The 57671-nt window shown below is 48.2% G+C and carries 55 protein-coding genes (2 of these 55 running past the window's edge); 19 read left to right on the top strand and 36 right to left on the bottom strand.

Annotation, left to right across the window (positions count from 1 at the left end; all coding sequences use genetic code 11):
• The 4 genes from NLX82_RS17045 to NLX82_RS17060 form a co-directional block, all read left to right on the top strand.
• Positions 1 to 1431 carry the 3' portion of an NTTRR-F1 domain gene (locus NLX82_RS17045; protein WP_302055870.1) on the top strand. 141 nt of this gene lie to the left of the window's left edge, so 1431 of the gene's 1572 nt are visible here — the last part of the coding sequence; its start codon lies off the left edge, out of view; its stop codon occupies positions 1429 to 1431.
• Positions 1432 to 1624: 193 nt separating this feature from the next.
• Positions 1625 to 2716, top strand: coding sequence for a glycosyltransferase (locus NLX82_RS17050; RefSeq protein WP_069080661.1), 1092 nt, complete (start codon positions 1625 to 1627; stop codon positions 2714 to 2716).
• Positions 2717 to 2774: 58 nt separating this feature from the next.
• Positions 2775 to 3869: a tetratricopeptide repeat-containing glycosyltransferase gene (locus NLX82_RS17055; RefSeq protein ID WP_254348675.1), complete on the top strand. Its 1095-nt coding sequence runs from the start codon at positions 2775 to 2777 to the stop codon at positions 3867 to 3869.
• A gap of 51 nt (positions 3870 to 3920) precedes the next feature.
• The gene (locus tag NLX82_RS17060; protein WP_254348676.1) at positions 3921 to 5015 is read left to right on the top strand and encodes a glycosyltransferase family 4 protein; all 1095 of its coding nucleotides are present in this window, start codon (positions 3921 to 3923) and stop codon (positions 5013 to 5015) included.
• Between the two features lie 83 nt (positions 5016 to 5098).
• Here NLX82_RS17060 and NLX82_RS17065 read toward each other — a convergent pair whose 3' ends face one another.
• Positions 5099 to 6952, bottom strand: a complete 1854-nt coding sequence (locus NLX82_RS17065) for a beta-glucoside-specific PTS transporter subunit IIABC (protein WP_254348677.1) — start codon at positions 6950 to 6952, stop codon at positions 5099 to 5101.
• Between the two features lie 277 nt (positions 6953 to 7229).
• The gene (locus tag NLX82_RS17070) at positions 7230 to 8510 is read right to left on the bottom strand and encodes a glycoside hydrolase family 140 protein (protein ID WP_209943511.1); all 1281 of its coding nucleotides are present in this window, start codon (positions 8508 to 8510) and stop codon (positions 7230 to 7232) included.
• Between the two features lie 245 nt (positions 8511 to 8755).
• On the opposite strand from NLX82_RS17070, the gene NLX82_RS17075 reads away from it, so the two are divergent.
• The gene (locus tag NLX82_RS17075; RefSeq protein ID WP_209943513.1) at positions 8756 to 9784 is read left to right on the top strand and encodes a LacI family DNA-binding transcriptional regulator; all 1029 of its coding nucleotides are present in this window, start codon (positions 8756 to 8758) and stop codon (positions 9782 to 9784) included.
• Positions 9785 to 9896: 112 nt separating this feature from the next.
• Here the strand turns inward: NLX82_RS17075 and NLX82_RS17080 are convergent, their stop codons facing one another.
• Positions 9897 to 10802, bottom strand: a complete 906-nt coding sequence (locus tag NLX82_RS17080) for an NAD(P)/FAD-dependent oxidoreductase (protein WP_068941789.1) — start codon at positions 10800 to 10802, stop codon at positions 9897 to 9899.
• Between the two features lie 112 nt (positions 10803 to 10914).
• A complete protein-coding gene (locus NLX82_RS17085) occupies positions 10915 to 11313 on the bottom strand; it encodes an Rrf2 family transcriptional regulator (protein WP_076159720.1) in 399 nt (132 codons plus the stop codon).
• A gap of 158 nt (positions 11314 to 11471) precedes the next feature.
• Here NLX82_RS17085 and NLX82_RS27780 point away from each other — a divergent pair, with 158 nt between their 5' ends.
• From NLX82_RS27780 to NLX82_RS17110, 5 genes are all read left to right on the top strand, one after another.
• Positions 11472 to 13397, top strand: a complete 1926-nt coding sequence (locus tag NLX82_RS27780) for a BglG family transcription antiterminator (protein ID WP_254348678.1) — start codon at positions 11472 to 11474, stop codon at positions 13395 to 13397.
• Positions 13398 to 13519: 122 nt separating this feature from the next.
• On the top strand, positions 13520 to 13888 hold the full coding sequence (locus tag NLX82_RS17095; protein ID WP_049828407.1) for a PTS lactose/cellobiose transporter subunit IIA: 369 nt from the start codon (positions 13520 to 13522) through the stop codon (positions 13886 to 13888).
• An 18-nt stretch (positions 13889 to 13906) separates the two neighbouring features.
• A complete protein-coding gene (locus NLX82_RS17100; RefSeq protein ID WP_160789553.1) occupies positions 13907 to 15202 on the top strand; it encodes a PTS sugar transporter subunit IIC in 1296 nt (431 codons plus the stop codon).
• A 70-nt stretch (positions 15203 to 15272) separates the two neighbouring features.
• Entirely contained in the window at positions 15273 to 16709 is a 1437-nt protein-coding gene (locus tag NLX82_RS17105; protein ID WP_254348679.1) for a glycoside hydrolase family 1 protein, read from the top strand.
• A 29-nt stretch (positions 16710 to 16738) separates the two neighbouring features.
• Positions 16739 to 17065, top strand: coding sequence for a PTS sugar transporter subunit IIB (locus tag NLX82_RS17110; protein WP_023990091.1), 327 nt, complete (start codon positions 16739 to 16741; stop codon positions 17063 to 17065).
• A gap of 66 nt (positions 17066 to 17131) precedes the next feature.
• On the opposite strand, the gene NLX82_RS17115 is transcribed toward NLX82_RS17110, so the two are convergent.
• From NLX82_RS17115 to NLX82_RS17125, 3 genes are all read right to left on the bottom strand, one after another.
• Entirely contained in the window at positions 17132 to 18064 is a 933-nt protein-coding gene (locus NLX82_RS17115; protein ID WP_023990092.1) for an NAD-dependent epimerase/dehydratase family protein, read from the bottom strand.
• A gap of 131 nt (positions 18065 to 18195) precedes the next feature.
• The gene (locus tag NLX82_RS17120; RefSeq protein ID WP_023990093.1) at positions 18196 to 18822 is read right to left on the bottom strand and encodes a DUF1796 family putative cysteine peptidase; all 627 of its coding nucleotides are present in this window, start codon (positions 18820 to 18822) and stop codon (positions 18196 to 18198) included.
• On the bottom strand, positions 18815 to 19462 hold the full coding sequence (locus NLX82_RS17125) for a DUF1796 family putative cysteine peptidase (protein WP_023990094.1): 648 nt from the start codon (positions 19460 to 19462) through the stop codon (positions 18815 to 18817). Before NLX82_RS17125 ends, NLX82_RS17120 begins: the two co-directional genes overlap by 8 nt.
• Positions 19463 to 19706: 244 nt before the next feature.
• Here NLX82_RS17125 and NLX82_RS17130 point away from each other — a divergent pair, with 244 nt between their 5' ends.
• Entirely contained in the window at positions 19707 to 20054 is a 348-nt protein-coding gene (locus NLX82_RS17130; RefSeq protein ID WP_023990095.1) for a hypothetical protein, read from the top strand.
• A gap of 25 nt (positions 20055 to 20079) precedes the next feature.
• Positions 20080 to 20475: a hypothetical protein gene (locus NLX82_RS17135; protein ID WP_053326022.1), complete on the top strand. Its 396-nt coding sequence runs from the start codon at positions 20080 to 20082 to the stop codon at positions 20473 to 20475.
• Between the two features lie 87 nt (positions 20476 to 20562).
• Here NLX82_RS17135 and NLX82_RS17140 read toward each other — a convergent pair whose 3' ends face one another.
• The 4 genes from NLX82_RS17140 to NLX82_RS17155 are packed head-to-tail and all read right to left on the bottom strand — an operon-like array spanning position 20563 to position 24489.
• Positions 20563 to 20736: a hypothetical protein gene (locus NLX82_RS17140; RefSeq protein WP_167348638.1), complete on the bottom strand. Its 174-nt coding sequence runs from the start codon at positions 20734 to 20736 to the stop codon at positions 20563 to 20565.
• Between the two features lie 31 nt (positions 20737 to 20767).
• A complete protein-coding gene (locus tag NLX82_RS17145) occupies positions 20768 to 21988 on the bottom strand; it encodes a glycosyltransferase family 4 protein (protein WP_053326023.1) in 1221 nt (406 codons plus the stop codon).
• A 33-nt stretch (positions 21989 to 22021) separates the two neighbouring features.
• Positions 22022 to 23248 carry a sialidase family protein gene (locus tag NLX82_RS17150; protein WP_053326024.1) on the bottom strand — a complete coding sequence of 409 codons (1227 nt, stop codon included), beginning with the start codon at positions 23246 to 23248 and terminating at the stop codon, positions 22022 to 22024.
• Positions 23248 to 24489: a sialidase family protein gene (locus NLX82_RS17155; RefSeq protein WP_053326610.1), complete on the bottom strand. Its 1242-nt coding sequence runs from the start codon at positions 24487 to 24489 to the stop codon at positions 23248 to 23250. The genes NLX82_RS17150 and NLX82_RS17155 overlap by 1 nt, the downstream gene beginning before the upstream one ends.
• 166 nt (positions 24490 to 24655) lie before the next feature.
• Here NLX82_RS17155 and NLX82_RS17160 point away from each other — a divergent pair, with 166 nt between their 5' ends.
• Entirely contained in the window at positions 24656 to 25042 is a 387-nt protein-coding gene (locus tag NLX82_RS17160) for a hypothetical protein (protein WP_254348680.1), read from the top strand.
• Here NLX82_RS17160 and NLX82_RS17165 read toward each other — a convergent pair.
• From NLX82_RS17165 to NLX82_RS17250, 18 genes are all read right to left on the bottom strand, one after another.
• Positions 25035 to 26237: a glycosyltransferase family A protein gene (locus tag NLX82_RS17165; RefSeq protein WP_053326025.1), complete on the bottom strand. Its 1203-nt coding sequence runs from the start codon at positions 26235 to 26237 to the stop codon at positions 25035 to 25037. The genes NLX82_RS17160 and NLX82_RS17165 overlap by 8 nt on opposite strands.
• A gap of 28 nt (positions 26238 to 26265) precedes the next feature.
• Positions 26266 to 26982, bottom strand: a complete 717-nt coding sequence (locus NLX82_RS17170; protein WP_028541477.1) for a glycosyltransferase — start codon at positions 26980 to 26982, stop codon at positions 26266 to 26268.
• On the bottom strand, positions 26979 to 27977 hold the full coding sequence (locus NLX82_RS17175) for an SDR family oxidoreductase (RefSeq protein ID WP_028541476.1): 999 nt from the start codon (positions 27975 to 27977) through the stop codon (positions 26979 to 26981). The genes NLX82_RS17170 and NLX82_RS17175 overlap by 4 nt, the downstream gene beginning before the upstream one ends.
• Positions 27938 to 28792 carry a dTDP-4-dehydrorhamnose reductase family protein gene (locus tag NLX82_RS17180; RefSeq protein WP_053326026.1) on the bottom strand — a complete coding sequence of 285 codons (855 nt, stop codon included), beginning with the start codon at positions 28790 to 28792 and terminating at the stop codon, positions 27938 to 27940. Before NLX82_RS17180 ends, NLX82_RS17175 begins: the two co-directional genes overlap by 40 nt.
• The gene (locus tag NLX82_RS17185) at positions 28789 to 29775 is read right to left on the bottom strand and encodes a polysaccharide biosynthesis protein (RefSeq protein WP_025722608.1); all 987 of its coding nucleotides are present in this window, start codon (positions 29773 to 29775) and stop codon (positions 28789 to 28791) included. Before NLX82_RS17185 ends, NLX82_RS17180 begins: the two co-directional genes overlap by 4 nt.
• Positions 29768 to 30859 (bottom strand): non-hydrolyzing UDP-N-acetylglucosamine 2-epimerase, encoded by a 1092-nt coding sequence (gene wecB, locus NLX82_RS17190; RefSeq protein WP_023990106.1) that lies wholly within the window; start codon positions 30857 to 30859, stop codon positions 29768 to 29770. The genes NLX82_RS17185 and wecB overlap by 8 nt, the downstream gene beginning before the upstream one ends.
• A gap of 121 nt (positions 30860 to 30980) precedes the next feature.
• Complete coding sequence (locus tag NLX82_RS17195) at positions 30981 to 32642, bottom strand: glycosyltransferase (protein ID WP_339200819.1); 1662 nt, start codon at positions 32640 to 32642, stop codon at positions 30981 to 30983.
• Positions 32643 to 32702: 60 nt separating this feature from the next.
• Positions 32703 to 33836, bottom strand: a complete 1134-nt coding sequence (locus NLX82_RS17200) for a CgeB family protein (RefSeq protein ID WP_023990108.1) — start codon at positions 33834 to 33836, stop codon at positions 32703 to 32705.
• A gap of 33 nt (positions 33837 to 33869) precedes the next feature.
• Positions 33870 to 34961 (bottom strand): CgeB family protein, encoded by a 1092-nt coding sequence (locus NLX82_RS17205; protein WP_023990109.1) that lies wholly within the window; start codon positions 34959 to 34961, stop codon positions 33870 to 33872.
• 180 nt (positions 34962 to 35141) lie between these two features.
• Complete coding sequence (locus NLX82_RS17210) at positions 35142 to 35501, bottom strand: FliH/SctL family protein (protein WP_028541471.1); 360 nt, start codon at positions 35499 to 35501, stop codon at positions 35142 to 35144.
• A complete protein-coding gene (locus NLX82_RS17215; RefSeq protein WP_013311763.1) occupies positions 35449 to 35799 on the bottom strand; it encodes a hypothetical protein in 351 nt (116 codons plus the stop codon). Before NLX82_RS17215 ends, NLX82_RS17210 begins: the two co-directional genes overlap by 53 nt.
• Complete coding sequence (locus NLX82_RS17220; RefSeq protein WP_069080653.1) at positions 35799 to 36131, bottom strand: alpha-helical endospore appendage domain-containing protein; 333 nt, start codon at positions 36129 to 36131, stop codon at positions 35799 to 35801. The genes NLX82_RS17215 and NLX82_RS17220 overlap by 1 nt, the downstream gene beginning before the upstream one ends.
• A gap of 29 nt (positions 36132 to 36160) precedes the next feature.
• Positions 36161 to 36448 (bottom strand): hypothetical protein, encoded by a 288-nt coding sequence (locus NLX82_RS17225; protein ID WP_013311765.1) that lies wholly within the window; start codon positions 36446 to 36448, stop codon positions 36161 to 36163.
• A 119-nt stretch (positions 36449 to 36567) separates the two neighbouring features.
• The gene (locus tag NLX82_RS17230; RefSeq protein ID WP_071558310.1) at positions 36568 to 38028 is read right to left on the bottom strand and encodes a glycosyltransferase family 2 protein; all 1461 of its coding nucleotides are present in this window, start codon (positions 38026 to 38028) and stop codon (positions 36568 to 36570) included.
• A 72-nt stretch (positions 38029 to 38100) separates the two neighbouring features.
• Entirely contained in the window at positions 38101 to 38832 is a 732-nt protein-coding gene (locus NLX82_RS17235; RefSeq protein WP_254348682.1) for a sugar phosphate nucleotidyltransferase, read from the bottom strand.
• Positions 38829 to 39629, bottom strand: coding sequence for a glycosyltransferase family 2 protein (locus tag NLX82_RS17240; protein ID WP_254348683.1), 801 nt, complete (start codon positions 39627 to 39629; stop codon positions 38829 to 38831). The genes NLX82_RS17235 and NLX82_RS17240 overlap by 4 nt, the downstream gene beginning before the upstream one ends.
• Entirely contained in the window at positions 39626 to 40561 is a 936-nt protein-coding gene (locus NLX82_RS17245) for a glycosyltransferase family 2 protein (RefSeq protein ID WP_254348684.1), read from the bottom strand. The genes NLX82_RS17240 and NLX82_RS17245 overlap by 4 nt, the downstream gene beginning before the upstream one ends.
• On the bottom strand, positions 40558 to 41496 hold the full coding sequence (locus NLX82_RS17250) for a glycosyltransferase family 2 protein (RefSeq protein ID WP_023990116.1): 939 nt from the start codon (positions 41494 to 41496) through the stop codon (positions 40558 to 40560). Before NLX82_RS17250 ends, NLX82_RS17245 begins: the two co-directional genes overlap by 4 nt.
• A 559-nt stretch (positions 41497 to 42055) precedes the next feature.
• On the opposite strand from NLX82_RS17250, the gene NLX82_RS17255 reads away from it, so the two are divergent.
• Together NLX82_RS17255 and NLX82_RS17260 are read left to right on the top strand one after the other, a co-directional pair.
• Positions 42056 to 43834 carry a M4 family metallopeptidase gene (locus tag NLX82_RS17255; protein WP_023990117.1) on the top strand — a complete coding sequence of 593 codons (1779 nt, stop codon included), beginning with the start codon at positions 42056 to 42058 and terminating at the stop codon, positions 43832 to 43834.
• Between the two features lie 467 nt (positions 43835 to 44301).
• Positions 44302 to 46101, top strand: coding sequence for a M4 family metallopeptidase (locus NLX82_RS17260; RefSeq protein ID WP_028541467.1), 1800 nt, complete (start codon positions 44302 to 44304; stop codon positions 46099 to 46101).
• A gap of 129 nt (positions 46102 to 46230) precedes the next feature.
• Here NLX82_RS17260 and NLX82_RS17265 read toward each other — a convergent pair whose 3' ends face one another.
• Entirely contained in the window at positions 46231 to 47010 is a 780-nt protein-coding gene (locus NLX82_RS17265; protein ID WP_254348685.1) for a WIAG-tail domain, read from the bottom strand.
• Positions 47011 to 47123: 113 nt separating this feature from the next.
• A complete protein-coding gene (locus NLX82_RS17270; RefSeq protein WP_053326033.1) occupies positions 47124 to 48287 on the bottom strand; it encodes a glycosyltransferase family 4 protein in 1164 nt (387 codons plus the stop codon).
• Between the two features lie 205 nt (positions 48288 to 48492).
• Here NLX82_RS17270 and NLX82_RS17275 point away from each other — a divergent pair, with 205 nt between their 5' ends.
• On the top strand, positions 48493 to 49620 hold the full coding sequence (locus tag NLX82_RS17275) for a YheC/YheD family endospore coat-associated protein (protein WP_023990121.1): 1128 nt from the start codon (positions 48493 to 48495) through the stop codon (positions 49618 to 49620).
• 88 nt (positions 49621 to 49708) lie between these two features.
• Positions 49709 to 50506 carry an archaetidylserine decarboxylase gene (gene asd / locus NLX82_RS17280; protein ID WP_028541464.1) on the top strand — a complete coding sequence of 266 codons (798 nt, stop codon included), beginning with the start codon at positions 49709 to 49711 and terminating at the stop codon, positions 50504 to 50506.
• A 185-nt stretch (positions 50507 to 50691) separates the two neighbouring features.
• Here asd and NLX82_RS17285 read toward each other — a convergent pair whose 3' ends face one another.
• Entirely contained in the window at positions 50692 to 51477 is a 786-nt protein-coding gene (locus NLX82_RS17285; protein ID WP_023990123.1) for a helix-turn-helix domain-containing protein, read from the bottom strand.
• Between the two features lie 179 nt (positions 51478 to 51656).
• On the opposite strand from NLX82_RS17285, the gene NLX82_RS17290 reads away from it, so the two are divergent.
• Positions 51657 to 52955, top strand: coding sequence for an aminotransferase class I/II-fold pyridoxal phosphate-dependent enzyme (locus tag NLX82_RS17290; protein ID WP_076159690.1), 1299 nt, complete (start codon positions 51657 to 51659; stop codon positions 52953 to 52955).
• 100 nt (positions 52956 to 53055) lie between these two features.
• On the opposite strand, the gene NLX82_RS17295 is transcribed toward NLX82_RS17290, so the two are convergent.
• Positions 53056 to 54333 (bottom strand): sensor histidine kinase, encoded by a 1278-nt coding sequence (locus tag NLX82_RS17295; protein ID WP_028541463.1) that lies wholly within the window; start codon positions 54331 to 54333, stop codon positions 53056 to 53058.
• Between the two features lie 206 nt (positions 54334 to 54539).
• Between NLX82_RS17295 and NLX82_RS17305 the strand changes: the two genes are divergently transcribed.
• The gene (locus NLX82_RS17305) at positions 54540 to 54656 is read left to right on the top strand and encodes a hypothetical protein (RefSeq protein WP_023990126.1); all 117 of its coding nucleotides are present in this window, start codon (positions 54540 to 54542) and stop codon (positions 54654 to 54656) included.
• Between the two features lie 117 nt (positions 54657 to 54773).
• On the opposite strand, the gene NLX82_RS17310 is transcribed toward NLX82_RS17305, so the two are convergent.
• The 3 genes in view from NLX82_RS17310 to NLX82_RS17320 are tightly spaced (at most 18 nt apart) and all read right to left on the bottom strand, a layout consistent with a single transcriptional unit that may run on beyond the window.
• Positions 54774 to 55997 (bottom strand): ABC transporter permease, encoded by a 1224-nt coding sequence (locus NLX82_RS17310; RefSeq protein WP_028541462.1) that lies wholly within the window; start codon positions 55995 to 55997, stop codon positions 54774 to 54776.
• 2 nt (positions 55998 to 55999) lie between these two features.
• Entirely contained in the window at positions 56000 to 56746 is a 747-nt protein-coding gene (locus NLX82_RS17315; protein WP_013311782.1) for an ABC transporter ATP-binding protein, read from the bottom strand.
• Between the two features lie 18 nt (positions 56747 to 56764).
• Positions 56765 to 57671 carry the 3' portion of a DEAD/DEAH box helicase gene (locus tag NLX82_RS17320; RefSeq protein ID WP_028541461.1) on the bottom strand. It continues 485 nt past the right edge of the window, so only the last 907 of its 1392 coding nucleotides appear in the window; its start codon lies beyond the right edge, outside the window; its stop codon occupies positions 56765 to 56767.

The raw sequence follows: 57671 nt of genomic DNA on the forward strand, positions 1-57671 counted from the left end.
GCAGTAGATGCATCTCTTTCCCAGGTCGTTTTTGCTGTACCAGGCGAAAGCTATACGTTAAGTCTTTCAGCTGCAAAAATAGGAAGCCTGTCCAGTCCTCAAGTTAACATATTTCTGTATTACTATGACGCAGCCTTTAGCTTCCTTGGCACGGGGCTAACTACCTATTTGAGCTCAGGCACATTGCCAGACGCTGTGAACGGAACATGGCAAAGCCTATATGAAGTAACAGCTCCTGTTCCAGCCAACGCAGCCTATGCCTTTTTGGTTATTAGTAAAAATGCCTTGGCTAACACTGCTGATGTAGCCATTGATTCTATTGCTCTTGTTAAAGCAAGTGCAGCTGGAGCTGTAGGACCAGCCGGACCTGTCGGGCCTACGGGCGCTACGGGCGACACTGGTGTTACTGGACCTGTCGGACCTACTGGTGCCACGGGTGACACTGGTGTTACTGGACCTGTCGGACCTACTGGTGCCACGGGCGACACTGGTGTTACCGGACCTGTCGGACCTACTGGTGCCACGGGTGACACTGGTGTTACTGGACCTGTCGGACCTACTGGCGCCACAGGTGACACTGGTGTTACTGGACCTGTCGGGCCTACGGGCGCCACGGGTGACACTGGTGTTACTGGACCTGTCGGACCTACTGGTGCCACGGGTGACACTGGTGTTACTGGACCTATTGGGCCTACGGGCGATACCGGACCTGCGGGGCCGACTGGACCTACCGGACCATTTGGCCTTGGATTTACTGGACCTGTTGGGCCTACGGGAGCCACGGGCGACACAGGTGCTACCGGACCTGTCGGACCTACTGGCGCCACGGGGGACACTGGTGTTACCGGACCTGCTGGACCAATCGGACCGATCGGGCCTATTGGCGACACAGGCGCTACTGGACCTGTCGGGCCTACTGGCGCCACAGGCGACACTGGTGCTACTGGCCCTGTCGGACCTACAGGAGCCACGGGTGATACAGGTGCTACCGGACCTGCTGGACCTACTGGTGCCACGGGCGACATTGGCGTTACCGGATCTATCGGGCCTACTGGCGCTACAGGCGACACTGGTGTTACTGGACCTATCGGACCTACTGGCGCCACTGGCGACACAGGTGCTACCGGACCTGTCGGACCTACTGGCGCCACGGGCGACACTGGTGTTACTGGACCTGTCGGACCTACTGGCGCCACGGGCGACACTGGTGTTACTGGACCTATCGGACCTACTGGCGCCACGGGCGACACTGGTGCTACCGGACCTGTCGGACCTACTGGCGCCACGGGCGACACTGGTGTTACTGGACCTGTCGGACCTACAGGGCCGACTGGACCGATTGGACCAACAGGAGACACAGGCCCAGAAGGACCGATTGGACCTACCGGACCTACAGGGCCGACTGGACCTACGGGGCCTACCGGACTCTAACCTCCTTTTTCTGTCACATCATTTTTAAGCGATGTACCATACCTTATCGACAAAGCCGTACAGCATGTTAAGGCTTTGTCATCCATGCCCTGCCGCAGTTGCGGCAGGGCTTCTATAACTCAGGCCTCTTTTAAAAATCCAACTTTATGTTTGACCTGAATCCTTAGATGGTTTCCAAAGGAGTGATGCTCAATTGATCAGTATCAGCCTGTGCATGATCGTCAAAAATGATCAACATACCATTGGCCGTTGCCTGGAATCGGTCCATCCTATTGTGGATGAGATCAATATCGTGGACACAGGTTCACAGGATCGGACCATTGACATATGTCGCAACTTTACAGATCGAATTTTTCCATTTGAATGGGTAGATCATTTTGCCCTTGCACGTAACTATTCGTTTGAGCAAGCTACGCAGGAGTACATTCTCTGGCTTGATGCCGATGATATTTTGAAGGAGCAGGATGCCGTTAAGCTGCTTGAGCTAAAGCAAACCCTTGATTCCTCAGCTGTACCAACCGTCGATTCTGTGTCTATGAATTATCATTATGCCTTTGATGATCACGGCAATGTCACCCTACATTTTCGCCGAAACCGCTTGATCAGAAGGTCAGCCGGGTTCCGTTGGCATGGAGCCGTGCATGAGTACCTCGCCGTTGACGGGAATATTCAACATGCCGATATCGCCATAACTCACACTAGAACACACACGGCCTCTCCAGGGCGAAACCTGCGAATTTATGAGAAGTTGCTCGCCCAAGGTCATGCCTTCTCTCCTCGTGACCTCTACTATTACGCTAACGAGTTAAGAGATAATGAAAGATATGAGCAGGCCGTGCAGGCTTACCGGAATTTTCTGGATACCGGACAATGCTGGGTAGAGGATGCGATTAGTGCATGTAGCAAAATGGCCGACTGCCTGCAACAACTGGGCAAGCTGGAGCAAAGTATTACCGCGGCTCTCCATAGTTTGACCTTCGATACACCCAGGGCAGATCTATGCTGTCGGATAGGTCATTATTTTTTGCATAAAAATGAGATTACCAAAGCTATTTATTGGTACGACATGGCTACCACTCTCAATCCTCCCGACACGATGGGCCCAGTACAGGACGCGTACCAAACGTGGTTTCCTCATATCCAGCTATGCATTTGCCATTTTCGGCTGAAGGATTACACACGTGCGAATTGGCACAACGAGCAAGCTGCCACGTATATTCCCAACGACCCGCATGTCCTGCATAATCGACAATTTTTCAGCTCAATCCTGAATCCTCCCCAATAGAGATGTCCCCCATACTCAACCCTCAATCTTTAAGTAAGTCAAAGGAGGAGCAAGCGGAATGCAACAATCGAATCGGTACAAGATAGCTGTCTATGCCATTAGCAAAAATGAAGCCCGATTCGCCAAACGATGGATGCACACCATGCGTGAAGCCGATGTTGTCATTGTAGCGGACACCGGCTCTACAGACGATACCGTTTCTCTGCTACGCGAAGCGGGTGCAGAGGTGCATCGTATCCAGGTAACTCCTTGGCGTTTTGACAAGGCTCGCAATGAGTCCCTACGGCTGGTCCCTGACGATATAGATATTTGTGTCTGTACGGATCTGGACGAAGTCTGGGAGGAAGGTTGGCGGTCGCGGCTGGAACGCAACTGGAGGGAAGGAACTACCCGGATGCTATATGCCTTTACACATGGACAGCCTGGGCAAGATACCGTTTATACATGGTTCTGGAAAGAAAAAATACACACTCGTCACGGTTACCGCTGGGTACGCCCGGTTCACGAGGTGCTTGAATATATCGGGAAGGGTGAAGAACGCAGCATCCGATCCGACCAGCTACGCTTGTATCATGATCCCGATCCGCACAAGTCCCGCAGCCAATACCTTCCACTGCTGGAGCAGTCTGTGCGCGAGTTTCCTGAGGAAGACCGCAACATGCATTACTTGGGGCGGGAATATATGTATCATGGCCGTTGGGACGAGTGCATTGCTACACTGCAACAACATCTTGCCATGCCGCAGGCACGCTGGGCAGATGAACGCAGCGCTTCGATGCGCTTTATTTCTAGAGCCTATAAAGCAAGTGAACAATGGCAGGAGGCAACACGTTGGTTATACCGGGCTATTGCGGAAGCACCGTATTTACGTGAACCTTACACGGAAATGGCTCAGCTGGCCTATCATACACGGAACTGGTCCGCTGTCTATCATATGGTTGAAGAAGCGTTACGTATTTCAACACGACCGGATACGTACATGCAAGAGGATTTTTGCTGGGACGCCACACTGTATGATCTTGGTGCCCTCGCTTGCTACGAGTTAGGCCTTTTACACAAAGCTTGTGAATTTGCGAGAGAAGCAACAGAGCGCTCCCCGGACGATTCTCGCCTTAGCCATAATTATGCGCTAATTCAATCTAGGCTTCCATAGAAACCCACACCCCGTCCTGTAGGTTGAATAACTTGGTATAGGAGCTTGTGATTGGCAAAGGAGGTTATTGAGATCAAAGTTCTATTTACTTTTTATATACCGAGCGGCGGCGTAGAAACCTTGAACCGCCAACGCTGTAAAGTGCTCATGCAGGACGGGATTGAATGTCATCTTCTCTATTATCAGCAAGGTACAGGGATGCAAAACCTGAACGGCGATATTCCTGTATTCATGACTTCCTCTGAAGAAGAAATTCGAATGCTGGTAATTACTAACCGCTATGATGCAATTATCGTCTCATCGGATTATCCTATGCTCCCCAGACTGCGAATGTTGGGCTATCAGGGGGTATTAATCTATGAATCGCAGGGCTTTGGTTCTCACGAAGAGGCTGCTTGGGTGGTCGCGGATGCAGTTCCGTATCTTCAGAGACATGCCAACGCGGTGCTCTTGCCCAATACAACTCATCTGGTGCAGCTATTTACCGACATGTGTCCATGGCTTAATCGTTATGTATTTCCAAACGTACTGGATACCAGCGTATTTAATTATGTACCTAACACTCCTCCGATCAATCCGATTATTGGCTGGGTTGGGCGGTTGGAGCCCAACAAGAACTGGAGGCATTTTGTCGACATTTCTTACTGGATGCTGCAAAACCGTGCGGATCTTCGAATCTGGATGTTTTATGATGACACCTTGTCTCAGCCGGAGGATAAAATACAATTCGAGAACATGCTTGCTCAGCTTGGCATGTCCTCCATTATCGAGCGTTTTAAAAGCGTACCTCATGCCCAAATGCCCCTGTACTACTCCATGATTGGCGACTCAGGCGGCTACCTGCTATCGACCTCGCTGGTAGAGGGCTTCGGCTATGCGGTTGCTGAGGCGATGGCCTGTCGTTGCCCGGTATTAAGCTCTGATTCAGACGGAGTACGAGCATTCATTGACCACAACGAAACCGGTAAATTTTATCAGCAGGGGGACATCTTGCAGGCGATACTGCAAGGACTAGACCTGATGAACAACGTACCTCAACGCGAATCTATCCGCAGAAAAGGGCTGGAGCGAATCGTTAACCTGTTGGCACCAGACAAATATGTGCGCTCCTTCCGGCAGATGATGAACACGCTGGGTGTGAGGTAACTAAAAAACAGCTGACGACAACCCTTGTTATATACGGGTCATCGTCAGCTTTAACTTGCTTTTTTATTATGGAATATTGGAATCTATCTAATCTTTAGTAAGCGGTCTCCTGCATGAATATCCTTGGGATCTTCAACTAAAATATCCGTGTACACGGCTGTATTGGTTACAATGACGGATGTGGTAATATCATATCCTTCATCCTCTATAGCCTTGGGATCAAATTCAACCAGCTTGTCCCCTTTTTGAATCGTATCCCCTTCAGATACAAAGGAAGTGAAATGTTTTCCTTTCAAGCTGACCGTATTAATTCCAATGTGAATGAGCAGTTCAACTCCATCCTCAGAAATAAGCCCGATGGCATGCTTGGTTTTGAAAACGGTAACAACAGTTCCGTTAAATGGCGCATAGGCTACTCCTTCTTTCGGAATAATTGCGGCCCCCTGGCCTATCGCACCGCTGGAAAAAGCTTCATCTTTTACTGCAGTTAAAGGAATCAATTCACCGTGTAGAGGACTGAATACCGCTTTTTCTTCTTCTTTGTTTTCATCTGCAATTTTAATCTCAGACGCAGGTTTTGCATTTTTATAACCGAAAAGATAGGTCAAAATAAATGCGACTACAAAAGCTACAACCAAAGATATAATAAAGCCGATGAAACCTGCATCCATGCCTTTTGGATTAATGAATAGAGGTATACCAAAAATGCCGCCTGAAGCAAATCCATATGCCGTTGAGCCGAGTAAGCCTGCAGCAGCTCCTCCTATACCTCCAGCGATCGAGGCTAAAATAAACGGTTTTTTAGCGGGTAAAGTAACCCCGTAAATAGCTGGTTCAGTAACCCCCATCAAACCCGCAATTGTGGCAGAAGTGGCGATAGGTTTTAATTTAGGGTCCCGTGATTTCAAAGCGATGGCAAATGCCGCACCTGTTTGCGCAAAAGTCGTACAGAAAAGCATACCGTTAATCGGATCAAACCCGTTCGTAACTACATTATTCAGGAGAATTGGAATGAACGCCCAATGCAGACCGAAGATAATGATGCCCTGCCAGAACCCGGCCAGAACGAGGCCAGCTACAGCCGGACTTAACTGGTAAATCCACATGGAGCCTTTGGCTAACCCATCGCTGATTATAGTTGCTATCGGTCCGACAACCAGAAAAACAAGCGGTGATATGATGACCAAGGTCAGAAAAGGCACCATGAACATTTTAATGGAGCCAGGTGCAAACTTACTTATCATTTTTTCCACCTTTGCTGCCAAGAACGCTCCAATAATGATCGGTATAACAGAAGAAGTATAATTAATCAGAACGACAGGTATGGTCAAAAAGGACAGCGCCGTTTTATCCGTAAAGGCGGAAGTAATGGTCGGGTACACCATCGCTGCTCCCAAAACGGCAGACAGATACGGGTTTCCTCCAAATTTTTTACCGGCTGAAAACCCTAGAATAACCGGAAAGAAATAAAACATAGCATCTGCTGTCGCATATAAAATTTTATACGTGCCCATCTGATCAGTCATCCAGCCCAGGGATGTGCATAAAGCCAATAGTCCTTTTAGAATCCCCACAGCAGCGAGCACACCCACAACGGGCATAAACACACCTGAAATTACATCGACAAAGCGGCTAAATAGGCTCGCTTTTTCATTTTTTTGATCGTCTTCAACCATTTGATCTCCATGCTTTACTCCCATTGTATCCAAAAGAGCTTCGTATACTTTGGGAACCTCATTTCCGATGACCACCTGAAATTGGCCACCACTTTCCACAACGGTAATGACACCGTCAATCTGCTTGATCTTTTCTTTATCTGGCAATAGATTATCCTTCAGTTTAAATCTCAATCGAGTGACACAGTGAATGACACTGTTCACATTTTCATTTCCGCCCACGGCACTTAATACTTCTTTGGCTGTTTTTTTATGATCCATCATGTTCACTCCTTCTTGGATGCGCTTTCTATTTTTCTATCCGTAGTAGCTGGATGTGCTATAACTGCGACAATTACGGCACTTCTCCCAATTCAGTAGGTATATGGAATTGAGCTGCTTTTTGAAAAAGTAAATCTTAATTTCGATCACAAAATCCTTTGATTTCTGCATCCGAGATAAACTGCCATGCTTTTATATGTTTTTCCGACCAATATCCCGTTCCAATAACGCCGATTTTCCACATGTTGCTTCACTCCATCCACATTCTTCTCTGTTTTTATTTCGTTCCGATGATGACAACATCACTTTCAAAGCTGTGCATGTCTAGCACCGATTGATCCTTTTGGACGGACACGTCAGTTTGGGCAAACCGCTTCCCGGCTAAATCAATCGTTGTAAACTTGTAATCCTGCACGTTGATACTTAGTCGCACCTTCGTGTTAACCGGGACATACAAGATAAGGGTATTCTCGTTCCCCGCAGCTCTAATTTCCTCTGTCTTGTTTAAAACAATATCTAGCGGCTTTATGCCGATAAGGTTATACATTTCAAACAAATATTTAATAAAGGAATAATCCCATGCGCCCTCAAATCGCAATGCTGTTCTCCAATCATAGGGACTATCGAATCCTTCCCCTTCTACAATGCCGAATTTCTTTCCTTTTTTGTGCCAGCTCCAAATGCCATGTGCTCCGTAGGTAATGCCCGCACCCCCGCCTGCAAGGAGGCTTTGCCATGCTGCTTTTCTGGCATCCAGTGCTGTGTATCTGCCATACACATTGCGGCTATAACTAATTTGTTCATAACATGGCTCTCCATTAATGACAGGCCGTATATCCGGCTTATGGTAGAAATGTTGAGCAATCTCATGGCCCACATGCTGAAACTCGGAATTATGTCCTGATTGATACATATAGAATCCAAGACCCTTGTGTTTCTCAAAGGCTGGAGGAATTTCTCTCAATCTCCCTTGAATATGCAGCGTAGTTAAGCTTGCAGGGCTTAATTGTTGTACAATGTCCAGTGCTTTTAAATAATAGGAATTGGCGCGTTCAGTCGGAAAATCACTATCCCCGCTAACCAGAAAAATAGGATCAAATGGAGAAAAACGGTTTACGACGTACGTTACATAGGGTTCAACGCATTCAAATGGCATTTTGTTACCCTTTTGGAACATTTCGGCCCATGTATCCGGTACATAGTTACACCACAACAGAACCAGTGCCGGAACAAATCCACGCTCTACAGCCATTTTCAACATGATTTCTGCCCGGTCAAAATAAGCTTCGTTTAATGTATGGTAGTCGAAATCCCCATTTTCCAGTAATGCAAACGGCTGTAGATTCAGATCCGATTCACTTGCGTCCCATTGTCGGAGCATGTTGATTTGCAACACATTGAAACCTTGCATCTTCCGATAGTCAAGATAATCGCTCCACTCCTCTATCGTCGCGTTGGTAAATACACTCCAAACCGTATCTGCCAAATAAAAAAAAGGTTTGTCCTCTTTTGTAAAACTTCTTTGATTTTCAGCAATGTTTAAACTCAAATGAATCACCTTTCCTTTCTTGCTACATTCACAAATCTTCCTAAACAAATAACTAAAATAAATAACTAAATTTATATGTTTTTTCGCAAATAAACTAAATTAAAGCGCTTTACACTTGCATATTAACACTATAAATAATAAAAGGTCAACATTTTTTTCTTTTCATTTATTTAGTTTAGTTTAGTTTATAATCTAAACTTTCTTGTAGAGTAATGATATAATTTATGTAGTTTAGTTCAATAGGGGGTTCCACATTGAAAATTGATGATATTGCAAGGCTTGCAGGTGTTTCGAAATCTGCTGTCTCTCTTGCTTTTAATAACAAACCCGGAGTCAGTGAAGAAACCAAGGAGCAAATTCTAAAAATAGCCCAAGAGCATGGATATAAACCACGCACCATGAAGACAAGCAAGGAAGTCATTAAAAATCATCATGTGATACGCTTTGTGGCCTGTAAAAATACAGACATTGTAACAGAGCATTATGATTCACTTCCATTTTTCAATGAATTAATTCATCATATTACCAATCAGGTGAGAGTACATGGAAACACCTTGATTTTTTCGTCTTTTGATAGCCATAGCCTCGAAGAAGAATTATCTGCTTTGGAAAAAGATCAGCCTTCTTCAGGCATACTTCTGCTTGGCACCAATTTAACTTCCGAGATTATTCATTCTATACAATCCATTCATTCCAATATCGTGATTTTAGATACCTACTTTGAACACGTCGACGCCAGTTTCGTATCTATTAACAACTATCTTGGTGGGTATCAGGCAGGCCAATATTTAATTCAGTCAGGACACAGAAAGATAGGATACGTACAATCCAGTACCAGAATTCTTAACTTTAAAAAACGAAAGGAAGGGTTTATGGCGGCTTTAGAGGAGCACAATCTTTCCATAGAAAATGGGCTTATATTTGATATGCATCCCATGCTTGTGATGTCACAGGACGCATTTAAAACAGCTATTCATGAATTGAATGAGCTACCTTCGGCCCTATTTTGCGAAAATGATTATATGGCGATCAGTGCAATTAAAACGTTTCAGGAAATGAACATTCGAGTGCCTGAACAAATTTCCGTCATGGGATTTGATAATATTCATGAGGCCAAGGTCATTAGCCCGGAACTCACAACCATTCATGTGAAAAAGGATATTTTGGCCCGAACTGCTGTAAATTTGCTTATGGAGAGGCATAACAATCATCAGAGGCATCATACTCAGGTTCTTGTGAATACAGAGGTTATTGAAAGAAGATCTTGTTTAGCCTTGAAATGACCTATGATCATTGGTTTATTATTGCTTGCTCTCTCAATGATTTTAGAATAAAGCCGCCATGTTGGCGGCCTTTTCTATCATCAGATTCCATATAGAATATTCCAATTTCTCGTCATTCGCTGAAATCTTCCTCTGTCAAATCCATATTTACGCTCGCAGCGGTTCGACTGCCGTCGGCCGCGGCAAAAATCAACTGAGAAGGCATGAAGTACGATGAATCCCCGGCAGCATATACACCGGGTATGGAGGTTCTCCCCGCTTCATCCGTCTTGATCCCGCCCGACTCCGTTCTTTCACAGCCCAAACGTTCTCCAAACGGTGTACTTTGTACAAACTGGGGAGACACAAAACCGCCGACCCTCGGGACTTGAGTGCCATCCGTAAAGCGCACATGCTCCAGCTGCCCATTGTGACCGATGAACGCTGAAACAGGTTGCTCCATTACCACAATTCCCTTGGATTGAAGCCGTTCTTTTTGTTCTTCCGACAGGGATGCATGACCGTTCGTACATACGATCAAATCCTTGCTCCAATTAAGGAGTAGTTTGGCTGTATGATATATAGCCGCCGATTCAGAGACAAGGACAAGCGGTTGATCCCGCAACTCCCAGCCGTCGCAATAAGGGCAATTAAACAGACTTTTCCCGTATAACGGATAAAAACCTTCGATCTCGGGGAATATCTCCTTTACGCCCGTCGCTAATATCAATTTTCGCGCTTGAACGCGAAGGCCTGACGAATCAAGCACCTCAAATCCGGATTCGTTTTTCGTAATCGAAACAACCTCGGTTTGCAGATGATGGACAGACGGATAACGCAGCACTTCCTCATAAGCTACACGGCGGAACTCGGCTGGCGTTACGCCGTCTCTCGTAATAAAACCATGCGACGCATGCGTAACCGCATTTCTGGGCCGATTATTATCAATCAAAGCCACATTTCTTCTTGCCCTGCCCAGCACGAGGGCTGCATTCAATCCGGCGGGCCCCCCACCAATAATAGCGCAATCGTACAGCATAACACCCAACTCCTTTCCGAAGATATTAAAGACTCTTTATATCTGTAATAAAACCAAAAAAACGCTTTACATAACTGGCAACCACCCTCTTTCTATATAAAGTCGCTTACTTTTAAACTTGCGTTTGCTTTTGCGCCAAATCGACCAATTTCGTATTTTTAAGATGTCGTTCCATTTTCTCCTCTGCTTCCCTCATTACAGCTTGAATCAGGCACTCAGATCCGTGGACAAAATCACATTCAAACAAAGAATTCGTACCTTCAATGGCACGGATAATATCCAAAAAAGTAAGATCATCTTTATGACGGGATAGGCGATAGCCTCCATTGGCTCCAGAAACGGATTCGATCATTCCAGCCTTCACAAGCCTCGTCAAAATTTTTGAAAGATAAGTTGGTGAAACATTTTGGGATTCGGCCAATTGCTGAACACCTACCGGCTTAACCGACGAATCAGCAACGAGCATGAGCATGGTGTGCAGCGCATAATTTGTAGCTTTTGTAAATTTCATAACTACACCTCAATCAAAGACTTATTGTGTCTACTATATCTCTGAATCTGCTGGTGTGTCAAGGTCATCTAGGATTTACGCTGTTGTCAACCCTTCTTTTGGTTACGCTCTAACCGTTGTATACTGTTCATCAGAACAGCTAAGAAAGGGGGCTCGTTGTGCGTATTTTTGATATTCTTCGTATATTGGTTGCTGAACAGATGGTCAATGGAGAACACTTGGCAAATGCATTGAAGGTATCTTCTCGAACGATACGAACGGATTTAAAGGAATTGGGTGCGCTGTTGTCAAAGCATGGAGCAGCAGTTAAACCCCTTAAAGGAACGGGCTACAAGTTAGAGGTTCGGGACGAACAAGCATTTCATCATCTGCTGAAGCAATTAAAGGATTATGAAAATAATGTACCCTATCCATTAGCGAATTCTTCTGAAGCCAGAAATCGTTTTTTAATGAAAAAGCTGTTGCTTACCAATGCATATGTCAAACTTGATGATTTAGCCGAGATCCTGTATGTTAGTCGATCTACTTTACAGAATGACCTCAAAGAACTACGCAAGTTATTGGCAACTTACGGACTTTCCCTGGAGAATAGACCCTATCATGGTATTCGAGTCAAAGGTAATGAGGCCAGGCTGCGTTATTGCATTTCCGACTATATATTTAATAGGATAGATGAGATAGGCGACCAGCAGATGTCCCCCCCTCCTCTGATCTCTAACGAAGAGATGGGATTCATAAGAGAAGTGATTCTGGATCGTATTGAGATCAATGATATTCAGCTGTCGGACATTGCCCTGAACAATCTGGTCATTCATATTGCTATAGCATGTAAGCGTATTCGCGAAGAAAGGTATGTTTCGTATTATCCTCAAGAGATGAAAAAAATCGAAGCGCAAAAAGAGTTTAGGGTGGCGACTGAGATCGTATCCGCCTTGGAACAAAACATGAAGTACTCCTTTCCACTTGTTGAAGTTGCGTACATTGCTGTTCACCTGTTGGGTATAAGGACCGTCGTTAGTGCCCATATGGATGAAGTGGAGATTAAAAAGATCATTGATAAAGATATCTACGAACTGACTATTGAAATACTGGACCAAATTGATCAGCAGTTGAAAATGAACATTCAAAACGATCAAGAATTGCTGATTGCATTTTGCCTTCATCTCAAACCGGTGATCAACCGTTATCAATACGGAATGAATTTGCGTAATCCTATGCTGGATGAAATCAAAGCCAATTACCCGCTTGCCTTTGAAGCAGGTATCATTGCTGCGGAGGTCATCAAGCAGCGGCTTCATATACACATCGAGGAAAATGAAATTGGGTATTTAGCCATTCATATCGGAGTCGCGATGGAAAGAAAGAAAATGGAGGACGCGCCCAAAAGATGTATGATCGTATGTGCTTCTGGACTCGGCAGCGCTAAGCTGCTGTATTACAAGCTTCAATCGGTCTTCGGTTCCAGGTTGGATATCGTGGGAACCACTGAATTTTATAAGCTGAAACAAATGCCGTTGGATACACTGGACTTTGTTATTAGCACGATCCCCATTTCAGAACCGCTTTCTATCCCCATGATCCATGTGAATACATTTTTAGGCGGTTCCGATATTACTAAAATTGAGCAAGCCATTTCTGAGACCAGACTTCCTGCTGTGCAGTATGTACGAAAAAAATTGGTCTTTCTTCAGCAGAAGTTTGAGAACAAACTCCAAGTGCTTGAATTTATAGCCGAAAAAATACACGAAGCAGATCTTGTAAAAGGCCCCCTGCTGCAATCTGTAATAGAACGTGAAGCCGTTTCCCCCACTTCATTTGGCAACTTTGTCGCGATCCCGCATCCGATGGAACCTTTCGCAGATTCTACGTTTTGGGTCATCTGTACATTACAAAAAGCTATCGACTGGGACGGCAAGCCGGTACAATTTATTTGTATGCTCTGCATACAGCGTACTAAATCAGAAGATTTACAGACTATGTATCATATTTTGCTTGATATTTTAAATAATGAACAGCTCGTCCAGCAGCTTATTCGCTGCAAGTCGTATACAGAATTCATAGAAGTGTTGCATAAAAATTGTTGAACATGAGGAGTATGAAGAACGATTTATTTCCGTTAAGAAGAGGAAATAATGTGCGTTATGTTGAAAGCGATTCCAAATTATAATAGCCATACGAAGGGATCATTGAAAGGAGAGAAGATCACGTGAATAATGATGAATCTACAGAGCACGACGTGAACATGGAGGACATGGATGATACAGAGATTGTATTCCAAATTATATTATACGCAGGGAATGCACGCAGCTCGGCCATGGAGGCGATTGAGCTTGCAAAGGCGGGGAAATTCCGTGAAGCCAAAGAAGAATTAGCCTCAGCAAAAAAAGAACTGGTGTCCTCCCACAAAATTCAAACCAGAATCATCCGTAAGGAAGCAGCGGGTGAAAAAACAGAGATGTCCGTCATGATGGTGCATGCTCAAGATCATTTGATGAATGCCATCACCATACGTGATATGGCCTCAGAGTTTGTAGACCTGTATGAACGCATTGATCAATTCGTACCGAAATCGTAGAGGGAGGGACGCTATCCCATGGCATTCAAAGACAAACTGGTCGATGGCCTCACATCGGTAGCAAATGCAATCAATAATTTTAAATATATTATAGCGATCAAATCAGCTTTTATCACATTGATGCCTGTTATTATTGTCGGTGCCTTTGCTGTATTGATTTCTAATATGGTCATGGACCCGGTCAATGGCCTTGCGCATTTTAAGCCGTTCTCATTCCTGGCTGAGTACAAACCGATTTTCTCGGGCATTAACTATGCCAGCTTGAATATCCTTACCATTCTGGCTATTTTCATGATTGGTCTGGAGCTAGGAAAAATTAACGGTGAGAAAAATCTCTTCCCCGGTTTGCTTGCTTTAATCTGTTTTATCTCTGTGACACCAACCACGATAGAGTTGATGGTTAACGGTGACATGCAAAAAGTAACAGACGTCATAGCCCGTCAATTTACGGATACCAAGAGCTTGTTTTTAGGTATTTTCATAAGCATCCTATCCGTTGAGCTATACAGCAAACTGGGCAAGTCCGATAAACTAAAAATTAAAATGCCTGAAAGTGTTCCCAGCAATGTGGCCGTTTCTTTCTCGGCACTCATTCCTACCATTATTACGGTGACTGTCTTCTCAATGTTTGGATTCTTTTTTCATAAGTTTACGGGACTCTATCTGTACGATGCCGTCTATAATGTGGTGCAAAAACCTCTGGAGACCGTAGTACAGGGACTACCAGGTATACTGGTGCTGATGCTGGTTGCGCAAATCTTCTGGGTGATCGGTATTCACGGGAACCAAATGGTAAAGCCCATTCGTGAACCCCTACTGCTTGGCGCGATTACCGTCAACATGACTGCTTATGAGCAAGGACTGCCCATTCCGAACATTATTACGATGCCTTTCTGGGACGTATACATGAGTATCGGTGGTTCAGGAATTACGCTGGCCCTCTTGATTTGTATTATGATCGCTTCCAAGCGTGAAGATATGAAGGAAATAACAAAGCTTTCATTGGGTCCAGGTCTGTTTAATATTAATGAGCCTGTCATTTTTGGACTTCCGATTATGTTGAATCCATTGATGGCTATCCCTTTCATTATTACTCCGCTCATCACAGGAACGATTGGTTACTTCTCGACGTTGCTTGGATTTGCAGGTAAAGCCGTCGTCATGGTTCCATGGACTACTCCGCCTATTATTAATGCCTACCTGTCTACAGGTGGAAGCATTGGCGCCGTCGTAACTCAGATCATTTGTATTGTGGTAGCCATTATCATTTATTTCCCATTCGTCAAAATTGCCAACAAGCGAACGGCTGAATAATGCGTTACTATAGAAATACATCAATTAATTGAAAACGCATTCTTTATTCAATGAAAAGGAGAAACATGTCATGGCTAAACATACGATACAAATTCCGTCGAATTTCATCATGGGTGCAGCGGCTTCCGCTTGGCAGACAGAGGGCTGGAGCGGTAAAAAAGAAGGTCAGGACTCATACCTAGACCAATGGTACAAATATGACCGCTATGTCTGGCACAATGGATATGGACCCGCGGTTGCAACCGACTTTTATAATCGCTATGCCGAAGATATTGCGCTGATGAAACAGATTGGTTTAACCCATTATCGGACTTCTATTAATTGGTCCCGCTTCTTAACGGATTATGAGAACATAGTGGTGGATGAAACATATGCGGATTATATGGGCCGGGTCATTGATGAGCTGATTGCGAGCGGAGTCGAGCCGATGATTTGTCTGGAACACTATGAGGTACCCGCCTACTTGCTGAACAAATATGAGGGTTGGTCTTCCAAGCATGTGGTGGAGCTGTTTGTAAAATATGCGGAAAAAGTGTTTGAACGGTACGGCGATCGGGTCAAGCACTGGTTTACGTTTAATGAGCCCATTGTTGTACAGACTCGTGTCTATCTAGATGCCCTTCGCTATCCCTATGAACAAAATACGCGGAAGTGGATGCAATGGAACTATAATAAAACGCTGGCTACCGCGAAATGCGTACAGCTTTTCAAAGCAAAAAACTATAGTCAGCACGGGGCTAAAATAGGCGTTATTCTGAATCCCGAAGTCACTTATGCCCGATCAAGCGCCCCTCATGACCAGTATGCGGCACATGTGTATGATTTATTTTACAATCGAGTATTTCTGGACCCGCTTATTAAAGGCGAATACCCGCAAGAATTGTTCGATCTCATGGGCAAGCATGATATTACATTTGAAGCTACAGCGGAAGAACTGGCAGTCATTAAGGAAAATACCGTTGACTACGTCGGGATCAATCTCTATTATCCCCATCGGGTAAAAGCACAGAGTAAAGCGTGGAACGAAAACACCCCCTTTCACCCCTCTTACTACTATGAGCATTTTGATCTTCCGGGTAAAAGAATGAACAAGTCACGGGGCTGGGAGATTTATCCGAAAATCATTTACGATATGGGAATGCGTATCAAGAACGAATATCACAATATCGAGTGGTTTGTCGCGGAAAATGGTATGGGCATTGAGAATGAAGCTGCTTTCAAAAATGAGGAACACATTATTCAGGACGACTATCGTATTGACTTTATAACTGAGCATTTATACTACACATTACAAGCTGTAGAAGCGGGCTCCAACTGTACAGGTTATATGCTGTGGGCCTTTACAGACAACGTTTCTCCCATGAATGCTTTTAAAAATCGCTATGGACTGGTGGAAATTAACCTTGACAATGATCGAAGTCGGCATTTGAAGAAATCCGGCTACTGGTATCAAGCCGCGATCAAGGAACGCTCATTTATTGCTGATCTGGATGAAGAGTATAAATAGTTAAAAATGAATTCTGGAGGCGCTCAAATATGAAAAAAATTATTTTGGCATGTGCTGCGGGTATGTCCACATCCATTTTGGTTTCTAAAATGAAAAAAGAAGCAACAGCAAGATCCATAGAGCTGAACATCGAAGCCATCCCCGAAAGCACCATCAAGGAAGAGCTAGAAGCCGTTACAGATTCTGTGATTGCTATTTTGCTCGGACCTCAAGTGCGGATGCGTAAAAAGGCAGTAACCGAAATTGCAGCTCCCTATGGTATCCCTGTAGATGTCATTGACACGTTGGCTTATGGTAGAGGAAACGGTGCAGCTGTCCTAGATCAAGCCTTGAAGCTGGCTGGCGAGAACATCTAATTGCTATTCAAATGAAAAAGAGGCTGAGAGTTACCTCAGTCTCTTTCTTGAGTTGCGCGCTCTTTATCAAGACATACCTTCTTTGCCTGAACCCATACTGCTCACATACGTTTCCTGTAAACCGGCAGAAATGCCGTATAGCGGTTCCCAACGAAGCCAATGTCTGGCGACTGCGTTACTAAGACAGCTATGGTGAATGTCTCCCGCTCGCGCTGGTGAATACACAGGGCGGACAGACGAACCGTGCAGCTTTAGTAAATCGTAGGCCAGTCGATTAATGGACGTCGTTCGTCCTGTACTTACATGTACTGTGCGTTGGTCCGCTGCATGGATAGCCGCCATATTCGCTCGAACTACATCCTTGACGTACACAAAGTCTCGGGTTTGTGTCCCATCGCCGTGAATGAGCAAGGGACTTCCTTTTTTCAGCCGCTCCATAAAGAGAGCGACTACACCACCCTCTCCCTTCGCGGCCTGACCGGGACCATACACATTTCCATAACGCAAAATCGTATAGTTCATACCGTACAGCCGATAAAAAAGTCGAATATACGATTCTGCGGTCAGCTTGGACAGTCCGTAGCCTGAAATGGGCTCCACGGGATCGTCTTCCTGTATACATTGCTTTTGCAACTCTCCATATACACCGGACGTGGATGCAAATATAAATTTCGACACACCCGCTTCATGACAAGCCTGCAACAAATGAATCGTCCCCAGCACATTCACATCCGCGTCCTCATCGGGTCGATGGATGGATTGCTGCACATCCGCCTGTGCGGCCAAGTGAAACACAATATCCGGGCTTTCCCGAATCAGCAGCGTCCTAGCTTCAGAGCTGCGAATATCCGCAATATGCATGACCGCGCGCGGGTCCACATTTGCCATATTCCCGGTCGTCAGATTATCCAGCACATGCACTCTGATGCCCGAATCAGCAAGCGCACGTACCAGCTGAGAACCAATAAATCCGGCTCCCCCGGTGACCAAAGCCTTCACTAGCTCACCCTCCTTTTGTACCGAAGCATATGACTTCCCTTCGCATCATGTTATGCGACTCCCTATAGCTTGGCGCAGGCACAAGCACAGTCCGAAGACAATCTATAATGTGTCTCTAGAATCTCAGCACCTCAGACATGCAGTCTCACGTTTTCCAGCATATAACGCCACATCTCATCCTGACCGTTCCATATATCCTCAGGTGGCAGCTCCACTGAAACCAGCCGCTCCAACCCCCAGTCCAGCTCCGTCACACCATCAGTCCCTGTATAATCCACGTATAACAAGCGAAAATCATGTGTAATCCTCTGTAATAACACATCATGTAGTTCCACCGCTTGCTCCCGACTACCCCCGAGACGAACCAGTAGCAGACGGGACGCAAGCGCGAATTGGTCCAGTAGACGTGCAATGCGGCGATCAAGCGTCGTTTTGAATGCAGGGTAGGAAGTCAGCTGCTCCGATGTATTCTGGCTAACCGGAAAATGGTGTGCTGCTGTAATCCCATAGGATGCATCCTCAACCATGAAGTTATGCTCGCCGTAATCATGCCCCGTGACACGTAGACTATCAACATCCATAAAATCGGCAAAACGGGCGTCCAGCAAGCGACTGATCTGTGACAAGTTACCGGAAATCATCCAGTCCAGCGGACCCGCATAGGGACGCAGTCCGTTTTTATCCAGCTGAATGGAAGGTAAGCAATGTCCACCCAGACTGAATACAGCATCATAATCCCCCTGCAACCGCTCAAGCACGACGCCCTCCCCTTTCCGAAGACAAGGTCATCCCTTTAAAAAGAGTACGCCAGTGCGGATCACTCTTGTAATTCCATACATCGGCAAAAGGCATTTCCACCGAGCATACATGCGGAAGCTGCCAATCCACCTCCGTCAACTCCGTTACGCCGGAACAATTCACCACCAACAAACGAAATTCATTCGCTACCATGCCCGACAAAATACGTTCCAGTTCCTCTACTTCTTCATAGGTTCCCAGCATACGGACGAACAAGCTGCGCTTCGCCATCTGTGTTTTTGCAAAAAAACGTTCAATACGACGGTCTATCTTTTCCTTGAACTCGGGATAGGTCACCAGATCTGAGGACGTATTGCGTTCCTGCGGAAAATCATGTACCGAGATCACATTATAAGCGATATCTCTGACCATATAATTCAGTTGGCTCGTACCAACGACACTTAAATTAGGCAAATCCATAAATCCGGCAAACCGATTTTCAAGCAAGCGGTTCACATCGGACAGCGTGTCAGACATCATCCAATCCAGTACCCCGGCAAACGGCCGCAAACGGTTCTTTTCCAATTGAATGGCAGGTGTACAGTTTTGTCCCAGACTGAAGACCGCTTCATATTCCCCTGCCAGCTGTGCGAGTCTCATAGCCGCGCCTCCTTTTTTAATACGACCCTTCCCTCAGATCCTGCTTGGCCCTTCTTCTGTAGTCGAAAAGGGACTTCAGGCCGTAGTTTGTTCCACTCTACATTACATGCACAGCACGGCGAAAAGGGTTGGACACCGATGCGCTTTTTGTCAAAGAGGCGTACAACTATCCAGTCCAATCCCGGCTATTTTTCATATCATATTAAGGCTGGTAACCTAACGGAATTCAAGGAGGCATCATCATATGTCCGTGTTTCTTTTAACCGTCGATCACCATCTCGCTTACCACAGCGCCCACATACAAAGCTGCCATGTGACCCTTTTCAATCGTGAAAAGAGAGCCGTCGATGTGTTGCTGGAAATGGGAAATGACAGTGGCGTTTTCCGACGGCAGCTCCTTCGATTGAACCCTTCTCCCGAAGCTGGCTCCGTGCTAGAACTCAAGGATATGGAGACCGCCCAAAATCCTTTTTACCTGCGAGTGGTAACGAGTATTTACAATCCGGAAACGCTGTTTATCCTGGCTGAATTTTTGGAAAACGGGAACATTGTCGCTAAGCGTACAGCCAGTCATTTTACCGTGACACCCTAATGAACGGGCAGAGGAGGAAGAAGGTATGTTGAAATATTCAGTTCAAAACAAAGCTGAGCCAGACACATATGCACTGCCTTTTCAGGTCACCGAACAGGAGAGCGTGCTCTCTACATTAATCATTCCTGCAAGTGAATCTGAAGGACGTATTGTCATTGAAGTCTCTCTGGCATGGGAAAATCCGCTGCTCAACTGGGATATCGGGGAGTTGGACATTCGATTGCGTCGCAATGATGAGCGGGGACCTATGCTGGATTGGTTGCAGGATTCCTGTTATCAGGAGGGATTTGCAGAATTAAGCTATGAGGAAATGGGAGAACAGGCAGAGCCTTATGTATACTGCTTGACCGTACAATCAGCTGACCGCCGTGCTGTTGTTACGGGGCCGCTCATAATTCGAGGCTCAGTTTATGAAGATTGACAAAAACCTGTTGGACAATGAACTGGAATAAACTAAAGGCAGGTGGGAGTTTTAAGCCCGACCTGCCTTTTTATAGGGTCTGTGCCTTCATGGTGCGGATTGTTTCAGACGTTCCAAAATGTCAGCGTCTGGCAGCTTATAATCTTCCGGCAACGAGGTGTTAATTCGGTTCCATATTGCGTAATCGACCTTCAGATCCGGGTGCGACTGCTGGATTTCAAAAATACGGTTGTACAAGTCTCCAACGACAGGAAAAGTCATGCTCTGCCTCCTAACTGTTGAATCAACATACTCAACGTACTTGATTCAGCGCTTGCCCATAAATATTCACGAGTCGCTCAATCATAACATCCAGAGACCAATGCGCGGTCCCCCATGCTTTGGCATGTTTTCCCATAGCTATCCGCACTTCATCCTGAGCCAGCAAATGCTGCAAATGAGCTGCCAGTGCCTCCACATCGCCAACCGGGGAGACCAGTCCGGTGTGTTCATGCTTCACCATTTCCGGCAGTCCGCCCGCATCCGATACCACTGCCGGAAGCCCCATAATCTGCGCCTCCATGACCGAAAACGGCTGATTATCCTGTATGCTCGGATGGACAAAAAGGTCCGCCAATTGTAAAAGAGCAGGTACATCTTCACGATGCCCCAAAAAAAACACGTCTTCCTCCAACCCTAGCTCCTTCGCCTGTGTTTGAAGCTCTTCCCTTTTATCTCCCTCCCCGACAATCCAGCAAACCCAATCCGTACGACTTGCTTTCAGCAGGCCAAGAGCGCTCATTAAATAATGCAGCCCTTTGATATAGACCAGCCGTGAAGGACAAATCATAACTTTTTTCCCCTCAGGTCGTACTATGTCCGTTCCCCGGGCGTGGACTTCCCAGAAGTGCTCGGTATCCAATCCGTATTGGAAAGTAGCAATCTGCTGCTCAGGCACTTCGAACTCACGCACAAGCGTCTGTTTCATCCATTCTGTAGACGTAATGGTAATATCCGCGGATAGAGCGCCATAGTGCTCCAGCGCCCAATAATATTTCCACATCAACGTCTCACGGTAACCCTCCTCATGATCCCTCTCCAGAGCCATCATGACTTCACGAGCCAGCGAGCCATGAATATTCGCTACCAACGCACTGTCCTTACGTTTGACCCGACTTAGAGCACGCGTCGCAATGACATCTTGCGTGTGAATAACATCATACTGCTCAACCCCGAAATACGCCGCTGCCAGCTCCATACAGTATCGATCCTTTTCCACCGTCTGCACCCATGAATCCAAATGTAATACAGGGACAGCCGATTCATTCAGCTTCGTATGCAACAGGGGCAGCAGTTGATCCTTCAGCAGCTCCCTATCTTCAAAAACAATATGGTATTTAGGTGTATCCGGTCCGTTCCCCATCAAGTCTACTGTGTGACCCAGTAGCTCCAGCCTCCGTTTAATTTGCAGCATAAAGGGCCATACGCCACCCAAATGAGGAATCGGCCAGTACGTAGCCAACAAAATTTTCAAAACAGCCTCACCTCCTCTGTCTCGTACGCTGAGCTACATTCCGTTGCTTCCGTAAATTTGCTGGAAACCCGATAACGCATCTGTCCAGACCGCAAAAAATCCATTATTCGGCACGATCGTTACATCAATAAAATTACCGATCGTAACGACTGGAACGGGACTAATCCCGTTAGGATTAAAGGAGCTGTCTGTTATTCTGAGGTTCGTAAATGTATTTCCTCCGTTCGTTGATTCGGCCACAAATACGTCTAATAAAGAGGTCGTTATTTGATTGGTATAATATACGATCTTAATCACACCGGTCACAGGCGAAACATCAATAGCCGGGAAAAAATGCTGTGCCCCTGCACTAGCCCCTGTCACAGATTGCGGCGCAGTCCAGCTTAATCCGCCATCCACCGAACGGGCGAGCAGCACATCCGCATACCCTGCCCGATTATCCTGCCAGACCGCATAAAGTGTTCCCTGATTCGGGCTAGTAGAGCGATCCACCGCAATGTTGGCCATCGGCAGCACATTGAAGCCAAACCCGGCCACGGGCAACGGACTCGGAACCGGGACAACAGAAGATACAGGCAGCGAAGAACTGAATGCTGTCCCCCCATTGAAGGACACAATGACCTGATATTGGTTAACCGGATTAGTTACAATGTACCCGACATAAATCACCCCAGTAATGCTCACGGTGATTTCCCCCCGCGTGATCTGATTAGAGCCAGCGGTGAGCACCACGGGTGTATCCCACGTGATCCCTCCATCCTGCGAACGCTGGAAAAACATGACTGATCCGCCAAAAAAGTCTGGATTGTACTGATGCGTATAACATAAATAGATGTTTCCGGTATAGGAGCTGACCTGAGAAGTATCAAATTTCACGCCGACCTCAACATTATTGACAAATGTCCCATACCCCCGCTGGGCAATCACGGGCGGATCAAATGTATTACCGTTGTCTCTGGATACATAGGTAGCGATAGTACCGCTCAAGCCGTCTGCGGTAAATACGTGACAGGCTATGACAAACAAGTTGGGAAAACCGTAGCTGACGCTATGGGATTCCGCCCCTACATAGCCGGCTGGCAGCGGTAAAATCTGCTGTGTGAAGGAGACACCGCCGTTACCTGAACGGTATACTGCTGTCAACGGCGGCCCAGTCGTAAAATCGATAGCCGCAGACACAATGGTACCGTCGAGCAGGTTGAAAGCTACACTCGGCTCCTGCGCCAGCCTTCCATTAGGCGTGAGCTGTACGTTCGGCATCAGGCTTCACCTCCCGGTACACCAGCAAAAATCGTCAGGCTGCCTGTACGCGTATCCGTCCAGACGGAAATGTAACTATTCGGCGGTACGATGGCGACATCAATATAGTCGCCGATCAGCTCTGATTCGCCTCCACCGACATTCGGATTAAAGGAGGTCGTTGTGAGACGACTGTTCGTAAAGGTGTTGCCTCCATCTGACGATTGGGCGGTGAACACATCCAGATTAAAGCCGTCCAGGCGATTGGTATAGTACACGACAACGACCAATCCCGTCTTAGGCGACACCGAAATCGCAGGAAAGAAATTTTGCGAGCCGGGCGGGCTGTCCGTCACGATGATCGGAGCACTCCAGGTACCGCCAAAATCGCTTGATTTGGACAATAAAATATTGCTGTATCCCTGACCAAAATCCTGCCAAACGGCATATAGCGTATTTGTTGTGGAAGGCACACCCGAGCAGTCCGCGGCCAAGCTAGGGAAATTCAATATCCGAAAGTCATAACCAGGAACGGGCAAAGGATTGGGCACCAGCGTTATATTGGACACAAGAATATCCCCGCTGAAAGTTGCCCCTCCATCAAAGGAGCGCCGGATAAAGAAAGCCGGTGTCTGCGGCCCTGTACGAATCCAACTGACATAGACACTGCCATATTTGTCGACCGCAGGCTCAGGCCGCTCCGTGGAGGATTGGATATTGGAAAGCAATAACGGTCGATCCCAGGTCAATCCTCCATCCGTAGAACGCTGGTAAAAGGCCGCAGACCGGGCATTAAACTCTACGTTGTATTGGCGGTTATACGTAACGTAGACGTGCCCTAAATAGGGACTTGCTCCTGCATTATCCGTCGTAATATTGGTCCAGTCATTATTAATGTAATCTCCATAGCCCGGGTTAATGACCACTGGAGGATCAAAGGTGGCACCATCGTCCGTAGAGCGATAGATCACAACAGCCCCGTTCTCATTTCCTGGAAACACATGTGCGGATATGATGAAAATATTCGGGAACAGATAGGCTACCATTCCTGCCTCGGCTCCTGTATATCCCGGTGGAATTGGCAGTAAAGTATCAGTCCAGTTCGCCCCGGCGTCCAAGGAACGATACAGTCCAATCAGCGGAGGCCCGCTACTAAAGTCAACAGCAACAGCTACAACGATATTCGGATTCAACAAATTAACGGCGACACTGGGCTCAAATTTGGGCAAACCGCTGGGTGTTACCTGAAAATTCAAAGGCATCGCAAGCATTCCCTTCATTATATAAATGGACATGCCTGAAGTATTTTTATTAAAATGTACTTTTTTCAGCACAGTCTACAGACAACCATACAAGCTTTCTTTTCAATAGATTCATAGTATAGAAGCATCCCTTCAGGGGTTTTCCAATATTCTGTTTTTTGAGAGGATGATTCGATTGGCTTTTACAACCGGATATATGACCAACACTAGAGATTTCGGTACTGCCTGCTCCAATGTCGTTGTAAATTTGGTCAACGAGGATACAGTGAACGCGGCAACCGTGACCATCCAAATTTTTTTCTCGCTTGTACCGGATACCAAGATCCCCTTATACGTGACATCGGTTAACTTACCTGTAAACTCTGTTGCCCGACGTACCTTCTTTGTGCAAGGGGTCCTTGCCTACGAGGTACAATACAACGTAGTCTCCGCTGCACCTTCCAATGTTGTGCTCTCCAACTTTGGACTGGATCAGTTTGGTAATGTTGTACAGGAGCATCGTGTTCTTCAGTCGGAACTGACCACAATCCCGGCGCTGTCTCCTGTTATTTAAAGTTGCCCTGCTCCAGTGCTTGATGCAATCTGTGGGTGTAATACACGTAATTCCATTCCGGCGGTACGGACTGAACCCCTCGGCCGCTACCGATGGTTGAGTGGTCATCTGTATAGTAGGAAAAGGCATGTGTATCCTGTAATGGGCGCAACAAATCCGTCAGATACAGCAAATCCGTCACGGCAATATATGGTTTGACACCGAAGCATACAACAAAGCGTGTCGTTGTTTCACCAATAGCCTGAACCAGTGCTTCCTGGACCGAATAATGCTGACGTGGCGTTACGATTAACCGAGGATCGAGCATCATCGACAGGAAAGCGGCGGCTCCCTGTTCTGGCGTTAAATCCAGCAACCGTACCACGCAATTGCTGTAGTGCTGCTCCAGCAGATTATCCAGCAATGGTTCAGCTTGAGCCATAGCCGTGACAGGCATTAAAATCGTCATTTCAAGTGGGATGCCCCGACGTGCTCTCGCCTCATGCTTGGCGATTTGGAATGCGTGCCGCCAGCGTCGGTGCTCCTTCTGGCTGTGCAGGCCGGCCGATACACTAAATGTGGAATTCACCCGGTAATCCATCAGGATCTCCGGGATGAATTTCATGCTGCACGTCTCGGTCAGCCGCAGCCAGTAATCATAATCCTCAACTGGTTGCAGCCGATAGCCGCCAATCTGGCGGGCATATTTGCTTTTGTACATAAATGAAACCCCGACAATGCTGGCATTCAGCAATTCATGATGCGGCTGACCTTGGTACCGGATCAAAGCTTGCTGATGCTGCTCGTCATACAACGGGTTCCCACATGCGTCAACCTGGCGGAAAGTAGAGAACACAAGGCCGAGTGAGTCCGGTCCCTGCTCCAGTTCCTGCCGCAATCGTTCAATAAAGGAAAAATTATAAACATTGTCGCTGGATACCCAGGTCACATACTTGATCGCAGGATCTTTAAACAACTCATCGAATCCTCGATTAAGGGCGTGGGATACTCCTTTGTTCTGAGGGAGTGTAACCAACTGAACGCGCGGGTCTCCCATTGCTGCGTGGAGCGCTGGCCCCACCATTTCCGGCGCTCCGTCAATAACAATGATGAAGCGAAATGCCCTGTAGCTCTGGGCTAGTACGGATGAGATCGCAGCTTGCAGATAGCCGATATCCTGTTTGTACAGTGGCATAACAATCCCCGTATCTACCATATCAATCCCCCCTGACAGACTTTCGGCTTCATGAGGATAAACCGCTCAATACCTGACTGAAGCGATCTCGATAACGCGCTTGGGTTATGTTGTACTCCCGCTCCACAGCGGGCCAATGTTTTTTGGTTCCCATTTCATCATGCCAGCGGTAGTTAACCAAGGACTCGTTCAGAAAAGGAAATGGATATCCCGCTATCATTACTCGGTACCACATATCCAGATCATGTGTGTACGGTAGCAGTTCATCAAACAAACCGATATGTGCAAACAGCTCCTTTTTAAACATAACCGTGCATCCATTAACCGGATTTCCTTGCTGAAAAAAACGGTAAAACTCCGTCATAGACGGAAACACGGCGGCTGCCTGGTAGCTTGTGACTTGGCTGTATTGATTGATGAAATTGAAATTGGTGTGGGAGATGTACGCACCGTTTTCCACCATAAAAGAAACCTGATTATTAATTTTGTCCCTATGATAGGTATCGTCGGAGCTGAGCCACGCAATATATTCCCCGCTGGCATGTCGGATACCATGATTCAGGGCGCTGGCTGTTCCACCGTTGGATTTGCCCAAATAATGTATATACGGAAGATAGGCCTGAAGCATATCAACATGTTCCGTGGACCCGTCATCGACGACAATAATCTCGAGGGGCCCATAAGTTTGCTCTAGTGCACTTTGCAAAGCCTGATCCACATAGGCACAGTTATAAAAGGGAATGACGATTGTTACTTTTGGTCTCATATCGTTCCTTCCTTTCCAGCTCGGCGGTATTGAATCATATCCTCCAGAGATTGCCCCAGCTGTATGGTCGGCTTCCAGCCCATATCCTCCAGCTCTTTCGCACGATATGCCTCGGTGGATGCTGACTCTTCCACATCCCCCCATTGTATGGGAATAGATGTTTTGGCCAGCGCAATCATACGTTCCACGATATTGCCCAGTTCCACAATGCGGCCTGTGCAGACCGAGTAAACTCGGCCTGGCACCCCCTGTTCCAATAGCACACCGTATGCGCGAACGGCATCACGAACGTCGAGGAAATCACGTTGCGCATGTCGGGAAGATACCCTGAACGGGGCAGTTTCAGTTACGGACTGCCCCTCCAGACGTTCCGTCTGAACGATATACCCCGCGAGTAATGCACAAAATCCGGTAGATGGACCCGGACCGATCAAGTTGCAAGGCTCTGCTAGCATGACGGATTGTTCGAACAGCGCGCCCCACGAGAGCGCGACTGCCTCTTGAAGGCTTTTGCTAAGGCTGTATGGATGAGTTGGATGATACGGAGCCTGCAAAGCCGTCTTTAGCCGAGAGCCCGCCACGACAATTCTGGCTTTGGGGAAAGGTCGCAGTACATCGAGCAGATACAGGGTGGACAGTACATTGGATTCCATGTATAGCAAGGGACTCTGCCAAGATTCAGGGACGGAATTTTTACCACCCAGGTGAAGCACATAATCCGGTGCAATCTGTCTAATGACTTCGCCCAGACGTTTCTTGTCGAGCAAGTCACACACATAAGGCGTAATACAGTTACGGGTCTCCGCCTCTGGACTGTTATTTTCATCATCGCGAGCCAATAAGATCAGTTCTGAGACTGAAGCGACAGTGCGAGTCAGCGCCGCTACCTCCCAGCCGAGCTTTGCAAAATGGCGGCAGGCATGCATCCCGGTATAGCCCGCCGCTCCGGTAATGACTATGACAGGCCGACGTTGTTCCGCTGTGCTTCCGTCCATTCCAGCAGCTCCTTCAGCATGATGCTGTAGTGAGGAACATCGTAGAGCAGATCGGCCCGGGTAGAACGAAGCGTCCGGTCCTGCACCGGCTCATCTTTCGGCACGATCCGAATATCCTCCCTATTCCAGATGTCTTTGAACAGCAGCAGCAAATCATGCTTGCTGATCGGTTCAGGGTGAACCAGATGAATGAGTCCGTCCAGCGGCTCATTCATCTGCACCTGTATCGCCTTCGCTAATTCCAGCGTCGTAACCCCGTTCCAAAAGACCCGGCGATACCCGTTAACGTCTCCGCTCTGCTGCAAGAACCAGTGCAGCAGACCAATGCCTCCCGGCCGAATTTCCGGCCCGATAATGGAGGTACGGATAGTCAAATGTCCTGCTGCCTTTACTTCTCCGAGTATTTTCGTCAAAGCATAGGCACTTGTCCCATCGGGTTGATCCGTCTCTTTATATAAACCTGGTACCCGATTTCCCTCGAATACGCAATCCGTGCTGATATGAATCAGTCGGGCACCGATACTGTCCGCTGTTCGCCGGAGAAGATGTGGCAGCAATCCATTGATTTGGTATGCTGCGATCTGATTCTCCCCAGCATGCTGATTCAGTACGCCTACCGCGTTAATAATAACGTCTGGCCGTACACTCCGTACCAGCTGCTCCACCATAAAGCTGTCCTTTACATCCAGCAGCAGACCGCCTTTATTTTCGGGATCACGGGTGGTGTAGAACACGTTATACCCGGTCTGGTTTTGGAAATACTTAACCAGAACATGGCCCGCCATGCCGTTACCACCCAAAATAAGCAGCTTCATTTGATGAACCCCCCGCTTTGGAGAATGCTGCGAATCTCCTCTTTGGACATCAAATTGAACTCCGAGCTAAAGCTGCTGAACGACACCGGAGGGCACTGAGTATAGCGGTCCTTTAATTGAGGAATATTCAGCGTTGGGAGAATAACCAAATATTGCTCGTCATAGACTACCGTCGTCAGGCTTTCAAAGTCACTCATCAGAATTTCATGAATTTTCTCGCCGGGACGCACACCTTTTTCTACAATTTCTACGTTTTCCACACCTGAATCCTCAATGAGCACCTCAGCCAAATCCACAATACGGCAGGTTGGCATGGTCATAATAAAAATTTCCCCGCCGACACTTTCCACCGAGGCTTTGAACAGGAGACTGATCGCATCACGCAAGGTCAGGAAGAAGCGGGTCATGTTCATGTCTGTGATCGAAACCTTGCCCTTTTGGCGAATCTGGCTTTGGAACAGATGCACCACGCTTCCGTTTGTGCCCAAAACATTACCGCCGCGCACCGTCACGAAACGTGTATCGCTATTCAGCAGATTGGCGTAAACAATCAGTTTTTCTCCAATCGCCTTCGTCATGCCGTAAAAATTAGACGGATTTGCGGCCTTGTCAGTCGATATATAAATGACTTTCTTTACCTGATTGGCAACAGCGGCCTCGATCACGTTTTGGGTGCCTACGACATTGGTTTTGAGTGCCTCATAGGGCTGATCCTCACAGACGGGAACGTGCTTGAGCGCTGCCAAATGAAATACATAGTCCACTCCTTGACAAGCGGTAGTCAGCGCATCCTTATCCCGAATATCTCCAATACAGAAGCTGAGTCGTTCATCCTCAAACTGCCTGTTCATGGCAACCTGACTGGATTCTCCACGTGAAAAGATAATGACCTCTTTGGGGTTACGCGGCAGTAACTGGGCAACCAGCTCATGCCCCCAGGAGCCGGTACCGCCGGTAACCAAGATACGTTGGTTTTCAAACATGCCGTTTCCCTCCAAGCAGAAATTTAACTACCTTATCCGACACATCTTCCGCCAGATAGCCCGCAGGACATTGCCACTTATGGGTCATCCCGGTCATTATGGCTACCGCGTTTGCTATAACCTCGCCATCAAGACCAGACACGATATTGCTGCCGCAATCTACCGTTTCCGGCCGTTCGGTCGTCCGGCGCATCGTAACCGTCGGTACCCCCATGACACAGCATTCTTCCTGTACGGTACCACTGTCCGTCAAAGCGCAGCGGGCATGCCGCTCCAGCAGAACGAAGTCAAAAAAACCGAACGGTTCGTGAAATTCCACTAGCGGGTCAAGCTGGATCGGCGGATGGCTTGCGATTCGGGCGGCAGTGCGGGGATGAATACTGCAAATGACCCGCTGCCCGAACTGCTGGGCTACCCGGTTAAGACCATCTAAAATAGCCAGCAAATGCGGTGGATGGTCCACATTTTCAGCTCTGTGGGCAGTGACCAGGAAATATTCTCCCGGCGACAGTCCCAACTTTTTCAAAATTCCACTGCCCGATACCTCTTTCTTATAGTGCTGCATCACTTCGTAGATCGGATTTCCAGTCAGTATAATTCGTTGACTTGGAAAGCCTTCACGTAGTAGGTGCTGCTTGCTTTGCTCCGTATAAGGCATATTAATGCTGGATATTGCATCAATGACACGTCGATTCTTCTCTTCCGGCACATCCAGATCATAACAGCGGTTCCCCGCCTCCATATGCACGACCGGGTAACCCATACGTTCCGCAAGCAAGGCACATAAGGCGCTGTTCGTATCACCGAGCAATAACACATGATCAGGGCGTTCCTTGTTTAAAATATCCTCCATCTGCGAGTACATGACGGACAACTGTTTGCCCAGTGTCCCCGCTTTCTCCTGAAGTACATAATCCGGGGCACGCAGTCCCAGCTCGCGAAAGAACTGCCCGCTCAGGCTTTCGGTGTAATTTTGGCCCGTATGCACAAGCACATGTTCATCTGCATGGCGGTCCAGCTTCGGAATGATCAGGCTGAGCCGTATAATTTCCGGTCTTGTGCCGAGCACGGTCAATATTTTCATGGTTTTGGAACCCACCTTTGCTGTCGTTGTTTCATTGAATTGTGGCGTTCAATGAATGATAGCCATCCAGCAGACTGGCTGTGCTCCAGCTTAACGTTCATCTCAACGGTCCGGCGTAGATTCACCCGGACCGTTGTTTTGTATGCTGTCCAGCCTTGAGTGTGACTCGCTTCTGCTTGTGCGCGTTGTGCCGTCGTGACCGGTGCTTGAATTTCCGCTTGAGCTTCTGTCTGGACTTGGTTTTCGGATAAAGTCCCTTCGACAACGGGGACCCGTGAATTTTCTTGAGGCGACTCTTGCCGCCGCTTCTCTTATACCTGCGATTCCGCAATCTGGTACGCTTGCGGCCCTTTGGCCATCTCGCCCGAACACTACGCTTGCCGCGGAGCAATTCGGGCGGTGACTCAGGTAAAGGGGATGGTGGTTGTGGCAAGCCCTGAATGGCTGCATATTCGATTGGCGGCAGACCCAGCACAGGCAGTTGACACACCACCGATTCGGGAAATTCTCGAATCGTGCTGGTATATCCCTCCGGTATAGCAGTGACCTGACGCAGTCCTTCGCCTTCCCTCGTCCATACTGGTCCACCTGGCTGCTGAATCAACGGGAACCAATGCGGATGATGACATACCCATTGACTGACCATGAGGTGTAGACTGCTTCGGTAGGAATCAGGTCCGTATACACGTGTAGCCGCACTGTTGTTACGCACACCAATCCGTTCCACTTCCTCGGGATGATCGAGCAGATAGCTCACTTTTTGCGCCAGCATGTCGCTGTTGCCCGGCTCTACCAAAAAATCTGTATTTCCCGTCGCCTCCATCAATTCCACAAGTCCACCCTGCGCAAAGGCTACCACGGGCTTACCGTAAACTAGCCCTTCCAGGGCGGTCAGGCCAAAGCCTTCCTCCACCATACTTGGGATCACAACAATATCCATTGCGCTATAGGCCGTTGACACGGATTCCTCGAATGAATTGAACTGGAAGCGGCGGCTATAACGAGATTGGCGGATTAAAGAGACACATTTTACGTAATATTCCGAGTCCACCGAGCTGCCGATGATCCAGAAACGACACCGCGAATTGGTTTCGCACAGCTTTAGAGCCATTTGGACAAAAGGTAACAGCCCTTTGGCTTCGTAGATAAAGGAAGAAATATAACCAATGCAAATATGAAAATCCCGCAGCCCCAGTTTTTCACGTTTCCTTCTCCGTTCCAGCACATGCTCTTTGGGAGACGGCATATCCATATCCCGGCAGGGAGACAACACCGTATGCGGACGTGTCAGTCCCCCACCATGCAAAGGACGCATTACAGCTTGCGAAATGCCGATGACCCATTGGCTATAGCGCTCAATGATAGAAACAGAAACGGGCGTATGCGCATTCTGGTTAATGACCTCGGTTATTTTCCAGATCACTGGAATATTAAGCTCTTGGGCAGCCATTGCAGGCATGACGTTCACACAGGTATTGACCAGCACCACATCAGGTCGAGCATGCCGAAGCATTTGGAACAACGGTGCATACGCCACATGGGTCCGCAAATTCTCCGCATCTTGCGCCAATCCCTCATATGGGGTATACATGCCATGCAGCATGAACAGGTTCTGTGTCAGAACGGTGATTCCGCGCTTGCGGGCCATTGAGGTCAGCCGCCCTTCACCAGGCGTTACGAGAATACAATCGAAGTACGTACGCATGTCTAGACAAAATTGCAATAACAGTTTCTCTGCCCCCGTAATACTGCGGACGTTGCTAACATGGCTGAATAGCATCATTTTCGGCTTGATCGGAGTTCACCTCCTTTAAAATAGCAACCATCGGACGTGTGAATCACCTTATGGAAATATGACCGATAACAGTTGGTCAATCCGGTGACCATAGGTGTGCTCCCGCAGGGTTCGTTCCAGAGCACGCAGGGCAATCTCATGGCGCTCTTTTTCATGCGTTAAATAAAACTCAACCTTCTCCAGCAGTTCCTGCTGAGAGCTGTAGGTCTCTATCTCTTCCCCCGGCTTGTAAAAACGAGCCAGATCATCTCTTGTATCTGTCAGTTGCAACGTGCCACTGGCAGAAATTTCAAACGTGCGCGGGTTGGGCGAAGCCCCTGGAATTTTCAGTGAGTTGTTGTTCACCGAATCATCCTGATGGGAACGATGAAGATTAATTACGATTTTGCTGCCGTTATACGAATCATTGGTCTCGACCGGAGACATCCAGCGACCCAGCTCAATTTTGTCACCATACGACTGATAATCCGGGAGACGATCCCACCAGATTCCGTTGATTTTAATGTTACGGGCCATGAGCTGAGGCATAATCGGATTGAAGAAATAGATGCGGTTCCAGTAGGCTGAGCCTGTAAACCCAATCTCACGTCGTACCGAAGCGGGCGAGCTGAGTGGGAAATAGTGAGTCAGAAATGCCCCAAAGGGCAAATAGTGCACAGACGTGCAACCCAACTGACGGTACAGCTCCAGGCAGTTCATTTCTAACGTGAACACATAATCATAATTCGTAACGATTTTGGTCGTCGTGTCGGTGTAATACGGATCGTCCGTTAGCCAGATGGCGGTGGGGATGCCCAACTGGCGTACCGCAGTAACCTGCTCCAACGGAAGATCCATTCCATCCAGTGCCAGCATCAGATTCGGACGGAGCTGAGCGGCAATATCTCCTACCGGCTGACGTGGGTCTGTTACGGTAACCTGAGCCGTCATGCTTTGCAACGTGGTAATGACCGCCTCATCCAGCGGAGAATACGGAAGGCCTTTGCCGGAGACGACATACAGTACATGGATTTGTCGAAAAGGGAAAACTGCTTTCATCCGCCCAACAATTGCGTTAGCACGTCCGCGCAGATATCCTTCGTCGTATCCGTCATGCACTCCCGCAATTCTCCCCCTTTCCCAGGAGGCTGCCGCCGTCTGGTGAACAGCCGGGTCATACGGTCCTGTCGTAGATATCGTCATCACTTTCACTCCTCACTGTTTATGGTGTTTACTTTAGGCCATCGCCTTGTCCAGCAGTTCTTCCATACGATTGGAGTACATATGCTTTTGCATAGTCGTGTACAATGCGCGCCAGGCCATGCGTTCGCGTTCCCAGTCATGCTTGAGATAGTAGTCCAGCTTCACTTTCAGCTCCTCTGCTCCAGAGAAGGTTTCAATGTCATAGCCTGGTCGGTAATAACGGCTCAAATCCTTCCGAATATCCGTCATTTGAAGCGTGCCGCAAGCAGAAATTTCGTATGTCCGAGGATTGATGGACTCCGCTGAAAGCTGGTGTGTATTCCGATTATCCAGTCCGGGGTCTGTCGGGCGGTGCATATTGATGACAATTTTGGAGCCGTTATAATACTGAGCGGTCTCTTCCGGCTCCATAAAACCTGGACGGATAAAGCGTTCCAGCACATCCCGCCGGGTCAGCCGATCCCAGTGCCCACCTACGATCAGCACTCTTTTGTCCGCCAAGAAGGGAGCAAGGTAGTCGAACAGCTTCACACGGTTCCAGAAGGCATTTCCAATGAAGCAAATATCATGCTGATGTTCCCGCTCTACCCGCCGGGGATAAAAGATACGAGTTGACGCAGCCAGCGGCAAATAGTGAACCCTCGTTACTCCCTGATCGCGATAAAACGGCAGGCAAGAAATTTCGTGCGTAAATACGACATCGTAGGATTGACAGATCAACGCCGTATCCTCCGTAAAGTAAGGATCATCTACAAACCATATGGCCGTCCGAATGCCTAGGGCTCGTATTTGCTGTACCTGCTCCAGATGATCCGCCGGAAAAACATGCAGCCCGTTCATGACCAGCACGAGGTCTGGACGTTGAGCCTCGGCGTCAGCTAGCATCGTAGCAGGCGTACCGATGGCGCATGAGCTGCATATTTGGCCTAATGCCTCTTGCACACCTGTGTCTATAGCTGCGAAACCTTGCGGAATATATAACACTTTCAAATGACGAACAGCAGGCTGTATTGCCACGACCTGTGACAGAGCAGCCGTGCAACCGCCCATTCTGCGTCCTTCCCGATAGCCGCATCGGTACGCTTCGCGTTCATTTCCGCTTTGTTGATCGTTCACATCCTTCACCCTGTCCTGTTGTGGGATAAACTTCTGTCACTCCTAAACTATATGCGGAGGGGTCAAACGCATCATGGACGACTGCCACTGCCCGGACAAAATTGGCGTTTGCCCGTCCAACTGCCGAACCGCAAATAACCCCAAAGCTGTTAGCTTCGGGGGAGAACAGTAGTAGATGATTTGCACAGTTTACTGAGCTTTGTAAGCGAGCTGGTGTCCATCTTCATAACCTTTGGCAAAGCCTGAATTGAAACCCTCGTTGTAAGCTGCATCATATCCCTGCTGAAATGCCTGCGGATCATGCTCCAATACAACAGTCCCGGGCTGTGGATTGTCCGCAGAAGGGGCTGCCGCCGGGTTAGCTTGAGGTTTTTTCCGCCGCCGCAAAAGAGGATGTCTTCTACGTGCAGAATGAAGTCCTCTTTTACGGCGTCTTAGAGCAAGGAGACGTCTTCTTCTCCGTTTTAATCTCCGCATGCTGGAACGCCGGGCATCTTTACGTCTTTTGCGGGCTTTGTCCCGAGTGGCGCGTTCCCACCTTGTACTCATTTTCATTCCTCCTTTGCTTTCTCGTGGTGGTTTCATTTTTCTGAACAGGCACATGGAGCCACGGTTTAGTCGGTTTCCCATATACCTGTCGTCTTAATGGAATACCCGCCAACATTTGCGTGATTTCTCCCTGGTAGTTGCTGAGTATACGAATGGTTTCTTCCAGACGGGTAGCCGACATATCCGCATGGGGCGTCAAGTCCGCAAGACTGGTCAGCATCCGAGCAACGGCGTGCTGGCTGGCAGCAATAGACTCCATCATATCCAGCTTGATCTCACGTTCACGCCTCATGCTCATTAGTTCATATCCCCCGAGCCCATTCCTCCCATCATCCCTTCCATGCCGCCACCCTGCTGCTCATCCTGATCCAGCAATGCTTTGAGATTGCTGCAAAGTCCAGTCTGAAGCCGCGTTAATCCCTCCAGCATTTCCACCATTTGCTCGTGAATCTCCAAAGGTCGTCCCAGCTGTTCTTCATCGGTTTCAAAGGCGTGGGGCGCCAGATGGTTCAGCGCCCAATTACGCACTTTTTCTGCTTCGACCGCCTTGGCCTCCAGAATCATAGACACATTCCGCTGCATTTTGGAGGCTGCGTCCAGCATGTGAATCATTGCTTTTTCCCTACTCATGTGTTCACTCCCTGCCCTCGGTTGTTACGTTACTCCTCTTCCGGGTATGCCGTTTCCTTCACGACACGAACGAGCATTTCAGCCATTGCTTCCTGAAGATCGGCAATACCGTTCAGATAGGCCACAATGCTTTTGTTTACTTGTCCCGAGCTGTCGAGAATGCCCGGAATTCCATCAAAACGCGGCTCCTCATCTGGCAGTTCATGTATGATCTGCGCCATGCGCACAACCACCTGACGTTCCGCATCCAACAACCTTGACATCTGCTGCTGCGAGTGCGAAATGTGGATCAGCAAATCATCTAACTCGTTATGCATAAGCCCCTCCTTTATGTGCTCCGCCGTGCGGAACGCACGAATTACCTACGGGCTTTCCGCTACTACAGCGTATGCCGCAGCGAGTAGTCGGTTCCGCCTAAAAGCGCCTATTCAGATCATTACAGATGCCCGTGCAGCACTGGTGGAGCAATAATAGGCTGCTTCTCCACCAAAGCCGACAAATCTCTGGGAGACAAAAACTGAATTCGGTAGTCCTCTGCCCGCCAGCTCATCGCAGCGTACAGGGTAAGGAACGGCCTTTTCCAGCCGTTACCGATTTGATACAGTTGCCCGCCCTCAGCATACAATACCTCGATCCATCGCTTGCGTTGAGCCGGTATATTCAGTGTGGGCAGCATGGACATGTTCTCCAGATCGGGAGCCGCCAGTACAGGAATGGGTTCCTCTGGCGGCTCAGCTACAGGTGCATCAATGCTGCCGGAAACTGTGGCCTCCGGCTTCCCTACCAAGGGAAGCACCAACAAATCCAGCTGAGACACTCTAACAGGGCGCACATTTTCACCTCCCGCAGCACTGACTCCATGCAGATACCGCCTTCTTCCCGGCTCTAACCGAAATACTGCTCCAGACGGTCCCTGAACAACCGCTCCGATGGGATAAAAGCTTGCCGCTGATACGTGTGTTTCCTTACCTGTTGATATCTGGCCGTCCGTCTCCGCTGTACTGAATTTCAGGTTGTGGAACAGCTTATCCGCGTCCCCCCACTTTTGTACAAAAAAGGATCGGTTCCGGCTGCTTTCCTCCATTGAACCGCTTTTTTCGGTCGTTTGAGGAAAAGCATACACCGTATCCCGATCTCTTTCCTCATAATGGATAAAAGCATCGCCGGCAATTGCCATACGTATCCCCAACAAACGCACACGCAGTAGCCAATCTGCATGGGCTTCCTGAGTACTGTGGCAGCCTTCGTCCCAGTAGCCCGTTTTTTCCAGTGTCTCTCTGCGCAGCAATAAACAAAATCCGGCTAAGCTTTCGGTCTCTCGCCATGCATCCGGGTTAGGCATATTGTAGGTCATGGCAAATTGACGTGCTCCATTTTCGTTCATATAAGGAACCTCAATCTGCTGTTCTTTGAATGGACCATTCGTTACAGGCCCAACAACACCGATACGCGGATCGCTGTATAAACACGCTAACAACCGATCCAACCAGCCGGGGGTCACCATGGAGTTTTGATCCAGTACCACAATAGTTGTGCCTTTTGCCATCATCAGCCCCTGATTCAGGCTACCTATCATTTGAACATCCTTTTTTAACAGCGCATAACGCACAGCGATGCTTTTACGGAGCAAATAGGTGGATGTCCCGTCCGTCGAGCCGCAGTCCACCACAATAATTTCGTGAGGATGGCTCGTATTCTCCTCAATACGGTGAATGCATGCACGGAGCTGTTGAAGCTGATTGCAGGACGGAATGATAATACTGACGCCTTCAAAAACCTTGCCGAACGAAGCCTGGCCCAACCTGTTGCCTTGCTCCTGACCCCTTTTATATCCTGACCAATAGCCTTTCTTTCCGAGCCGCTTGCTGTGTTTCCTTTGCATATTCAGGCGTTTCATGCCGTTCACTCCTCCGGGTGGCATTATGCCTATACTATATGCCTGGCCCGGCCGGATGGTGTTTCATTGAAATTAGGGTAGAAGTCCTTTCATTTTCACTCCAGCTTCCTGGAGGGAATCGAAGGTTCCTGCGTCGCTCCAATAGCGCCGTAAAATATCATATTCCAGCTTGCCTTCAGCGGCATAACAGTTGTTTACATCCGTGATCTCAAGCTCACCGCGTGCCGAAGGTGTAATTTGCCGGATCTTATCGAACACGGCAGTATCGTACATATAGATACCCGTAACGCAATATTTGGATTGGGGATGCTGTGGCTTTTCTTCAATCCGCATAATGCTCTCCGGGCGCTCAGGATCAAATACGGGTACCCCGTAACGACGAGCATCTGCCACCTTTTTCAACAACACTCTGGCGCTCCCCGGGGGCTGTTGCTTGAACCGTTCGATCACAGGTCCCAAGTCTTCCTTGAACAAATTATCACCTAACAAAACAGTGAATTTCTCTTCTGCCTGCATATAGCTTTTTGCCAGTTCGAGTGCTTCCGCAATGCCGCCCGCCTTTTCTTGAATCCGGTATGTCAGTTGGACACCATAATCGCTGCCACTGCCCAAAAAATCGGTATACAGTCCGGCCGATTGTTTACCAATAATAATAAGCATATCGGTGATCCCCGCCTGTCGCAGCCTCTCGATACCATATACGATCATGGGATACTTGCCGACCGGAAGCAGATGCTTGTTGAGTAATGTAGTCAACGGATGAAGGCGCGATCCGGTTCCTCCTGCGAGAATAACCCCTTTCATATCTTCCTTCCTCCTTCGACAGCATGTTCAGTGCATACAACCCCAGCGTTTCCAGTTTCGATGAACATTCTGGGATCTATACTCCATTTCTCTATAAACAAACGATAGTTCCGCTCGATCAGCTCTTCCATCCAGGAAGTTTCCGAGCGTGAGAAGCTCGCATTCCCCTCGTGATAGACAAAACAGTCGTTGCACATGAGCAGCCTGTAGCCATGCACGCGTGCGCGTAGACAATAATCGTCATCCTCATAATGTCCGGGGCTGAACCGTTCATCCAGTAATCCGATCCGTTCCATCAGATCGCGCCGGAACAACAAACAAAATCCGACCAACCGCTTGACCTCCTGCCATCTGGAGGGATTACTTGCATTATTCTGCTCCGCATATCTCAGACAACTGGCCAAATCTCCTTCTAATCCGTGTATCTGCTGAATACCGCTGACGTAATTCGTCACCGGTCCCACCAATCCCACTATGCTTTCGCTCTGCAATGCAGCCAACATATTCGATAGCCATCCCCGCGTAACCGTCACATCATTGTTTAAAATAACGAACTGGTCACCTGAAGCCAGCCGGAGCCCCGTATTACATGCTGCTGGAAAGCCTCTGTTTTCAGGAAGACGTATGCTGATCAGCCGCTCGGATGCGCAAAAATCATCCGTTCCGTCATTTGAGGCGTTGTCCACAACAATGATTTCATACGGTGCATCTATCGTATGTGTCCGAATCGCCTCAATGCACGGCTTTAACAGATGCAGGCCGTTATAAGTCGGAATAATGATGCTCGTCAGACTCATTGTGCATTCCTCCCTTTGGCAACGTCTACCCGTGTTGGAACAGGCCCGAGCGGGGAATACCCGGCTACCTGAAACACCGCCGTCAGTGCCTCTGCATGATCACCGACGATCAACTGTTCCATAGCGTTCCCTTTGCCAACATTGAAGGTCCGCTTACGGTTTGTTTTAATGACATCGACAGCATGTACTGCCGCCACGATCATGCCATGCAGAATTGCCATGGCGTGGGCTTTTGGCGGTACGGCAAGCACGGCTGAGCCAAGCTGATCCAGTAAACGCCGAGATAAGGCATGCGGTACGGCAGTCAATGAGCTTGCTCCCAGATCCGGCCTGCGTAGTACGCGATTCAGGAATGCTTTGCACCGTGTCACGCTGTCCTGCTGGGCATAGGGCGGCAAATGTCTGCCCAGATCATTAAGCGCAACATCCGTTCCCTGATCCACCGCGTGGAGAAAAGGTAACAAATCAGATGCTGGAATCGGCAAATCTCCGTCCACGAACAGCACAATATCAGCCTGCGTCATACGCGCGCCTACTGCACGGCCAACATCATGCCCCAGTCGATCCGGCACGTTGACGAGAGTCACACTGGGATGATGTTTGGCTACGGTGGAGCGCGTGCCGTCCGTGCAGCCGTTCAATACGACAATGATATCCGTAAACGGAAGTTTTTCCAGCTCGCCCAGTACCCGGTCAATCGTTGACTCTTCATTACAGGCGCTGACCACGGCCGCTGCCGTTCCCTGTAACACAATATCTCCCGCAACTTCGCGTTCCACAGGCGGAGTCACTTCGGTCATTCCTTTCGCCCGAGGTGTGGGCTTTCTCACCCTACGGCTATGCATTGAAGTCGTCGTTCCTCGTTTTCGCTGAACACGTCTGATCCCCCAGCTCGGTTCTTCACGCTTCCCTCTGCGATACTGTCTACTCACAGTTTCACCTCGTCTCTGATCCGTTTGCGCCCCAAATCCGTATATCCCGCACGCGTTCCCAGACGCGATGTAAGCCAGGCAATGGCATCCAGATGATCCTGAACAATTACATCTGCCAGCGGGTCCTTGCCGTTCTGTTTTTTACGTGTCGCATTTATTTTACCGACAGCTATTCCATATACAGTCACCACTCGTAACCCGGAGGCGATGGACATAGCTTGAAATAAAGGAGGTTTCTCCAAGGGCTTTAGACCTATTTCCTTTAGAGCCTTTTGACTTATGGCGTGTGGAATGCCAGTCATAGATGCTCCCCCTAAATCAGCACGATTCGACAAGATATTCAATACATGCTTTGCCTCCACTACAGGATGTACGGGCGTACGATTCACAGGTCCATGGTAATCATTCAGCACCACATCCGCCCCTGCACATATGGCGTGTATAAACGGCCGGAGTCTAACGCAGGGAATGACGATATCCCCATCCAGGAAAAGCAGGATCTGTCCGGATGCTGCCTCCGCTCCAATACGACGGCCAACATCATGTCCGAGCGGTTCCGGGAAAGAAAGTACACGAGCTCCCGCCGCTGCTGCCACCTTCGCCGTTCTATCGTGTGATCCGTTCTCAACGACGATAACCTCTGTATGTGGATGGACACGGCGCGCTTCGCGAATCACAGCTCCGATTTTTTTTTGCTCATTCATGGCCGGGATAATGACAGATACGAAAAACTTTCCCACTGATGACAGTTCAGATGGTCGCTCTTCTCCGCTCTGTGCCCCTCTCTCCGTGTCGAGTACCTCCCTCATGGCAGGGGTTACCGGATTCTTATGCATGTTCGGCATTCGTAACGGCAGCCACATCTTGGAATGATAGTAAGCGCCGGAATGCCGCCTCCGTTTGATCTTGTATCCAGCTCTTCCCTGCTTCTTCATGCTCCCGTCTCACCTCCCTTCCTGCTGTATAGATGGACAGCATGATTAGGACAGTTCAACATAACCTATGCGGTCCAAAAGCCGTGTGTAACGGCAATCGTGGAGTCTTTTCGACACAGCAATTTTCGACTTTATTTTACAAAACTTATTAATCCTATTAAATAAATGAGTTATTAGGGTCTAAAGAATCATTTTGGATAAATTTGTGACATAGATCTTCTCGTCCGTCATTCTCTGTGCTAATATCAGAGCCAGATGATGGGAGTTCAAAAAATCAACATTTGTTTTTTTTGCATAAGACAACTTTTTCCATTATCCACCATTATTCTATTTTCTTTATATACGACAGGAAAGGAGGAGTTTGTCACCTTTTTAGGCTACATGCTTCATATTGCAGTACCCTCTTTTCACGTACGCTTCATGAAAAACACTTCGGTATTTCTCTTCATGTTCCATTTTCTTCTATTCCAGACGACAACACGACCTACATAAATGGCGCAATGCCTTATTCAAGACAGGATGATTCATCCTGACATTAATCGAGGAGAGTGAATTTTTAATGAAAAAAGTATGGGTTTCGCTTCTTGGAGGAGCTATGTTATTAGGGTCTGTCGCGTCTGGTGCATCAGCGGAGAGTTCCGTTTCGGGGCCAACTCAGCTTACACCGACCTTTCACGCCGAGCAATGGAAAGCCCCTTCCTCGGTATCGGGGGACGACATTGTATGGAGCTATTTGAATCGGCAAAAGAAATCGTTACTGGGTGCGGACGACTCTAGTGTACGTGAACAATTCCGAATCGTTGATCGCACAAGCGACAAGTCCGGTGTGAGCCATTATCGGCTGAAACAGTATGTAAACGGGATTCCCGTATATGGAGCTGAACAGACTATTCATGTGGGCAAATCTGGTGAGGTCACCTCTTACTTAGGAGCGGTGGTTACTGAGGATCAGCAAGCTGAAGCTACGCAAGGTACAACTCCAAAAATCAGCGCTTCTGAAGCGGTCTACACTGCATATAAAGAAGCAGCTGCACGGATTGAAGCCCTCCCTACCTCCGACGATACGATTTCTAAAGATGTTGAGGAACAAAGCAGTGTAAGCAAAGACACTTACGCCGAAGCAGCTAACAACGAAAAAACGCTATCTACTGATAAGGACGAGCTGAGTCTTGATAAAGCATCTGCCCTGAAAGATAGCAAAATTGAAGCGGTGGAAGCAGAAAAAAGTTCCATTGCCAAAATCGCTAATCTGCAGCCAGAAGTAGATCCTAAAGCCGATCTGTACTTCTATCCTAAAGGGGATGACCTGCAGCTGGTTTATGTAACAGAAGTCAATGTTTTAGAACCTGCCCCACTGCGTACTCGCTACATTATTGATGCCAATGATGGCAGCATCGTATTCCAGTATGACATCATTAATGAAGCGACAGGCACAGGTAAAGGTGTGCTTGGTGATACCAAATCATTCACCACAACTGCTTCCGGAAGTAGCTACCAGTTAAAAGATACAACGCGCGGTAACGGGGTTGTGACCTACACGGCCTCCAACCGTCAAAGCATCCCAGGTACCATTCTGACCGATGCCGATAATGTATGGAATGATCCAGCCGGCGTGGATGCCCATACGTATGCTGCCAAAACATATGATTACTATAAGGCCAAATTTGGACGCAACAGCATTGACGGACGCGGGCTGCAACTCCGTTCGACAGTCCATTACGGTAGCCGTTACAACAACGCCTTCTGGAATGGCTCCCAAATGACTTATGGAGACGGGGACGGTAGCACATTTATCGCATTCAGCGGGGACCCCGATGTGGTAGGTCATGAACTTACGCACGGTGTCACAGAGTATACTTCGAATTTGGAGTATTACGGAGAGTCCGGTGCATTGAATGAGGCTTTCTCGGACGTCATCGGTAATGACATTCAGCGTAAAAATTGGCTTGTAGGCGATGATATTTATACGCCAAACATTGCAGGCGATGCTCTGCGCTCTATGTCCAATCCTACCCTGTACGATCAACCAGATCACTATTCCAACTTGTATACAGGCAGCTCCGATAACGGCGGCGTTCATACGAACAGCGGTATTATCAATAAAGCCTACTATCTGTTAGCACAAGGTGGTACTTTCCATGGCGTAACTGTAAATGGAATTGGCCGCGATGCAGCGGTTCAAATTTACTATAGTGCCTTTACGAACTACCTGACTTCTTCTTCCGACTTCTCCAACGCACGCGCTGCTGTGATCCAAGCAGCAAAAGATCAGTACGGTGCGAACTCAGCAGAAGCAACTGCAGCTGCCAAATCTTTTGACGCTGTAGGCGTAAACTAAATCATATACGCTATAATCCTCATATCCCGTCCATAGACCTTTGCCGTTGTGCAACTGTCACTTGGCCCTGACTCATACAATGGACGAAAAAATAGGGGTGCAGTGTACAAGTCTGCGCCCCTTCCCCCCTTATTTATGGCGTCCCCTCAAAGGGGCGCCCTTTTCTTGTTCATCGGGTCCCTTCGATCATTTTCGACTAAATAAGACAAATAAACAGTAAATCAGGGACTAAAGATTCATTTTGGGGTATTTTGTAAAATTAACCTTCTCGTTCGACAACCTCTGTGCTAATATCAGAGCCAAGACGATGAGATTGCAAAAAAATAAACCTTAATATTTTACATAAGGTAATTTTTTTCAATCCTCTTCACGTTTCAAAGGAGCAACAAGACTTACATATATGACGAATAGCTTCTGCAAACAGGGTGTTTTTCACCCCAACATTAATTAGGGAGAGTGAGTATGAATTGAAAAAAGTATGGGTTTCACTTCTTGGAGGGGCTATGTTATTAGGATCTATAGCGCCGGGGGCCTCCGCAGCTGAAAATTCTGTTCCCGATCCGACTCAGTTTACGCCAACATTCCAAACGGTGAACTGGAAGTCCCCTTCAACGGTAACAGGCGACAATCTGGTCTGGAGCTTTTTAAATCGACAACAAAAAACATTATTGAGTCTGGACAATACCCACATCGGTTCCCATGTGCGCGAGCAATTTCGTATCGTGGATCGTACCAGTGACAAATTTGGTACAAAGCATTATCGGTTAAAACAATACGTAGACGGAATTCCCGTATTTGGAGCCGAACAGACCATCCATGTAAACAAGTCTGGTCAAATCACCTCTTATTTGGGAGCGGTCATTTCAGAAGATCAACAAGCCGATGCTAAAGAAAATACAACTCCAAAAATCAGTGCTACTGAGGCTGTATATACCGCATATGAAGATGCAGCTATACGGGTTCAATCTCTCTCTTCCTCCGTCCAAATCGTTCCTGAACCTTACGAGGATACAAGTAGTGTAAGTAAAGACACTTACGAAAAAGCATCTAACAATGAATTATCAATCTCTCTTGATAAGGACTCCTTGGATTTGGATAAAGCAGCTGAACTGGAGGACAGTAAATTGGAAGCGGTAGAGCCTGCATCCTCTATCCCCAAAATTGCCAATCTGGAACCAAGCGTGGACCCTAAAGCAGAACTGTATATCTATCCCGATGGAGACTCAACACGTCTAGTCTATGTAACCGAAGTTAATACTTTACAACCCACTCTGCTGCGCACACGTTACTTTATTGACGCTAATGATGGAAAAATCGTATTCAAGTATGACATCCTTAACGAAGTGATCGGCACAGGGCGCGGTGTATTCGGTGATACCAAAACATTTGAAACAACAGCTTCGGGCAAGAAGTATCAACTAAAGGATACGACTCGTGGTAAAGGAATCCTAACTTATAACGTCCACAACACCGAGACGCTCCCCGGCACCCTGTATACAGATTCAGATAACGTATGGGAAGATCCGGCTGCGGTGGATGCCCACGCTTACGCTATCCGCACTTACGATTATTACAAGGATAGATTTGGACGCGACAGCATTGACGGGCATGGCATGGCCATCGCTTCGGCAGTCCATTACGGCGCAAAGAACTACAATAATGCCCACTGGGGCGGCACTCATATGCTTTACGGAGACGGAGACGGCACGTTATTTGCCCCTTTCAGCAGCGACCTTGAAATTGTTGCCCATGAGCTGACACACGGTGTGACCGAGCATTCATCAGGGCTCGTGTATTTCGCTGAATCTGGTGCATTAAGTGAAGCCATCTCAGATATTATAGGCAACGACATTGAGCGTACCAATTGGGACTTCGGCAAAGTCGCTTATACCCCTAATATTAAGGGCGACGCCATTCGCTCCCTTTCCGATCCTGTCAAATACGGTCAAGTCGATCACTACAGCAATCTCTATCCTGATCCTAACAACGAGGATTATGGTGGAGCCCATATTAATAGTGGCATTATTAATAAAGCCTACTATCTACTGGCACAAGGAGGCACCTTCCATGGTGTCAAGGTAGATGGAATCGGACGTGATGCAGCCGTATATATTTATTATAATGCCTTCACCAATTATCTGACTTCCACGTCTAACTTCTCCACCGCGCGTGCCGCTGTTATCCAAGCGGCCAAAGATAGTTATGGTGAAAATTCAATAGCCGTAACCTCTGCTATTAAGTCTTTTGACGCTGTAGGTGTGAGATAAGTAATAAATACAAACTTCCCCGATATTACAAGTTTTCCCCCTTCCCTCTTATGTATACGGCGTCCCACTGTGGGACGCCTTTTTCTAGTATGAAGTTGATTATTGGCAACTTATATTCCTGGCTTCTTATTATTGCCCCATCGCAATCCAAAGGACCAACCCTTCACATATCGGACCTGAGTGTATGCGTTCCACAGTAAGTACTGCTGAATACCTCTGACGATGTGTGACGGATACCAGCACTCCCGGTATACTCGCACTGGCAGTGATTACATATTGTGTATCTATAAAAGGCTTCTCAAATACAACGCTCACTTCGCCCCTATCCGCTCGTGCGGGGAGATGAAAAGAAATGCTCCCATATTGAGATGAAGCTATATGATCGTCAGAAGCCTCGTCACTGGTCGCTGATTCGTCGTGAATGGCATTCAAGTCTAATTCTTTCTCCGTATCGAAAGCTGGATCGATATCTTGCTCAGGCAAGACCACGCGTTGCTTTGGGCGGTGTCTTCCTTCCGCAATGTGAATACTGGTTATGGAACAATCCAGTAATGAATCTTGCTCTGCCTGATCTTCCGTCGTAATAGACGGTTTATCGTTATCCATCCTGCCTTCCGTATCTGACTCAGGCACAGACAACAGCAGTACAGATGCTCGATTCATCTGCATCGCTTCCTCTAGCGTTTTGGGAAGCTTATGCTTCTTCCATGCCGCTTCCTCTATAGCTTGAACCGAGGTATCCTTCTCTACGGGAGCAGGGACCGTTGCCGTCCCGCGCTGGCTCAGTCTATGACTGCCGGAAGTCGAAGCCGCTTTCTCCTTGTTAACACGGGGTGAGGGAACTGCATTGGAAAGGTTACGCCGCGCTGTTCTTTTATCCTTAGGGCTATGGTTCGTACGATGGTTCATGATGATCGCTCCTTTGGCACAGGAGTGAACCAGCGGTCGCCCCGCTTCATTCACCCGGCTGGAAATCATGGCTAATGCCTATAAGATAGCCTATGCGCGTAACAGCGCCTACGTCACTCCGTTGCGCAGTCCGTTATGATTTGTGCCCAGCGTTGTGCTGAGTGCTGCCATAAAAATCGTCTTCGTACCTCGTCAAGCCCGGCTTCTCCCATCCGTCGTCGCAAGCCAGGTTGCTGGAGCAGCCTGATGATGGCATCGGCCATTTCCTGCTCACCGTGAGACGGATACACAAGCCAGCCTGTCTCGCCGTGTTGTACAACTTCCGGAATACCGCCGATTCGTGAAGCGACCACAGGCACTCCTGCTGCCATGGCTTCCAGATTGACCAGCCCGAAGGCCTCATCCTTCACTGAAGGAACAACGGTCACATCGGCTAGCTGATATAGCGAGGCCAATGCTGGATGCGGAACATAGTCTAGGAATTGCACATGCTTCCCCAACCTTAGTTTACGCATCTGCCGATGCAACGACGCCGTGTACGGCGTGAGGCGGTCATGCCCGTAATAGGCACTACCTGCAATGAGCAGCAGTATGTCCGGGCAGGCGCGGACGACATGCCGCAGGGCCTTGAGCAGTCGGTGAACGCCCTTTCCTGGCATCAGTCTGCCCGCGAATAACACGATTTGACGGCCTGACCAGCCGAAATCGTCCAATCGCGCCGATCTGGCCGCTTCTGCTGCAGGAGTCCACCTTGGTAGGAAATCACCGGGATGGATACCCAGCTTGTTTATGACGATGCGTTCCCTGACCGCGTCGGGACAGTCAGAAGCTACGATTGCCCCCAAATACGCACTGTTCACGATAATGCGATCCATCGATGCCAGCAGCCTACCCATCTCCTCCCGTTTGAGGTGGGGCTCCCGGATGAACGTGGTCGAATGCAAAGTCAGCACAACCCGACTATCGGGTAAAGCCTCGCGAATTGCATACGCAACTGCCGGACGGTTGTGTACATCTACTACCGCTGGTAACCATCTCTTTAAATCAGCAATCACCTCAGAAATATAACCTGCTCCCCGCTTATAACGCATGCAGGGAATTCCGTCGACATCGCCATGATCAGGTGCCTCTGCTCCCTTTATGCCATAGATCTGCGCTTGGAGCTCATGACTAGCCAGCGGTACCATGTGGGCAATTACCCGCTCCACAGAACTGCTGCGGGGCGAAGGTATAACAAAGGAGCCCGGTGTAACGACTGCTACCTTCGGCCTCTGCATCACCTCACCTACTTTCTGACCCTATTCCAACACTCTTCAACAATCATCTTGTATCATATCGTCCGCCTCCCTGAAAGGTGCCTCGCTTCTAACTTTGGGCTTACCGCAAGGCTAGCGTCCATGCCTGGCCGATCTTTGATACATATGATGGACTAGAATCACAGTATGATCAGTTGGAGTGACTACAAGGAGGGCGGACATACTCATGTTGCATGTCGGCGTCATGCTCAACCCGGCAACCTACCGGGGCATTCCCGCCATGAGGACGCGATATGAATCTATCGCCAATTACGAGGACGCCGGGTTAAGCTACGAGCTCATCCCCTGCTTTCTTCGTCTGGAGGATATTCATATAGCGACCGGAACATGCCGGGCTTTTGTTAAACACGGCAACGAGTATCGGCAGATGACTCTTCCGTTGCCGCCGGTCATCCACAATCGGACTCTCTATCGGCAAAATGAAAATGCTAGCGATATCAACAAGCTTGTACAAAAGGGATTCTATATTTTTAATGAACAAAACCGTTTCCACAAAGACCATATACATGCAATTCTGCAAGAAGACCCTTTGCTACGCATCCACCTCCCCAAAACATTGCAAGGCAACCTTTCCTCCATCCATACCTTGATGGAGGAAACCGGAGATGTTGTAATTAAACCCAGTAGCGGTAGCGTAGGTAGAGGAATTATGCGTCTGCGGCATTCCCGCGGAGGCTGGACTTTGCAATGTGCTCATCCGGCTATACCTGAGCGTTGGTCCACACTACGTTTGAATGTTGGGGAACTCCCATTATTTCTACACAAACGACTGCTGCATGTGCCTCATATCGTACAGGAAACCATACCGCTTGCTTTGAACAATAATCGTCCGTTTGATGTCCGTGTGTCAGTTCAGCGCGGATATGGCGGTATCTGGGGTGTGACAGGCATGTATGCTAAAATTGCTCCTTCCCACACCTTCGTTTCCAATGTTGCACAGGGCGGTACGGCCCGTTCTTTACTGGAGGTATTATCACAAACCGAGACGGTTCAGACTTCGAACGCAGTCCGGCTGATGAATGAATTGGAGCGACTCTCGTTACAAATCGTGCACCGACTGGCACAAACCCTTCCCCGTCTCGCCGACGTCGGTCTGGATCTGGGAATTACCCATGAGGGCAAGATTGTTTTTATCGAATGCAACGGTCGTGATCAGCGCTATGGCTTCAGCCAGGCGGGCATGCACAATGTCTGGAAAGAAACATACACTCAGCCGATGGCTTACGCTCGTTGGCTTCTCGAACGGATGCCTTCGTCAGACACCGAACGTTCACCAGGCCGTCCACTGTATTGATTTACGTCACATTCTGTGTCAATATAGTTCAGAGCGGCCGGACAGGTTCCGGCCAAGACGGCTCGGAAATGAACAAGGGGGATCTGTAATGGCAAAACAGTGGCTGCGGCTCATGACGGAGCTATCATCGCGCAAGTGGGTGTGCCGGATTGTAGGCTCCTTCGCGCAAAGCGGTGCAAGCCGACTTTTTATCCCCACCTTTATACGTACGTACCAGATCCAGACGCATGAGGCGGAACAGGAATGGAAGGAATACCGTTCCCTAAACGCCTATTTTACACGCAAATTAAAAGCGGGCATGCGCCCGATTGATACGAACGCCGAGGTGATGACCAGTCCGGTGGATGCACGGATTACTTTCACTGGCCCAATTACGTCCGGCACTCTTTTGGATGTCAAAGGGCAGGACTATACGCTGGAAGAGCTTCTTAACCGCTCTCCGCGTCTTGAAAAATACACACACGGCTATGCTTTTGTACTCTATCTCAGCCCGACGGATTATCATCGCATTCATGCACCAGTATCCGGTACGCTGGTAGAAAAAGAACATCTGCGCGGCAAGGTATACCCAGTGAATGACTTCGGCTTGCAACATATGCGAGCAGTTCTTAGCCGCAATGAACGACAGATTACGTACATTGCCCATGAATATGGTGAGGTGGCGGTCGTCAAGGTTGGCGCAATGAATGTGAGTAGCATCAAATATACGGATGATAAAGCCGTCTCATGGACAAAAGGAGACGATCTCGCCTATTTCGAATTTGGATCAACTGTCGTTTTGCTAACTGAAAACGGCACGTTTGATCCAGACCCCGCATTGAAGCCGGGGGATGCGGTGAAAATGGGACAACGTCTGGGTTGCTTTCGACATGATCCCAAAGCATAAGTGAATTTACCGTAACCGTATTATAGCTACACATATGAGCATCGGGATCGGATGATGCTAAATTGCTCATAAAAAAAGGACCCGGCGTAACTGCTCGGGTCCTTTTTGGAATTTATCCTTTATATTCGTTATTCGTTAATCCCATTACGCCTAAATCCGAAACAGCTTGTCCACCGTCCATAGCATTACCGGATCTCAGACGGACTTTTCCCCGTATACTGCTTGAATTGGCGGCTGAAAAAAAAGATGTCACGATACCCCAGAGCCTCTGCCACCTCGGTCACATTCATTCCGGCATGTAGTAATAGATGCTGTGCACGCTCAATCCGCATGCTGATAATATGAGATTGCGCGGACACACCCAGCAGCTCCTTGAATTTAATCGAAAAATAACGCGGTGACAGCCCCGCCCGTGCAGCCAAATCCTCGACGCGATGAGGAAGTCCCGGATGCTGACGCACATAGTTGGCCGTTTCCCGAATGACCTCGGTGAGCTGGTTACTGGCCTGTTGCTCCTGAGGCTCCTTGCGGTCCGCACGCAGCAGATGAATCATCAGTTGTTTCAGGATTAGCTTGCCTTCCTCGTCAGCTCCGTAAGCACGCTCCAGACGTAGTCGAACGTATCTGGCAAGCATATGCTCTACCTCGAACGTTTCCTCCAGCATACGGTAGCTTGCAGGGATAAGCTTTGGCTGTTCGATAAGATCAAAATGAATATAGGTAAGTATGAGCGGCTTTTGCGGGTTATGTGTGGCACGGGTATCATCCCCCGGCTTGAACAGGAAGCAACTCCCCTTGCTTACCGGATACGACGTCCCGTTTAAGATCACTGTTCCTTCTCCGCTCCATACATAAAATAAATCATAGTTTGGCATCGGCTTCTCGCGTACCTGCCACTTCCAGCCCGGCTCGCACACAATTTTGGCGAAAGCCGACAACAGGATAAACGATGACGCAGATGTATCCAGCAAAATCTGCACCTCCTCTTGTTCATCTTTGGTTGTCCTTTATCCCGTTAATTTATAATATAAGCTCAGCGCCGTCATTAAGCAAAAAAATGCGCTTTTATGTTCCAGATGCTTTTGCGTGACGCTTACCGTGTGTAATGCTATAATATGTAATCAAAATGACTTGGAAGGATGAAACGGGAATGAATCCACTGGCAGCGCAGTTAAACCAAAACATTCAGACAGGCAACGAGCATGTATATCAAATGCTTTCTCTTTTAGGGAAAGAAATTTATTTCCCAAAAGAAGGGATTTTGAGTCAATCCGCAGAAGCAGGGAAGCTTGCTAAAAAGTACAACGCCACGATTGGCATTGCTACTGAAGGCAATGGTCCTATGCATTTGGAGGTCATTCAGGAGAAGTTGTCCGCTTACAATCCCAAGGATTTATACCCTTACGCTCCCCCTGCGGGCAAACCTGAACTTCGTAGTGTATGGCGTGACAAAATGCTGAAGGAAAACCCTTCATTGGCTGGAAAAAGTTACGGCCAACCCGTAGTTACGAACGCGCTGACCCACGGTTTGAGCATCGTTGCCGACCTGTTCACGGATGAAGGGGATGCTGTCATTTACCCAGACAAAAACTGGGAAAACTATGAGCTGACTTTCGGTATTCGCCGTCATGGACGTTTGGTGAATTTCCCGTTGTTCACAGAGGATCAACGTTTTAATAGTGAAGGATTACGCGACGCGCTACTGGCACAGAAAGAATACGGCAAAGCGATCGTTGTGCTGAACTTCCCGAATAACCCAACAGGCTACACACCGGGAGTGGAAGAGGGTAAAGCAATTGTTGCTGCCATCCAGGAAGCCGCGGAAGCGGGCATCAATGTCGTAGTTGTGACGGATGACGCTTATTTTGGTCTGTTCTTCGAGGACTCCCTGCATGAATCACTATTCGGTCAGTTAGCTGGACTTCATCCGAGAATTCTACCAGTCAAAATTGACGGAGCTACCAAGGAAGAATTCGTTTGGGGCTTCCGTGTCGGATTTATTACCTTTGCTTCGGAACATCAGGATGTACTGAGCGCACTGGAACAAAAAACATTAGGGATTATTCGGGCAACGATTTCGAGCGGTCCTCACCCATCTCAAACCTTCGTCCTGGATGCCCTCAAGTCAACGGACTTTGAACAACAGAAGAAAGAAAAGTTCCAGATTATGAAGGGACGGGCTAACAAAGTCAAAGCGTTGCTCGATAGTGGAAAATACGGAGATGTATGGAGCTACTATCCTTTCAATTCGGGTTATTTTATGTGTCTCAAGCTGAACGGCTTGTCCGCTGAACGACTGCGCACACATTTGCTGGAACAATATGGGGTAGGAACAATTGCGCTGGGTGAATATGACCTCCGAATCGCATTCTCATGTATCGAGGAAGAGTATCTGGAAGACCTGTATGACATTGTTTACCGTGGCGCACAAGATTTGTTGAACACCTAATATGTAACAGATTAAATATAGCATCATTAGCGGTATGCCAGATGTTGCGCATACCGCTTTTTAATGGGCTGAACCATTGTGAATGACACTTCGAAACAAACTATCCTTCAGCAGCGAGCAAAGATTTCTGTGCGAGTGGCAGCAGGATGACTACCTCAGTTCCGACTCCGGGCTCACTCTCATAGTGTATACTTCCGTTCATGGCTTCAATGATTCGAAAGGAGACGACCGTTCCCAGTCCTGTTCCTACCTCTTTGGTTGAAAAAAACAAAGTCCCCACTCGCTCCAGGTGCTCCTGACTCATGCCTTTTCCCGTATCCCTAATATGCAGACATGCCTTCTCTTCCTGAATCGCCAGCTTTATGTATACCCTGCCTCCATCATCCGCAGCTTCGATCGCATTTTTCGTCACATGTATTAACGCCTGTAACAGCTGATTACGATCCATATGTACGTATATTTCATTCCTTAGCTCAGTATACAGTCTTACGCCTTGCTTGGTCGCCATCGGTTTCAAAAGCAAAACAATCTGTTGAACCATGCCAGACAGATCCATCAGCTCTGTGTTCCCAATCTGCGGTCTGGATAAGTTCAGATAGTCGCTAATAATTCTTTCAGCCCGATCGACCTCTGCTAGTGCCAAAGCAATATATCTGCGATTTTTCCCTTCTAGCCCTGACTGAACCATTTGCAGGAACCCTTTAACCACGGTCAACGGATTCCTTACTTCATGAGCCATAGAGGCAGCCAGTTCACCTAAGGTATTCAGATGCTCAGCATATTTAATCTTTCTTCTCATTTCTTCCCGTTCCAAACTAAACTCCATCCAGAAAGAGGAGGCTCCAATGCTTAGGAATTGAATCACACCGAACCAGAGTATTGCCCGGATCAGCTCGACCTCATCCTTATCCAGCCTGCCATTGGCCCAGGAATGTATTAACAAAAATATAAGCATGGCAATATTGGTCCATATACTCATTAGCATATTCATGCCCACCCGAAGCAACATACTATTGAGCTGCATAAACTTTTTTCTTACCAAGAGAGGGCCCAAATAACACAACATCATGCTGGGAAAGCTCACCACCATAGACTCAGGATCTATATACATACGAGCCATCACTATCAGCGTTATATTCAGAAGCCCTGCCTTAGGACCAAAATATAAAACAGAGAGGATCAAAGGAACATATCGGAGATCCCAATATAATCCATACCAAATGTACGAAAACATAAGGCAAAGCACAGAAGACACACCCAACACCCCTCCCATAAGCAACGGGGTATGTTTCCTATGCCGATGATCTGACAAAGCGCTATATACTAATAACGGTACAAACACAAGAAATATGTTCACGAGCAGCTTATCTACCAGCATCTCGTCTTTCCCACTTTCCAAGTGATAATGACTACGTACTTCTTCTATTCTCGATAATACGTGCCTTTTCCTCTATCCTCCCCTACATCTGATGAAAAATATAAGGCGATTCGGCAACACACCTGAGCATTGGCCCACGCAATCTGAAAATCCACTTCATAAGATACGATGTATCCTTTATCACAATGACCGAGAGGAGAATGAGCATGGGAGCAGAAGAAACAAGAGGCGGTTACGGTGGTTACGGCGCATTTACAAGCACAGGAACAATTCTGGTACTGTTCATTTTATTAGTTATCATCAGCAAAACGATCTTCATATAAGCAGACGATTATCTGCACCCACAGCTACGATAGCAGTGAGCATACAAAAAAAGGCTAATTCGCAGACAGCTCTTGCTGCTTGCGAATTAGCCTTTACTTTATTCACATAGATACACATTACACTTCTTCTTCATCCTGACCGTCCAAACGCCATTTTTTGGCTTGAGCGCCTCGTAACAGGAACACTACTGCAACTCCCCCAAGCAGCGTGAGCAGTGTAGACAGTAGATCTTCCTTTCCTTTTGCCAGAAAAGGAAGCCACAGAACCACAGCAGCCGGCAACGTCAACCGAACAACAAAGTCGAGAAAAGACGCACGACGACTATGCGCAGGAATCGGATATAACTGAAGCCATAACGAATCCTTGTGATACTGCCTTAGTGAAGTGACCTGTACACCAATGAGGAATATGAAAAATAAATATACTGCAATCCCAATCCAGCTAGCATGGGTGATATATATAATTAACAACCCCAGAATTCCAAGCCGAATGACAATACCTGCTGGCTCTGTACGCAGGAACGTCTTAAACAGCAGGTAACGATACGCTCCCCTTCTGTTCCAAGGTATGTTACCTCCCAACCAGGACAGCCAACGACGTGGCGTCACTCTCTGCGTAAGGGCGGGCACATCGACAAACCAGCCCAAAGTGCGCATCACCCGAGCAGCCTGCATACCCTCTGTACGAATCAGCTTTTCCCAAGCCACTAGCAGCTTGACCGGAAAACGCAGAACAAGCACGTACACCACACCGACCAATATGATAAATGGCACGCTGTGTAGTGGAGGCTGCCATAGCCATGCGGCTACCATCAGCACAGCCAACACCCACCGAAGCAGACGATAGCCTACACTCCCGCCAATCGATACCATGCGAAGCTCTTGCCAGCCGCCGTAGCTGAATAGCAGCTTTAACAGCACGAACAGTAGCAGGGTCAGTAGCAGCGGCTTAGGCGCGGTATCACTGCGAATATACAGCGGCCACACGATAATAGACAGCAATAGCAAACCGAATATTTTATACACCACACCCCGAATCCGGCTGGCCTTAAAATAATCGTGCATCGCGTGCTCCTGTGGACGGAGGAAAACAATATCCGCCGCGTTTAAATACGTACGAAAGCTCGCATGAGCAATCGGAATAGCCACAATAAGCATGATCCAGCGGATGGGCAAATCCGGTGGAGTATGCATCAGCAGCGACGTGTACCATGCGGCAAAGGCAATCAGTGCAAAGCCGAAGACCACCGCCAGACCGCTCTGAATGACATAGCCCAGATAGGGCAGCACCTGTCCCCAGAACGCTACACGTCTTTCTTTATGCAAACGTTGCAAATCCATGCTCATTCCCTGCCCTGTACCAGCTCATAAAATGCATCTTCCAGCGGCATGCCCGGCTTACCCGCCTGTGCTGTCACTTCGTCCAGCGTACCCTGTGCAATGATGGCACCCTGATGAAGTACAATGAAACGATCGCAATAATTTTCAATCGTGGACAAAATATGAGAACTGAGCAGAATGGACGAACCCGAACGCTTCATCTCTAACATAAAGTCAAGCAGGGAACGAATACCAAGCGGGTCCAAACCCAAAAAAGGCTCATCTATGACATACAACGGCGGTCCCGCTAAAAATGCGCACATAATCATCACTTTCTGGCGCATCCCTTTAGACAGATGCATCGACATACTTCCACTTTTATCCCGCATACGGAACAAGTCCAGCATTTGATCACTGCGTGTGCGGAAATCTGCTTCGCTAACTCCGTACGCTCTGGCCGTGAATTCCATATGCTCCATCACCGTCATTTCAGGATACAGCTCTGGAGATTCAGGTACAAAAGCAATGGCTCCCTGATACTCCTCGGGATTTTCATCCTGCTTATGACCCTGCACACGAATTTCTCCGGCCTGCGGTGTCATCAGGCCCAAAATATGCTTCATGGTCGTACTTTTCCCGGCCCCGTTCAGACCGATCAATCCTACCATTTCGCCCGGTTTCACATCCAGCGAAATCTGATGCAGCACCGGGCGCTTGGCGCTATATCCGCCGGTCAGTCCGTTAATTTGCAACACAGGCTGTTGTTCCATGGCTCCCCCTCTTCTCCCTTACTCGTTCGGTTTTGATCCTTTTTCCTTCAGCCATCTTGGTGCACCCTTGTTTTTGCGATCACGCTCACGCTGTGCTTTTCCTGCTTTGGACAAGGCTGCTCCTTTGCTCTTGCCTGGAGCTGAACCGTTCGCGGAATTCCTGCCAGGACGTCCGTTTTCGGTACGAACAGGTGCCTTACGGTTTTCCGTCTGTGCACCGTCAGATATGGATCTGGCCTCGGATGGTCTTACAGATGCACGCTTAGCATCCGCCGGACGCGGCACAACTACTCGACCTCCGTGCAACGCACGCTCTGCGATGTCAATGCCCAGTTCACGGGAGAACTTACGCATGATGAACGTTTCACGGTCGGTGACAACCGACGCCACCAATCCTTTGCGTCCCATCCGTCCTGTCCGTCCTGCACGGTGAACATAAGCTTGACTATCCGTAGCCGGGTCAAAATGAATGACCATTTCAAGGCCCTCAATATCTAGACCACGGGCTGCCACATCCGAAGCGACCAGCACTTTGAGCTTGTCCTCGCGGAATCGGGCCAACACGTTGCTACGCGTGACTTTATCCGCATCTCCATACAAGGATGCCGTAGTCAGCCCCATATGCTTGAGCTTGGCTTCAATCTCCCCGATGGCATTGGTTGTATTCACGAACACCAGCGCTTTTCTTGGATTAAAATGACGCACCAGACGGCGCAGCATATCCACTTTATCCCGTTCTTCAGATACAAAGTAATAGTGTTCCAGTCCACTGGCCGTCTTCTGGTCGGGATCAATCCCAATTTCTACATATTCACGCATCTCTCGTTTCGCCAGCGACTGAATCTCATCGTTCAGCGTTGCGGACAGGAATACCAATTGACGATCACGTTGGGCGGTGCCCAATATGTTTGTTACATCGCCTGCT

Origin of the sequence: Paenibacillus sp. A3M_27_13 (assembly GCF_024213315.1) — a bacterium.
Classification (GTDB): Bacteria; Bacillota; Bacilli; order Paenibacillales; family Paenibacillaceae; genus Paenibacillus; species Paenibacillus polymyxa_B.

What these genes read in the sequence shown, in the direction of transcription:
- NLX82_RS17055 (WP_254348675.1), top strand. Translation starts at nt 2,775, where the DNA reads ATGCAACAATCGAATCGGTACAAGATAGCTGTCTATGCCATTAGCAAA.
- NLX82_RS17065 (WP_254348677.1), bottom strand. Translation starts at nt 6,952, where the DNA reads ATGGATCATAAAAAAACAGCCAAAGAAGTATTAAGTGCCGTGGGCGGA.
- NLX82_RS17080 (WP_068941789.1), bottom strand. Translation starts at nt 10,802, where the DNA reads ATGCTGTACGATTGCGCTATTATTGGTGGGGGGCCCGCCGGATTGAAT.
- NLX82_RS17085 (WP_076159720.1), bottom strand. Translation starts at nt 11,313, where the DNA reads ATGAAATTTACAAAAGCTACAAATTATGCGCTGCACACCATGCTCATG.
- NLX82_RS17100 (WP_160789553.1), top strand. Translation starts at nt 13,907, where the DNA reads ATGGCATTCAAAGACAAACTGGTCGATGGCCTCACATCGGTAGCAAAT.
- NLX82_RS17105 (WP_254348679.1), top strand. Translation starts at nt 15,273, where the DNA reads ATGGCTAAACATACGATACAAATTCCGTCGAATTTCATCATGGGTGCA.
- NLX82_RS17110 (WP_023990091.1), top strand. Translation starts at nt 16,739, where the DNA reads ATGAAAAAAATTATTTTGGCATGTGCTGCGGGTATGTCCACATCCATT.
- NLX82_RS17125 (WP_023990094.1), bottom strand. Translation starts at nt 19,462, where the DNA reads ATGAGACTCGCACAGCTGGCAGGGGAATATGAAGCGGTCTTCAGTCTG.
- NLX82_RS17130 (WP_023990095.1), top strand. Translation starts at nt 19,707, where the DNA reads ATGTCCGTGTTTCTTTTAACCGTCGATCACCATCTCGCTTACCACAGC.
- NLX82_RS17135 (WP_053326022.1), top strand. Translation starts at nt 20,080, where the DNA reads ATGTTGAAATATTCAGTTCAAAACAAAGCTGAGCCAGACACATATGCA.
- NLX82_RS17140 (WP_167348638.1), bottom strand. Translation starts at nt 20,736, where the DNA reads ATGACTTTTCCTGTCGTTGGAGACTTGTACAACCGTATTTTTGAAATC.
- NLX82_RS17150 (WP_053326024.1), bottom strand. Translation starts at nt 23,248, where the DNA reads ATGCCGAACGTACAGCTCACGCCTAATGGAAGGCTGGCGCAGGAGCCG.
- NLX82_RS17155 (WP_053326610.1), bottom strand. Translation starts at nt 24,489, where the DNA reads ATGCCTTTGAATTTTCAGGTAACACCCAGCGGTTTGCCCAAATTTGAG.
- NLX82_RS17160 (WP_254348680.1), top strand. Translation starts at nt 24,656, where the DNA reads ATGATTCGATTGGCTTTTACAACCGGATATATGACCAACACTAGAGAT.
- NLX82_RS17165 (WP_053326025.1), bottom strand. Translation starts at nt 26,237, where the DNA reads ATGGTAGATACGGGGATTGTTATGCCACTGTACAAACAGGATATCGGC.
- NLX82_RS17170 (WP_028541477.1), bottom strand. Translation starts at nt 26,982, where the DNA reads ATGAGACCAAAAGTAACAATCGTCATTCCCTTTTATAACTGTGCCTAT.
- NLX82_RS17175 (WP_028541476.1), bottom strand. Translation starts at nt 27,977, where the DNA reads ATGGACGGAAGCACAGCGGAACAACGTCGGCCTGTCATAGTCATTACC.
- NLX82_RS17180 (WP_053326026.1), bottom strand. Translation starts at nt 28,792, where the DNA reads ATGAAGCTGCTTATTTTGGGTGGTAACGGCATGGCGGGCCATGTTCTG.
- NLX82_RS17185 (WP_025722608.1), bottom strand. Translation starts at nt 29,775, where the DNA reads ATGTTTGAAAACCAACGTATCTTGGTTACCGGCGGTACCGGCTCCTGG.
- wecB (WP_023990106.1), bottom strand. Translation starts at nt 30,859, where the DNA reads ATGAAAATATTGACCGTGCTCGGCACAAGACCGGAAATTATACGGCTC.
- NLX82_RS17195 (WP_339200819.1), bottom strand. Translation starts at nt 32,642, where the DNA reads ATGATGCTATTCAGCCATGTTAGCAACGTCCGCAGTATTACGGGGGCA.
- NLX82_RS17200 (WP_023990108.1), bottom strand. Translation starts at nt 33,836, where the DNA reads ATGACGATATCTACGACAGGACCGTATGACCCGGCTGTTCACCAGACG.
- NLX82_RS17210 (WP_028541471.1), bottom strand. Translation starts at nt 35,501, where the DNA reads ATGAGTACAAGGTGGGAACGCGCCACTCGGGACAAAGCCCGCAAAAGA.
- NLX82_RS17215 (WP_013311763.1), bottom strand. Translation starts at nt 35,799, where the DNA reads ATGAGCATGAGGCGTGAACGTGAGATCAAGCTGGATATGATGGAGTCT.
- NLX82_RS17220 (WP_069080653.1), bottom strand. Translation starts at nt 36,131, where the DNA reads ATGAGTAGGGAAAAAGCAATGATTCACATGCTGGACGCAGCCTCCAAA.
- NLX82_RS17225 (WP_013311765.1), bottom strand. Translation starts at nt 36,448, where the DNA reads ATGCATAACGAGTTAGATGATTTGCTGATCCACATTTCGCACTCGCAG.
- NLX82_RS17230 (WP_071558310.1), bottom strand. Translation starts at nt 38,028, where the DNA reads ATGAAACGCCTGAATATGCAAAGGAAACACAGCAAGCGGCTCGGAAAG.
- NLX82_RS17235 (WP_254348682.1), bottom strand. Translation starts at nt 38,832, where the DNA reads ATGAAAGGGGTTATTCTCGCAGGAGGAACCGGATCGCGCCTTCATCCG.
- NLX82_RS17240 (WP_254348683.1), bottom strand. Translation starts at nt 39,629, where the DNA reads ATGAGTCTGACGAGCATCATTATTCCGACTTATAACGGCCTGCATCTG.
- NLX82_RS17250 (WP_023990116.1), bottom strand. Translation starts at nt 41,496, where the DNA reads ATGAAGAAGCAGGGAAGAGCTGGATACAAGATCAAACGGAGGCGGCAT.
- NLX82_RS17255 (WP_023990117.1), top strand. Translation starts at nt 42,056, where the DNA reads ATGAAAAAAGTATGGGTTTCGCTTCTTGGAGGAGCTATGTTATTAGGG.
- NLX82_RS17265 (WP_254348685.1), bottom strand. Translation starts at nt 47,010, where the DNA reads ATGAACCATCGTACGAACCATAGCCCTAAGGATAAAAGAACAGCGCGG.
- NLX82_RS17270 (WP_053326033.1), bottom strand. Translation starts at nt 48,287, where the DNA reads ATGCAGAGGCCGAAGGTAGCAGTCGTTACACCGGGCTCCTTTGTTATA.
- NLX82_RS17275 (WP_023990121.1), top strand. Translation starts at nt 48,493, where the DNA reads ATGTTGCATGTCGGCGTCATGCTCAACCCGGCAACCTACCGGGGCATT.
- asd (WP_028541464.1), top strand. Translation starts at nt 49,709, where the DNA reads ATGGCAAAACAGTGGCTGCGGCTCATGACGGAGCTATCATCGCGCAAG.
- NLX82_RS17290 (WP_076159690.1), top strand. Translation starts at nt 51,657, where the DNA reads ATGAATCCACTGGCAGCGCAGTTAAACCAAAACATTCAGACAGGCAAC.
- NLX82_RS17295 (WP_028541463.1), bottom strand. Translation starts at nt 54,333, where the DNA reads ATGCTGGTAGATAAGCTGCTCGTGAACATATTTCTTGTGTTTGTACCG.
- NLX82_RS17305 (WP_023990126.1), top strand. Translation starts at nt 54,540, where the DNA reads ATGGGAGCAGAAGAAACAAGAGGCGGTTACGGTGGTTACGGCGCATTT.
- NLX82_RS17310 (WP_028541462.1), bottom strand. Translation starts at nt 55,997, where the DNA reads ATGGATTTGCAACGTTTGCATAAAGAAAGACGTGTAGCGTTCTGGGGA.
- NLX82_RS17315 (WP_013311782.1), bottom strand. Translation starts at nt 56,746, where the DNA reads ATGGAACAACAGCCTGTGTTGCAAATTAACGGACTGACCGGCGGATAT.